The following is a 57,671-nucleotide window of genomic DNA, read 5'->3' as shown; positions in this document are numbered from 1 at the left end:
GTATGGAGATTCTCCTAATTCATGTTTAGGTTGTATGTACGTGCGCTCTCTAGAATCGCGATTTATTCTATAATAGTTACCAAACTGGTATCCCGTATAAACGATGTCACTATTTCTCGCGTCTATTTGAACTTGCATACCGTCGCCACCCATAATGGTTTCCCATGGGTAGTGACCTCTTTGATGCCATGCTCTGTTTTCTCTTGCGTTGTGCGCACCTACCCAAACGCCATTATCTTGTAAACCACCATAAATATTATAAGGTTTTTCTGTGTCGTAATTAATAGAATAGAACTGACCGACACTAGGAGAATTGTTTTTAATCCACGTCTCACCATCATCATAAGAGATGTTAAGCCCACCATCGTTACCATTGATAATATGACCACGTTTGTTAGGGTTTATCCATAAAGCATGATGGTCTGCATGTACGTTTTCTCTTGAAATGTTGATCCAGTTCTTACCGCCATCTACAGATTTAATGATCGGCACGCCCATAACGTAAAGGTGATTTACATCGCTAGGATCTACACGTACTTGTGCAAAATAGTATCCATAGCTATAAAAAACACCATCTATCTGTCCTTCATGAGTTTTGTTCCATGTTTTACCACCATCGTTAGAACGATACAATTCTGCTCCTTTTACCGGTGTGTCAAAAAGCTGTGTATTTGCCGTTTCTAGATATTTTGCGACATCCATAGGAGTAGCATCTCCTGCGCGTACCATGTTTTTTAGATTTTGAGCGCGGTATTTTTCTTGAAAACCGTTTTGTTTTAAAAAGGTATTTAGTTTTTTATCGTCTAGTTTTAAGAAACCTTCTTTAGACATCGATTTAAAGTCGTCTTTAGAAAGTTGATTACTAGTCGTTTTTTTAGAATCTTTTTTTTCTGCTGGTCTTCTAAATTGGGAATCATGAATAGCATATACAGTGTCCTCATCATATACGGCTAGTCCTATGCGGCCTGTTCCACTTCCTACAGGAAAGCCACTTGCTTCTGTAGTGATTTTAATCCAGCTCTGTCCAGCATCGGTACTTTTATAAATGGCACTTGCTGTTCCATTTCCATCAAAATTCCATGCTTTGCGATTTTTCTCCCAGCTAGCAGCATACATGATATTAAAATTATCTGGTGCTGTGGCTAGATCTATAAAACCTGCAGTACTGGTGGCAAAGAGAGTTTTATCCCAAGTTGTACCACCATCTTGAGTAGTATAAATACCATGGTTATCGCTTACAGAATATAAAGGTCCTGTTACGGCAACGACTACGTGGTCTGTGTTTTTAGGATCGATTAAAATACGTCCTATATGTTGAGAGTCTGTAAGCATGGGTTTACTCCACGTTTTACCCCAGTCGGTAGATTTAAGTAATCCTATACCGGCATAACTACTACGGCTAGAGTTGTTTTCTCCTGTTCCTGCCCATATGGTTTTAGAATCCCAGTCTGCAGCTATATCACCTAGATTAATGGTGCCAGCATTATCCATAATAGGAGTAAAGCTAGTACCGTTATTGTTAGTATACCATAAACCACCACTAGCATATGCGACTAGCATTTCTGTTGGGTCTGCTGGGTTAATGTCTATATCTACTACACGACCAGACATTACTGTAGGTCCTATGTTTTTAAATTCTAGATTTTTGAAAGGAGAAGATTCTGATAATTGCTCTTTTTTATCTAGACTACTTTGCACATCTGTACCGCTTGTGGCAACTGGATTTTGAGCAAAAGTGAAGATGGAAGAACTGATAAATAGAAAAGACAAAAGCTTTTTCATGAAGTATTTTTTAAGTGGCGTTTAAAGATAAGGACTTTGAACTATAGTTTTAATCCTCATGTTTCTATACAGCAAGAATATAATATTTTTCTATAGGGTGGTTTTCTTCTAACTTAATTTTATAATATCCCTAACATAATCGTGATACTCTTTATTTATTTTCAGCACATGAAAAAAATAATACTAGCCTTATTTGTAGCGACATTGTTGGTGTCTTGCAAGACTGAAGAAAAGAAAGAAGTTTCTGTAGAAAAAGAAACCGTTGTAGAAAAAACTATGGTAGACCTATCTAGATATCCTCAGGGATTAAAAGATGTACTTGCCGCTCATGGTGGACTTCAAAAATGGTCTGAAATGAGAAGTCTTACTTATTCTCTAGATGAAACAGAAACTATTGCAGACGTGCAGACTAGAGATATAGTTGTAAAATCACCTACTCATACCATAGGTTCTCTAGATGGGAAAGTATGGATCGCACAGGATAGCGCTTATTTTCCAGAAGCTAGAGCAAAATTCTACCATAATTTAATGTTCTATTTTTACTCTATGCCTTTCTTACTTGCAGATAATGGTATCGTGTATGAAGAAGTAGCGCCATTAGAATTCGACGGAGTTACTTATCCTGGTATTAAGGTAGGATTTGAAGCTGCAGTAGGAGATTCTCCTGATGATAATTACCTCATGTATTACCACCCAGAAACTAAAAAGATGACATGGTTAGCTTACACAGTTACTGCTGGAAATAGAGGAAAGTCAGATAAATTTAACTTTGTCCACTATAATGAGTGGAATGAGGTAAATGGTTTATTGTTACCTACACAACTTACCTGGTATAAAGTAGAAGATAATAAACCTACAGTACCAGCTGGTAAAGTAAGAGAATTTAAGAGTATAGATATAGACGGCGGTAATATGGATACAGCAACATTTGCAAAACCTGAAAATGGTGTTTATGTAGACTAGTTAAAGTCATAAAATATTTTAAAGTCCTGTTTCTTAGTCTAAGAAACAGGACTTTTTTTATTGCTAGCTTTTCTATAAATTTAGAAGACTAATCAAAATCATAATTATTATGGAAGTTGCCAGGTATTTTATCATCGGTGTTACCCTTGTAATTGTACTGCTTTTAGTAGTTACTTTTATTAAAAATCGTAAAAAGAAACGTTCCTAATTGCTCTTGTTATTATTTAAAAAGGATGGGAGATCTTGGTGTTAATGAATTCTAGTTTTCTTTGCCGTCTATAGAGCTATTCTTACCTTGCGGTAGGTTGTAGTTCCGCTTTCGCGAAAGCGGTATAAAAACCATTATCATAACTCAATTATAGATTTTACATATGAAATATCATCCTATAAATCCGGCTCTTTTTATTAAAAACCGTAAGAACTTCATGGCCAAAATGAAGCCGTCTAGTCTAGCTGTTTTTAATTCTAACGATGTTTTTACAACAGGAGCTGATAGTACGCTGCCATTTAAACAACACCGCGATATATTTTATCTAAGTGGTGCAGACCAGGAGAATACTATTTTAGTTCTTTTTCCAGATAGTCCAGATCCAGCGCATAAAGAAGTACTTTTTGTTACAGAAACTAATGCGCACATCGCTGTATGGGAAGGTGAAAAACTGACTAAAGAAAAAGCAACGGAAGTAACAGGTATAAAAACTGTGTACTGGTTAAGTGATTTTGATAAGAAGTTTTTTGAAATGATGACGCAATGCGATACCATCTATTTCAATACTAATGAGCATTACCGCCAGTCTGTAGAACTAGAAAGTCGTGAAGATCGATTTATTAAAAAAACCAAAGCTCAATATCCAGCGCACAATTATGCAAAGTCGGCACCGATTATGCAACGTTTAAGAGCGGTTAAGGATCAAATCGAGATAGATTTGATTCAGAAGGCTTGTGATATTACTAATGCAGGTTTCCGTCGTGTATTAGATTTTGTGAAGCCTGGTGTGATGGAATATGAAGTAGAGGCAGAGTTTTTACATGAATTTATAAGAAGCCGTAGTGATGGTTTTGCTTATACACCTATCATTGCGAGTGGTAATAATGCAAATGTGTTGCACTATATAGAGAACAATCAAGAATGCAAGAGTGGTGATTTAATTCTTATCGATGCTGGTGCACAGTATGCTAATTATGCAAGTGATATGTCTAGAACTATACCAGTAAATGGTCGTTTTACAGATAGACAAAAACAAGTGTATAACGCGGTGCTAAGAGTAAAGAATGAGGCGACTAAAATGCTTGTGCCAGGTACTTTATGGAAAGAATACCATGTAGAGGTAGGTAAGATAATGACCAAGGAACTTCTAGAACTAGGTCTTATCGATAAGGCAGACGTTGCAAATGAAGATCCTAACTGGCCAGCGTATAAAAAATACTTTATGCACGGTACGTCACACCACATGGGGCTAGATACTCATGATTATGGTATTTTATGGGAGCCTATGCAAGCAGGAAATGTATTTACAGTTGAGCCTGGTATTTATATTCCAGAAGAAGGATTTGGTATACGACTAGAGGATGATGTGGTTATCAATAATAGTGGTGCGCCATTTAACCTTATGAGAGATATTCCTATAGAAGCAGAAGAAATAGAAGATATTATGAATGCTTAATTTTATAGTATTTACATTTTTCGTCTAAAATATATATTATAGGCAGTTCTTTAAATAGTGCTGCCTATTTTTTTTAATTTAAAACAGAATCATGAAAAAGGATATTTTAAAGACATCGATTATCCAGACTTCTCTGGTGTGGGAAAATCCGAGACAAAACTTGAATAATTTTTCTAAGAAGATGGAGTTGCTCAATGGAAAAACAGATCTAGTCGTACTTCCTGAGATGTTTACCACAGGTTTTTCTATGAAGCCCGATGGTCTTGCTTGTGACTCTGGCATTATCGATTATTTAAAAGACCATGCGATAAGAGGTGGTTTTGCTATTTATGGAAGTGTCATGTTTCAATTAGGTGATACATTTGTAAACCGAGGTATTTTTATGCGTCCTGATGGATCTTCTACCATTTATGATAAAAGACACACGTTCACACTTGCTGGTGAGCATGAGGTGTACGAGAATGGTGGGGAAACCGTAGTGGCGGAATATCTAGGCTGGAGATTTAATTTACAAATCTGTTACGACTTGCGGTTTCCTGTTTTTGCTAGAAATACAAGTAATTATGACGTGTTGTTATATGTTGCTAACTGGCCCGTACCTAGAATAAATGCTTGGGATGCTTTATTAAAAGCTCGTGCCATTGAAAATATGAGTTATTGCATAGGTGTTAACAGAGTAGGAAAAGATGGTACTGGAATGGATTATAATGGCCATTCTCAAATTTATGATGTCTTAGGGAATGAATTGCTTGATCAACCTTGGGAAGAAGAAGGAATACAAACTATTGAGATTCATAAGTCTGAAATTAAGAAATACCGTTCTAAATTGCGGTTTCTAGAAGATCGTGATCTTTTTACTTTAAATTAAGGTTGTAAACTCTGTCCCAATTAGGTTTTAATTCTACTACTTCAGGATGGTAAACCACCTTTTCAGGTTGTATACCTTTTAAGAAATTACCTGCGTCATATTTGCCATTTTTGTTAGTGTCATAAACGACTCTTATATAGTAATTTCCAGGGTTGAGGTAGAAGAAGTTATAAGTACCATTTTTATCCACAGACTTTTCTAGCTCTATGGTCAGGTCCTTTTTAGTAATTTGAATAAGGATAGGGAAATCTCTTGTGTTATTTATGGTAACGCTTATGTTACCTAGAGATGTTGATTTTACTGTGTTGAAATTATAGCTTAATGTATCTGCGTTTTTCTCACCATAAAAATCTGTTACAGCACCTGGTAGAAGGGTTAGATTATATTTTTGAGACTCTTTTCTTTCAAAATCTACGATAGCATTATTTTTAAGACTGTCTAATCTCGTAGTAAAAGATATTTGTAAACTGTCTTTATCAATAAGTTTCATGAAATTAGTATCCACCTTTTCTATAGGAGTAGATGCTGAAAAAGTAAATGGTTTATTTAGTGAGAAATCATTCCCTTTCTTTATGCTCAAGGTATCTTTTGCAAGCTCTTTTAAACGTACTTTAAATTCTTCTTCTTGATTAGAAACTGTTGTGTTGATCATAACAGAATCTTGCTTAATAACTGGTTGATACCAATACTGTAACGTGTCTTTCTTCTCTAATTGCGTTAAGCGACTTTTGGTAATTAGTGATTTATCAGTTGGTTCTATTTTTAAATCGTCTACGTTACCTGTGTAACCTACATAAAGTCTAGATTGAGCTTGTTGTGTAATTTTTTTAATGCTAGGATCTAGTTCTTGCTGGTACATGTTAAGTTCATAAACTTCGTCGCTTGGAATGGTTATATGTTCTGTGATAAAACCTATTTTATCTCTTGTTACATCAAAGCGTAAATCGTAATTTTCTTCTTTGAGTGCTACCATTTTATAAGCACCTTCTTTAAGGTTTTCCATAGTAAAGGTAGTCAGACTGTCTAGGGTGTTTAATACATATCGAGGTTGTTCTTTATACACGACACTATCTGTATATTCTTCATTTACTTCATATAGTAAAACGTTTACAAATTCTTCTGCCTCATAATTTAGGGCGTCAGTTATTTTACCTTTTAAGGTCAAGGAGTCTATCACAGTCCCAGTACTGAAAACGTATTTAAAAAATGGGTATGGATTCCCTTCATTGTTGTCTACTATACTTTGTCCAAAATTAAAAACATAAGTAGTATTATCCTTTAAAGTGTCGGTAATCTCTATGGTTATTTTTCTTGATGGAGTTCCCTGTGGTGTAATAGTAGGACGCGTTTCTAAAGGCGGTGATATAACCAGTTGTTTTTGTAAATCATTAAGTTTCACAAATTCGTCAAATTCTATCTCAATAAAGCGACTCTTGAAATTACGAGTATAATTATCTGGATACATGCGTAATATTACTGGCGGCTTTTCATCCACTGGACCACCTGTAGGTGAGCCTTTTTTTGCACATTGAACTAATGTGATGGCTATTAATAGAACTGCGAGTATATTTAAAAGATGTTTTTTCACTGGTATATTTAACGTGTGCAATTTAAGATGATTGTTTTAAATTAGGTCTATTAAGTTTTAATTTTGCTATTTATGAAGTTTTCCACTCTTTTTGTCCTCGCTTTTACCTTCTTGAGTTTGTGGAGATGCGCTAGCGATGTGAATGATGTTGAGGTAAATGGAGTAGTGCTAGATGGTAAAACAGATGTTCCTGTGGTGGATGCTACTATCTATATGGAATGCTGGTACTATGGTAATAGTGCAGATGAAAGCTATAAAGGTAGTGTGATTAAATCTGTTAAAACAAATAAAGATGGAATTTATAAATTAACCTTTACTAAAGGTGCTTTTCTGAGTTTTACTATTCATGCAGAAGGATATAAAGATCAAGATTTTGGTGAATACATAAATAATGAAGAAATTGATTTAATTACTAAACTAAAATAAAAAAATCCCTTTGTATCAAATGACAAAGGGATTTCATATAATAAATAAATAAATGAAGCAGTTTAACTCACTGCTTTTAATTTTTGAATAGCACTTTTGTCTAGCTTAGATGCAGCATATTCCTTAGTAACTACTAACTCTTTAATATCTCCACCTGGCAAGTCAAACATTGCGTCTGTAAGTATAGCTTCACATAAAGAACGTAGTCCACGAGCTCCTAGCTTGTACTCAATAGCTTTTTCTACTATATAAGTAAGCGCATCGTCGGTGATCGTAAAGTCAATGTCATCCATGTCAAACAATTTTTTGTATTGTTTTACAATGGCATTTTTAGGTTCTGTAAGTATAGCTCTTAACGTATTTCCGTCTAACGGATTCATGTATGTCAATACAGGTAAACGACCTATGATTTCTGGAATCATACCAAAATCTTTAATGTCTTTAGGTATAATATACTGTAAAAGATTGTCTTTCTCTACCACACCATCGTTAGACATACTCGCGCTGAAACCTACAGCTTGCATGTTTAATCGCTTACGTATTACTTTTTCAATACCGTCAAAGGCACCACCGGCGATAAATAAGATGTTCTCTGTGTTTACCTCGATAAATTTTTGATCTGGATGCTTACGACCACCTTTAGGCGGTACATTTACAACCGTTCCTTCTAGTAATTTAAGAAGTCCTTGTTGCACACCTTCTCCAGATACATCTCTAGTAATAGATGGATTATCACTCTTGCGAGCAATTTTATCTACCTCGTCTATAAAAACGATTCCAGTCTGTGCTTTTTCTAGGTTATAGTCTGCTGCCTGTAATAATCTAGTTAAAATGCTTTCTACATCTTCTCCTACATATCCAGCCTCAGTAAGTACGGTAGCATCTACTATAGCAAGAGGTACGTTCAACATTTTTGCAATAGTTTTTGCAATAAGTGTTTTACCAGTTCCTGTTTGCCCTACCATCATGATGTTAGATTTTTGTATCTCTACATCATCATCGGTGTTTTTTTGTAATAATCTTTTATAGTGGTTATAAACCGCTACAGACATTACTTTTTTAGTGAACTCTTGCCCTATGATGTATTCATCAAGAAAAGCTTTTATGGCTTTAGGTTTTTTAAGTTCTAATTCTGCGCTAGAAACTCCAGGTTTATCAACTGTAGTATCTTCTAGAACTATTCCATGAGCCTGCTCTATACAGCGGTCACAAATATGTGCGTCCAGTCCTGCGATAAGCAAATTAGTTTCTGCTTTATTGCGTCCACAAAAGCTACATTCTAGTTGTTCTTTACTCATATTTCTGTTTTTGACACGATAGTTTGTGTCTTTTTAGATAGGAGTCGTTTTTCTATAAAGTTAGAAATGCGATTCTTAATTTTAATATAGGCAGTTTAAATGTTGTGGGTTCCGCTTTCGCGAAAGCGGAATAATCACAATTATATTGCAATAGACGTTCTTAGTCTCTTCTTAATACTTCATCGATCATACCGTATTCCTTAGCCTCATCAGCTTTCATCCAGTAATCACGGTCAGAGTCTGCATAGACCTTATCATAAGTCTGTCCAGAATGCTTTGCTATGATGGTATATAATTCTTCTCTAAGTTTTACAACCTCACGTGCCGTTATCTCTATATCACTAGCCTGACCTTGCGCTCCACTAGAAACCTGGTGTATCATTACACGACTGTGTGGTAGAGCACTACGTTTACCCTTCTGACCAGCGCATAATAAAACAGCTCCCATACTTGCAGCCATACCGGTACAGATAGTGGATACGTCTGGTTTTATAAACTGCATCGTGTCATATATACCTAGTCCTGCATAAACACTACCGCCTGGTGAGTTAATGTAGATCTGTATGTCTTTCTTTGCGTCTGCACTTTCTAAGAAAAGCAGTTGCGCCTGTATAATGTTTGCTACATGATCGCTTACTCCTTGACCCATGAAGATAATTCTATCAGCCATTAAACGAGAAAATACATCCATCGGTTGAACGTTCATACGACGTTCTTCTAGAATGTATGGAGTCATATTTGTAGGAGTTACTGCTCCTACCATCTTGTCGTAATACATAGGATTTACTCCTTGATCTTTTACGGCAAATTTTTCAAATTCTTTAGATATATCCATGTGGTAATGATACTATATGAGTGATAAAAAAGGCGTTAACTAATTGATAAAATAGTCAACGCCTAAAGATATGAATTATTGACAGGAATAAATTACGCTTGGTAAGCTTCTTTGATGAAGTCTTCGTAAGTCATTTCTTTCTTTTTCAATTTTGCGTTTGCTTTAAAGAAATCTAGCATTTTCTCATTTTGAAGTTGCTCGCTCATGCGTTTTACTTCTTCTTGATTGCTCATGATACGTGCTACTACACCGTCTACTTCTTCATCTGTCGCACCAGTATGACCATATTGTGCCATCTGTAAGCGTATCATTTTGCGAGAATATTCTTGTAGATCTTCAAACTTTAATTGTAACTCTTCATTGTTTTGAACAATGTTAGATTCAATAAGCTGGTATCTCAATCCTTTTTCAGAACGCTCGTACTCTGCTGCAGCTTCTTCTTCTGTTAATTGATTCTCGCCGTTACTTGCGATCCATCTTTTAAGGAAGTCTGCTGGAAGATCAAATTTTGTGTTCTCAATAAGTGATTCCGTAACGTCAGTTAATAATTTCTGATCCGTTTGTTGAGCAAATTGCTTCCCAGCGTCTTCACGTAGTTTTTCAACTAGTTCTTCTTCACTCTTGATAACATCTTTTCCGAAAAGCTTATCAAAGAATTCTTGATTTAAGTCTGCTTTTTCACGCTCGTTAACTTCAGTGATTTCAAAAGATACAGGTATTTCAAGTCCTTTTGCTTTTTCTTGATCTATTTTAAGGTAGCTTATTAAATCATGATCTTCATTAAAAAGACTTTTAGTTTTAAGCTCTAAAGTATCGCCTACTTTTGCACCTACAAATTTCTTAAGGTTTGTCTTTCCTTTGATTTTTGATGTAGAAAAAGTAGCGTCAGAATTGATCTCTTCGTCATCGTTTCTGAAAACTCCAGTTACTTCATTTCCTTCTTCAACTTCTTTCTTTGCAATTAACTTACCATATTGCTCACGTATGCGGTCTATCTGGTCGTTAATTGTTTTGTCATCAGTTTTGATTTCGTATTGTGTAATGGCTTTTTTACCTTTTACATCTACTTCAAATTCTGGTGCTAGACCTACTTCAAATTCAAAAGTAAAATTGTCTTGATCCCAGTCAATGTCTTCTTGAGCCTTAGGAAGTGGGTTTCCTAAAAGGTTCATTTTTTCACTAGTGATGAATTTATTAAGTTGAGATTGAGTCAGTTTATTGATCTCTTCTACTAATACGGGAATGCGGTACTTCTTATTGATTAAGCTAGCTGGAACATGTCCTTTTCTAAAACCAGGTATGTTTGCTGTCTTACGGTGAGTTGCAAGTACATTATCTACTTGGTGGTGATAATCTGCCTTTTCAATTTCTATGGTAATTGTCGCATTTAATGCGTCTGTGTCCGTACGTTTTATATTCATTTAAAGACTTTTTTATGCTGTTAAAATTGGGCTGCAAAATTAAGCTTTATTTACTAGTTATCAAAGTGTTTGTCTTATTGCTATTGACCTACGTGGTGGTTAGGTGTTCTTAGTTATCTTCTTTGTCTAATAGTTTAAAGAGAAAAGATCGTGCTGCTGCGAGTAATAGTGAAAATATAAATGCCCAAAATACACTTGTTACCGTAAAACCGCCTACAAACCAGTCTGCAAGATAGATAATGATGACGTTTATAAATAATAGAAATATTCCTAAGGTGACTATGGTTATGGGTAATGTTAATATGACAAGTATGGGTTTTACTATAAAATTTAATATAGATAGGGTTAGAGCTACTAGAATGGCGCTTACATAATTAGTAATGCCTATACCTGGTAATAGTTCAGCAAGCCCCATAACTAGAGCTGCTGTAATAAGTAATTTTATAATGAATCTCATAATATTGAATTTGTGTAAAAATAAAAAATCTGCTGAAGAACGAGTCTTAAGCAGATTGATATAGAAAAGATATGTTCTATTTATTAAAAAGAATCACTTACTTGAACAGAGTCGTAAGCACCTATGTCTACCTTAGGTAAGGTAGAACTGTATTGTGCGTTTATAGCGTCTATAATAGTGTTAGCAGTTAATGCATAACCTCTAGGTGTAGGGTGAACAGCATCTAGTGAAAAAGCACCACCTGAAGCGTATGTAGAAGTTAAAACACCGCCATTATAAGAAACTCCGGTAGTTGCTACAGCAGATAGCGCTGTACGCACGTCTACATAAGCAAGACCGTTTGCTGTAGCAAGCGCTTCTATAGTTGCGTTATATGCAGTTTGTGCAGTAGTTACTGCATCTTGCTCATCATCATCTAGTACAAATTCATCACCTAATGGGAAGGTGATACCATTTGCCGTTAGGGCACCAGCTAATTCTACTGGTACTCCAGCACCTGTTAATGTCCCAAATAGTTGTTGATTGTTTCCGCCAAGTAATGACGCCGCTGTAAAAGTTATTAAGTCACTTGGTGTCGCTTGACGTATTTGACCGAATTGAGGTGCCAAAATTTGTGCTAATCCAGTAGCTTGAGCAGTATCAAGTGTTAAATTAAAAGAAGCAGCAATACCTTGAACTAAAGGAACTAAAGCGCTTACAAAACTTGGGTTTTGTGATAAATCAGCTAAGTCATTGTCTCTAACGACAAGTCCACTAGCCGCGGTAGTAGAAAAAGAAATTTGACGTTCTGGTTGACCGAACGCTACAAATATTTGATTTAGTCCACCGTAAACCTGATTAAGTAAAGGTATTTGTGGTCCAAAAGATGGGTCGAGTGGGCTAAGAGCTTGTGATGGTACCGTTGTAAAGAAAGGAATAGAAGTAACATCTGGGATATTAACTAGAGCTCCTTTTGCACCGTTTGCAGTAAGTCCAGCGACTAGTTGTTGGTACACTCCAGCAAATACATTATTGTTAGTTATGCTATTATCTCCTTGAGCAGCTGGGTCTATATTGTTTAATTCGTTATTATCAACGCCTGAACCACCGCTAGTGGCATATCCTAATATGTCATTATTACCTATCCATAAAGTAAAGAACGTTCCATTTGCAGCAACAGCGTCTTCTATTACTGTAGAAGATTCTGAACTAGAGAAACGAGCATAATATGGATTTGCAGTTCCTGCAGCAACTCCAGCTAAAGATCCATAACCTGGAGCGGCAAGATGAAATACTCTTGCGCCTGGTACACCAAAGTTGTTTAATGGACCTGTTACTTTGTTAGTTATATCCGTTGTTGGTGTTGCGTCTAGAACAACTGGTCCAGCAGGAGTTCCATTACCATCAGATGCTAGTACAAAACGATTAGGTAGTATTTGTACTCCACCGGCAAGTAGTCCTCCAGCGTTATCATTAACTAATGGTTGATTAAATTCACCACCACCAGCAAACTGCATTTGACCTGCAATAATGTTTGGGTAAGAATTTAATTGTCCATTTAGGTACAATGCGTTATCAGCAAATCCTGCCGTTAAAGAGTTACCTACAGTTACAAATTTAGAGAAGTCTGCTTCTCCAGATGTGTAGACTCCACCATCTTCGATAGCGTTGTCAAATTCGTCATCACAGCCTATTACTGCAGCACCTGCAAGAAAAAGAGCAATGAATTTTATATTTAAGTTTTTCATTATTTTATTTTTTTACATGCTATAAGTTATACCTAAACCACCGATAAATGCTGATGATTTGTAGGTTCCTGCAAATGGAGCGGTAGTAGTTGCGCCAGTGTCAGAAAAGAAATCATAAGATTCATTAATTTCTTTAAATTGAACAAATAGGAATGAAGTGTCAATAGATAACTTTGAATTTACTTTGTAAGAAAGTCCAAAAGTGTAATTATTAGAATCGTTACGTGGTGTCTCTGGTGCAAAGAACCCAGATTGTACAGGAGACTCATCAAAGTAATAACCTCCTCTTACGGTTAGTTTTTCAGTAAACTCATATTGAGCACCTAATCTCCATGTAGAAGCATCTTTATAGTTTCTTGGGTTAATAGAAGTCACACCATTACTAAATTCTAAATCTAGACTGTTGTATTCACTCCATAGAGTTCTATTGTAATCAAAAGCTAGAAGTAATTTGTCCCATTTATAAGACATACCTATAGTAAGCTCTGCAGGTAAAGGAAGGGTTGCATCGAAACCAGTCGTTGCGCTTCCATTTTCATCAACTGCTACACCTGTTAGGCTTGAGTTAGGGAAGTTTGAGAAAGTAGCAGTACCTTCTGTACTATTAATGTCTATTAAAGAACGGTAGTTGAAACCTAAAGTAAATCTATCGTCTGGAGTAAACATAAGACCAGCAGACCAACCCCAAGCTGTAATACCAGAATCTTCTATTTCTATGTTAGAACGAACACCTTCTTCATCAGTAAGTGTTCTACTTGCGTTTCTATTAAATGTAACCGCTCCTATAGCTAGGATAGGTCCACCACCTATACTTACACTATCAAATAACTGATAAGATAAAGTAGGCTGAATAAAAATAGCACTTAAATCTATTTCATTAACTAGGTGAGATCCTGCCCAGTCAGTAGGCCATGTTACATTACTTCCATAAGGAGTGTAAACACCTAAACCTACAGCAAAATCTTCAGATACTTTGTAAGTAGCATAAAGATAAACAGGTGTGCTAACTTCACTTTCCGTTTCAAATGTGGTTCCAAATTCTTGATTTTGGTACTTTACATCAGAAAATACACCGAAACCACCGGCGCTTATATTTAATTTGTTTTCCAGGTGTACTATTCCAGCTGGATTAAAGAATAAGATGTCTGCATTATTAACGACAGCGACACCAGTATGTCCCATTGCTAGTTGCGTGTTACTTTGTGTGCTAACACGATATCCACCTGCGTATGCAAACGTAGAGATCAAACAAAGTACAACAAAAACTTTCAGTTTGTTCATAATCAAGGGTTTGAGGTATAAGTTAAATTTGTATGTGCCAAATTTAATATTAAATTAATATTACGCAAGCGTTTTCGTTATTATTATGCAAGCATAACAACTGTTATTTTACGAATTCCGTAACATATGTTAAGAATTCTTGCGGTTTCTCTGCATGAAGCCAGTGTCCTGCATTTTCTATTGTTTTTAGTTCCGCTTTCGCGAAAGCGTGCTCTATAAGCATCACATCGCTATCTAATATATATCCTGAGTTGCCACCTCTTATGAAAAGGGTAGGTGTTTTTATAGGTGTCGTGATTGGGTCGTGAATACCTACTTTTTCTTGAGACTCACCTAAAACATCTAGATTAAATCGCCATCCATAACGCCCTTTCTCGACGCGATAAAGACTTTTTAATAAAAACTGGCGTGTACCAAAGTCAGAAATTACTTTTTCTAACATCTCGTCTGCATCATTGCGAGAACTTACCTTATTAAAGTCGATGCTTTTTAGACCGTTGATAATATCACTATGGTGCGGTGGGTAAACTTTAGGAGCGATATCTGCTATTATTAGTTTGTCTAGATAACTCTCATTCTCTGCAGCAAACCTCATAGCTACTTTACCACCCATGCTGTGTCCTAAAAGAATAATGTTTTTAAGTTCGTGTTCATCACAATATTCTTTTATGTCTTGCGCCATTAATGAATAGTTAAACTCATCACTATGCAAACTGCGTCCATGGTTGCGCTGGTCGATAAGGTGTACTTGAAAACCGTCTTCACTCCATTTGCGACCTAGAGTTTTCCAGTTATCTGCCATGCCTAAAAAGCCATGTAGGATTAAAAATGGCTGTCCTTCACCTAAAATTATAGAATGTAACATTATACTAGTCTTGATTTATACATGTTAACCACATTTTCTAATCCTAGATAAAGACTTTCTGAAATTAAAGCATGACCTATGGATACTTCTAATAAATCTGGTATTTGCTCGCTGAAAAACTTTATGTTTTCTAAAGATAAATCATGACCAGCATTTATTCCTATGCCAAGTTCTGTTGCTTTTTTTGCTGCTATTATATAAGGAGCGATAGCTTTATCTCTGTCAGTATCATAATTACTAGCATAATCTTCGGTATATAGCTCAATGCGGTCTACACCGGTTTGTGCAGCGCCTTCTATCATTTCTATGGTAGGGTCTACAAATATGCTGGTGCGTATTCCTTGATCTTTAAAGTGTTTTACAGTTTTAGTCAAGAAGTCTTTATGTTTAATAGTGTCCCATCCAGCATTAGATGTAAGAGCATCTGGTCCATCTGGTACTAGGGTGACTTGTGCAGGTTGTACCTCGTCCACTAGTTTAATGAAACTTTCTATTGGATTTCCTTCTATGTTAAGTTCTGTTTTTACTACCTTTTTAAGATCTCTAGCATCTTGATATCTTATATGACGCTCGTCTGGCCTAGGGTGGATAGTGATTCCTTGCGCACCAAAAGCTTCTAGGTCGATTGCTACTTTTAATAAATTAGGGACGTCGCCACCTCTAGAATTACGTAAAGTTGCTATCTTGTTGACATTTACACTTAAAATTGCCATGTTGTATTTTTATTTCAAAAATACAAAGGATTGCGTCAGACGCATAAGTGTAGAATTGATTAATTTGCGTTAAATTTTTGCACTCTATGGATATTAAGCAATACATAATTAATGATGTAAAGCCTTTGGACATTTCGTCAGACATGAAAAAAGCTCAAGAAATATTCTCGCAGCTTACCTATTCTCATTTACCTATAATGGAAAATGGTATTTATATAGGGTGTCTGTCAGAAAATGATGCGCATTGTTTTGAGTCAGATCAAAAGCTGCAAACGGTTAAATATTCTATGACTGCATTTCATGTAAAAGAAGAAACGCATTGGTTAGATGTTTTAGAGGCGTTTGCACAACATCAGTCTAATATGATGCCTGTCTTAGATGGTAAGAATGGATATTTAGGTTATTATGAGCTCAGAGATATTATGGAGCTGTTTAATGACGCGCCATTTATGTATGAGTCTGGTGCGGTAGTAGTGGTTCAAAAAGGGTCTAATGATTATAGTTTTAGTGAAATTGCACAAATAGTTGAGTCTAATGATTCTAAGATATTCGGTTGTTTTGTAAGTAATTATAACGACCATATGTCGGAGATTACTCTTAAACTGAGTCCTCAAAATTTAAATACCGTTCTACAGACTTTTAGAAGGTATAGTTATGAGATAGTAAGCGCTGCCGAAGAAGATTCTTATCTAGATACCTTAAAAGAACGCTCAGATTATTTGAATAAATACCTAAATATGTAAATGAAAAAAGTTGCTATATATGGTCAGTATCTTCATGATGACACAGTGAAAACGTGTCAGAAGCTTATCGATCTTTTAAAAAGTAAAGATTGTGTTGCGCTAGTGGAGTCTGGATTTCATGAGTTACTTAAAAATCAGGGTGCTGCTTTGGATTTAGCGTCCTTTGATCAATTAGATAAATCCTTTGACCTGCTTATAAGTATGGGTGGAGATGGTACTGTTTTAAGAGCTGTTGCTTATATAGGTAAAGTAGATATTCCGGTAATAGGTGTTAATACAGGTAGATTAGGTTTTCTAGCGACCTTGCATAAAGATCAGTTAGAAGAAGCAGTTGATGCTTTGCATAATGGAGATTATACTTTAAGTAAGCGTAGTTTAATAACGCTGGTTTCCACGCATGAAGAGAACCATCCAGAGCCGCGTAATTTTGCACTTAATGAGGTGACTGTAAGTCGTATGAATACTACTAGCATGATCCAGATAGAAACTAAGTTAAATAAAGAGCTGTTAACGGTTTACTGGGCAGACGGTTTAATAATATCGACACCTACAGGTTCTACAGGCTACAGTTTAAGTTGTGGTGGTCCGGTAATATCTCCAGATACAGATGCGTTTGTGATAACACCTATTGCACCTCATAATTTAAATGCGCGTCCACTAGTTATTCCAGATCATACAGAGATTACTATTAAAGTAAGTGGGCGAGAAGAAGAGTTTCTTGCATCGCTAGATAATCGTATAGCATCCTATCCTAATGAGACACAATTGACCCTTAAAAAAGCAGATTTCACTATAGATCTCATAGAGTTGAAAGGTCAGAGTTTTATCAAGACCATAAGAGAGAAGCTGCTTTGGGGTGAAGATAAACGCAATTAAACAATAAAAAACATCAATACTAGTTCTGTATTACTAGAATCGAGCATGTAAACATCATGCTGGGTAAAGAGAATTGTTATATTTGCACGTTTTAAAAATTCCATGCGTTTAGTTTTTTTATTTATTGTTTTTTTTAGTTTCGCTTTCGCGAAAGCGCAAACCTATGAGTTAGGTATTTTTGCAGGAACCTCAAATGTTGTGGGTGATGTAGGGAGTACACAGTACATTCAGTTTAACGATATCGCGATAGGTGGTATATTTAAATGGAATCGTAGTCCGCGACATAGTTTTAGAGCTACCATAATATCTGCAAATATGGTAGGTGATGATAATGATAGCGACGATATTTCAAGAGATTTAAGAGGTTTAAACTATGATTACAATATGCTAGAAGCAAGTGTAGGTATAGAGTATACCTTCTGGGATTGGGAATTATATTCAGGTAGACCACAGTTTACACCCTACTTATATACTGGGCTTACTGCGTTTCATTATGAGTTGTTTGCACTAAATAACACAAATGAGTTGGAAGAATACGGTGAAACAACTGATATTGCGGTGCCTATTATTTTTGGAGTTAAGATGTCTCTTACTCCTAAATTAATACTCGCAGCAGAGGTAGGTGCTAGATATACTTTTACTGATAATCTGGATGGTAGTAATCCTGTGAGAAGTAAAGATTTTGACAATTTGAAATTTGGTAATTTAAATAACAACGACTGGTACGTGTTCAGTGGGATAACCCTTACTTACGCATTCGGTCGTAAACCTTGTTATTGTAACTTTTAAGTATGGCACAAGAACTACTCGATCGTACTAGAATCCCTAAGCATGTCGCTATTATCATGGATGGTAATGGTAGATGGGCAAAAAAACAAGGTTTAATGCGTGTGCGTGGACATGAAAAAGGCGCAAAAGCAGTTAGGCAGTCTGTAGAGGCGTGTGCAGAGTTAGGTGTGGAGCACTTAACGTTATATGCTTTTAGTACAGAGAACTGGAAAAGACCTAAGTTAGAAGTGGACACCTTAATGAGGTTGTTAGTTTCTAGTCTTAAAAAAGAGCTTCCTACTTTACAGAAGAATGATATTTCTCTTAAAGCTGTAGGTGTTCTAAGTCTTTTGCCGAAGTCTGCCCAAAAAGAGCTGGCTGAGGTTATTCAGGCGACTAAAGATAATAAAAGAATGAATTTAACTCTAGCCTTAAGTTATGGGTCTAGAGAAGAGTTGATATCAGTTATAAAAAATGTGGCCGGTCAGGTAAAGGAAGGTTCCTTAGAGATCAATCAAATAGATACAGACGTTATTAATAAACATCTATATACGAGTTATATGCCTGATGTAGATTTATTAATACGTACCAGTGGAGAACAACGTATTAGTAATTTCCTTTTATGGCAAATTGCTTATGCAGAATTATATTTTACAGAAGTGCTTTGGCCAGATTTCAGAAGAGAACATCTGTTAGAAGCAATACATAATTATCAAGATAGAGAAAGAAGGTTTGGTAAAACAAGTGAACAATTATAGAATGATAAAAAAGTTAGCAAACTCGCTACTACTGGTAACATGTTTACTATTAAGTGCAGCTACATACGCTCAAGAGAAAAGAGGAGACCTAGCTATAGGTGATGCCACCAAATATAAAATAGGTGAAATTACTGTTACAGGAAGCCAGACTTATAATGAGAATACAGTAATCGCTTTTACAGGGCTACGTAAAGGTGAAGAGGTTTTCGTACCAGGTGAACGTATAAGTCAGGTAGTAAAGAAAATGTGGGATCTAAAACTATTTAGTGACATAAGAATTTTTGCTACAGATATAATAGGAGATCCAGAAGATGATGTGATGGATACTATTAATTTAGAAATTAATATAATCGAGGTGCCTAACCTTAACGAGGTAACTATAGAAGGATTGCGCAAAGGTCAGACTAAAGATCTTAGAGAAGAATTAAAGTTAACCAAAGGACGTAAAGCTACTGAAAACCTTATTACAACTACCAGATCTTTTATAGAAGATAAATATAAAAAGAAAGGTTTTTTGTATGCAGATGCTAAGGTGAAAACTCGTACTCTAGTGGATACCACAGGCAAGAATAGAGTCGATATGAAAATAGATATCGATAAAGGTAAGAAGGTTAAAATAGCAGAGATAAATTTTGAAGGCAATTCCATGCTTACCGATAAGGAACTGCGTGGTGCAATGTCTAACACCAAAAAGAAGAATTTTATAAGACTTCTAAAAAGGTCTAAATATATTGAGGACGATTTTCAGACTGATTTACTTGCTGTTGTAGATAAATACAAAGAAAGTGGTTATCGTGATGCTCGTGTTATATCTGACACCTTAACTAAGGTAGATGAAAAAACCATCTCTCTAGACATTAAAGTAGAAGAGGGAACAAAGTATTATTTTGGAGATATTAAGTTTATAGGTAATACTGCTTTTTCTGATGAGCAATTAAAGAGGTTACTGAAGATAGAAAAAGGAGATGTTTATAATGGTGTTGCTTTTGATGAGCGAATTAGTAATCCGCAAGATCCAGATTCTGACGATTTAACTAATTTATATCAAAACAGCGGTTATTTGTTCTCTAGCGTAAACGCAGTGGAGACACGAGTTCAAAATGATACGATTGATTTTGAAATTAGAATAGTAGAAGGTAAAGAAGCTTATTTTAATAACATAAGTGTAAGTGGTAATACAAGAACAAATGATCATGTTATCTATAGAGCGATAAGAACATCTCCAGGAGAGAAGTATTCTCGTCAAAAGATTATTAATTCTATTCGTGAATTAGGTCAGTTAGGTTTCTTTGATGCTCAACAGATAAATCCACAATTGAATAATGTTAATCAAGAGGATGGTACCGTAGATGTGGATTATGAACTAGTAGAATCAGGTGCAAGTCAGATAGAGTTGCAAGGTGGTTACGGAGGTGGAGGTTTTGTTGGAACCTTAGGTTTGAGTTTTAGTAATTTCTCATTACGTAATTTATTTAATGGTGATGCATATCAACCAGTTCCAATGGGTGATGGCCAGACCTTAGCTATAAGAGCACAGGCAAGTACTATTTTTAGAACTTATAGTTTAAATTTCACAGAACCATGGTTGGGTGGAAAAAAACCAGTTTCTTTTAATGTTTCTTTTTCACACAGTGAGCAATTTAATGTGAGTTCTCTAGATTTTAGTGAGGTAGATAGAAGTCAAAGATTCTTAATTACTGGAGGTACGGTAGGTATTGCTAAGAGATTAGAATGGCCTGATCAATACTTTCAGTTCTCACAGGCTATCTCATTTCAACATTATAACTTAAAAAACTATCAGACTAGTTTGTTTAACTTCCCTAATGGATTTTCAAATAACCTCGCATATACGGTAGGTTTGAGTAGAAATAATGTGGGTGTAAATCCTATTTTCCCTACTTATGGATCTTCATTTTCGCTTACTGCAAAAATGACTTTACCTTACTCCGTATGGAATGGAGTTGATTATGCAAATTTAGAGGACGATCCAGAATTCCAAACTAACGGAATCGCAGATCAAGGAAAAATAGATCAAGAAAAATTTAAGTTTTTAGAATATTATAAAATTAAATTTGATGGAACTTGGTATACACAACTATACGAGAAATTAATTTTACAGACTAAAACTGAATTCGGTTTCTTAGGAGCGTATAATAATGATCGTGGTCTAGTTCCATTTGAAAGATTCTTTGTAGGTGGTGATGGTTTAGGTTCATTCTCTTTAGACGGTCGTGATATTATTAGAATGCGTGGGTATGATAATAGTGCGTTAACAAATAGTACTGATGGAGATACAGTTTATAACAAATTTTCAATGGAATTACGTTACCCAATTTCTTTGGAGCAAGCAGCATCTATCTATGTACTGACTTTTGCTGAAGCAGCTGGGTCTTATCAAGACTTTAGGGCTTATAACCCTTTTGATGTACAGCGCTCCGCTGGTGCAGGATTACGTATATTTATGCCAGCATTTGGTTTATTAGGTGTTGATTTTGGTTATGGATTTGATAGTGTTCCTACGGTGGCAAGTGATGAACCTAGTGGCTGGAATGTTCACTTTATAATCGGACAACAGTTTTAAATATGGCATGATTATTTCTTTAAACAACTAGCTTATGAGAACTAAGATTTTAATTATTGGAGTAGTAGCTTTTTTTAGTTTCACTTTTGCGAAAGCACAAAGAGGAGCAAGAATAGCCTACATAGACATGGAATATATTTTAGAAAGTGTTCCAGAATATCAAGAAGCATCAAAACAACTTGAGCAAAAAATGCAAAGATGGAAAGGTGAGATTGATCAAATGTCTAACGAGATTTCTCAAATGAAAGCCTCTCTTCAAAACGAAAAGGTTTTACTTACTAAAGAGCTTATTGAAGAAAAGGAAGAAGACATATCTTTAAGAGAACAAGATCTAGCTGATTATCAACAAAAACGATTTGGTCCACAAGGTGATTTTCTATTGCAAAGACAACAATTGATACAGCCTATACAAGATCAAGTTTTTAATGAGGTGCAAAAGATAGGTAAACAGAAGAAGTACGATATGTTAATCGATAGTTCTGAAGCAGCATTGTTATATAGTGCAGACCGTCATGATGTTAGTGATTTAGTGTTAAAAGCTATTGGTAGAACTGGTAAAAGAAAAGAGGCACAAGAAAAACAAGATGCAAGAAACAATCCTGTACAAGATGACGAGCCTTACTTATCTGTTGTAGAGGCAGAAGAAAAAGAGAAAAAAGAACAAGCAAAAGAGGACAAAAAAGAAGCGGTTCAAAAAGCTATTTCAGAGCGTGACGCAATCCGTAATGAACAAAGAAGAGTTCGTGACTCTGCAAAAGCGGCAAAAGCAGCTGCGTACAAAGCTAGAAGAGATAAGCTTATGGCAGACCGCAAACGCAGAAAAGATAGTGTTCTCGCGGTAAGGGCAGAGGCTAAAGCAAAGAAACAAGCTGAGATAGACGCTAGAAACGCAGAGAAAAATAAGAACACACCACCTGGTGGTGAATAATATAGGAACTCCTTATATTTGCAGCCGCCTCACTAGGCTGATAGAATTAAAAATTGATAACAATTAATAAAGAAATGAAACAAGTAAAAACACTAATAGCAGTAATCGCATTCATATTTGCAGGTATTAATTTAGGTCATGCACAAGATGCACAACCTACTAAAGTATGTCACGTAGCTTCTCAATCATTAGTAGAGTCGTTACCTAGTGCTATCGCTGCAGATAAGCAATTAAGAAACCTTGCAAAAACTTATGAGACTAAGTTAACTGCAATGGATAAGGAATTGAAAACCAAATATCAAAATGCGCAAGAAGCTGCACCTCAAAGAACTCAAGAAGAAAACGAAAGAATTCTTGCAGAGCTTGCAGAAGGTCAGAAAAAATTAGAAGAGTATTACCAAAATTCTCAAACTGCAATGGGTCAAAAAAGAACTGACTTATTAAAACCGCTTTATAAGCAAGTAAGAGAAGCAATATTTACTGTTGCTAGAAGAAAAGGATTTGATTACGTTCTTGATTCAACTACAGGAACTGGTATCATCATGGCAGACGGTTATGATCTTACTAATGATGTAAAGGCAGAATTAGGTATTAAGTAATACTTTACTTTAAACACATTTTAAAAAGCCGTTGTAGTCATACAGCGGCTTTTTTATGGGCTGCAATTAACAACACCCATACTCTTTATTATATAAAAAAAATCCCAACTCATTTAATGAGTTGGGATTTTGATTTTTTTCTATAGAATGAAAAATTAATCGACTAGTCTTACATTAACTGCGTTCATTCCCTTTTTTCCTTCTTTCTCTTCATACTCTACGTGATCACCTTCTCTTATCTCGTCGATAGTTCCTGTAACGTGTACAAAGCATTCTTGGTTAGTTCCTTCTTCAATGATGAATCCAAATCCTTTTGATTCATTAAAAAATTTTACGGTTCCTTGTTTCATGGTTTATTTTAATAATAGTTTAGATCATAAAAGTAAAAACTTTCATGGTTTTAAAATTAAAAATGTAAAATTATTTTAGGTCTATAGGTGACTCTTTAGGAACGCCATTGATGTAGACATGATTTCCTTTCACGCTTCTATCATACATAATAATACTTCCTGCAACTGCCACGTTTAGGCTTTTAGGAGTATTAAATTTCACTACATGATGTGATTTTGTGATGGCCTCGTTAGTTAACCCATGGTCTTCTGCACCCAATAAATAGACACAATTACGTGGGTGTTTAAAATTTTCTAATACCACAGCGCTGTCGGTTAACTCTATTCCCACCACCATTGCGCCTTTAGGTAAATGATTATAAAAATCTTCAAATGTTTTATAATGAAAATAAGGGATAGCACCTACAGCGTTGTGAGTGTCACAGGCTTGTTTTGCATAGCGTTTACCTATGGTGTAAATGAAATTTGCTCCTAGATTTTGTGCCGTACGCCATAAAACACCTAGATTTTCTGGTGTCTTACCATGCATGATTCCTATTCCGTAATATCCTTGCTCTAGATTATCTATTTTCATGATGCAAATCTATTAATTTAAGTGATTATATGCAGTCTGTCCTCGCACAGAGTTTTATGGTCTCTTTATAGATGGATGTTGTATTCGCTTTCGCGAAAGCGGAATTAAAACCTCATTCATTCATAAGATTTAATATTTTTTTACAACTGGCTCGGTTATTGTTATTTTTACCTTAATGAAATTGTATAAAAATAGCCTTAGAAATCGCATCTTCTTCTCTATGATGGTGCTAACTATTATTGCAAGTGTTTTGATTGCTGGTATGTCTATATATCAATTTCAGGAGCAGGCAAAGGATTATCATGAAAAGCGATTGTTACGTAAGGAACAGGCTATTAAGGAACACATTGCGTTTATTCTAGATGAAACTACTTATGAGGTGGTGACTCGTAATTTACCTTATATTTTTAAAGAAGATATTTATGATTTGAGTGCTGTACACGGTATGCCTATTTATGTGTATGATTTAAACGGAGTTTTACTTAAAAGCTCAAAGGCACAATTCATTAGTGACAGTTTACACAATCAAATATCGTCAGGTATTATTAAAAGACTTAAAAATGCCGAAGATGATCGTTACGTAGAGCAATTTGAAGTAGACGGCGAGAGTTATCGATCTAGTTATACCTACTTAACAGATAATAAATTTAAGAATATTGCTATCCTTAACTTACCCTATATAGAGAATGATGATTTTATGAATCATGAACTAGAGGAATTTCTTAAGAGACTGGCATTAGTTTATGCACTTATGTTCGGCTTTTCTATAGTACTGGCATATTTTCTTTCTAGATATATAACTAGATCCATTAGAAATATATCTGATAACCTGAAAGAGTTGGATATTTCAAAACGCAACCGTAAGCTAGAAATAGATTACAAAGGGACTGAAGAAATAAATACTCTAGTAGAGTCTTATAATAAAATGGTGGATGAGCTAGAAGAAAGCGCGGTAAAACTGGCTACCAGTGAGCGAGAACAAGCGTGGCGAGAAATGGCAAAACAAGTCGCACATGAGATTAAGAATCCGTTGACACCTATGCGACTTACGGTGCAAAGTTTTCAGAGAAGATTTGATCCAGAAGATCCAGATGCTAAAGAAAAATTAAATGAATATTCTAATTCTATAATTGAGCAAATAGACGTTATGAGTAATATAGCTAGTGCGTTTTCTACCTATGCAACCATGCCTGCTCAAAAAAATGAGGAGACAGATGTATGCATGGTTACCCAACTAGCGCTGGATATATTTAATGAATCTAATATTAATTATACAGAAGATACGGATTCTCTAATGGCAGTTTTTGATAGAACTCAGTTAATACGTGTAGTTACTAATCTTGTGAAAAATGCGATACAAGCTGTTGATAAGGATAGAGAAAACCTCATAGAGGTCTCCATTACTCACGATGATCTAAGAATTTATCTAGAAGTTAAAGATAATGGTACTGGCGTGCATCCAGATAATGAGAAGAAAATATTTGAGCCTAAATTCACAACTAAAAATAGTGGTATGGGGTTAGGTCTCGCTATGGTAAAACAAATCGTAGAAAACTTTAATGGAAAGATAGAGATGAATACAGTCTTTGGAAAAGGGACCACTTTTACAGTAACGCTACCTAGAAGTTAAAATATTTAATTTTTATTAGATCTTGTTCAAAGTAATTTCAAAGGTAGTTCCTAGGTCTTTTTTACTATCGGCTACTCTTATTTTACCGTTATGATAGTCTTTGATAATACGCTTAGCAAGTGATAATCCCAGACCCCAACCTCTTTTTTTAGTAGTAAAACCAGGTGTGAATATTTGATTCCATTGCTGTTTTGGAATTCCTTTACCAGTATCTTTTATTTTAATGAATACGTTGTACACGTCTGCCTTGAGGTACACAGATATATTTCCTTTTCCCTTCATAGCATCGATACCATTTTTAATCAAATTTTCTATCACCCATTCAAAAAGAGGCTCGTTTAATTTAACCTGTATAGGTTGATCTGGTAAGTCTATGTCAAATTTTATAAGCTTTGAAGACCTGTTTGCTATATACTCTACGGCTTGTTTAGTTTGCTGGACGATGTCCACTTCGGTAAGAGTAGGGATAGAGCCTATTTTAGAAAAACGATCTGTAATCATTTTTAAACGGTTTATATCTTTTTCCATCTCATCTATGTAAGATGGATCTACGTCTGTATCTCTTAAAATAGTAGTCCAGCCTACTAGAGAGGAAAGAGGTGTGCCTATTTGGTGCGCACTTTCTTTGGCCATACCAGCCCAAAGTTTGTTTTGCTCACTTGCTTTACTAGAACGGTAGAAGAACCATATAACCGAGAAGAATAGAAGCATTATAATTACCAGAGCCATTGGGTAGTACTTAATCTTTGTAATTACATCGCTATTACCGTAATAAATCGTACTAAAAGGCTCTCCTTCAAACTCAGTGACTATGGGGTCATTTTCTTGTTTAAAAACCTCGATTAGTCTTTTAAGTTCTTCTGTATCGCGCTCTGCTTTTTCTGGTAAATTACGGGCACTCATCTCACCTTTATAATTAACCACTATCATAGGTACTGATGTAGTGTTACCCATTACAGTAAAACCTAAATCACCTAAATCTGCATTAAGAGACTGATTTTGAAGATCTGTTGCTGCGATACCAAACTCGCGTATATTCTTACGTTCATTCTCTTTTAATTGCTGGAAAAAATCAAAAGTATTCCATAGAATTAGTGAGGTGATAATGACTGCGACTACAATCATGATCCATCGATAGATGTCTTTATTAGAAGTAAAATTCATGTAAGAATTAGATGTTTTATAGAGGTAATAACGTGCGTTTACTTGTTTTATTGATCAATCGCGTTTAACAATTAAGTAGTGATCATCGTCCATAGGTAGATAGCCCTGGTCGTATACAAAGTAATAGACGGTACCTTTTTTAGTAGTGTAGATACTAGTGAAAAAATTAAAATCAAACCCTCCAGCAAGCATTCTATTTCTAGTCACCTTGGTCTTGTCTGTAGGGTTAAGCTCCTGTAATATCCTATGGTTTTTGCGCAATCTATTATTGATATTGCGCATTAAGGCGTTGCTATCTCTATTAAGTTTATTATTAGCCACATTACGACAGTAATCGCTGCAGTAAATCTTATCAGCTCTGCCGCGCACTTCTTCCTTACATTCAGGACATTTTTTTCTAGCCATAATTACCTTACTATCTATTTTTTAAAGATACTAAACATTTGTAAACGGTTAGGAATGAAATTAGAACAGAAACAGGTCTTTATTAAAAGTTTACTGATGTGAGTAAAATAAATAGGTAATGATTGTTTTTTATAAATTCACTCACCAACTCACTCAACTATACATAAAAGCATTCTTATAATAAACTTAAATGATAGGATTGCTATTTTATAAAGAGCTAGAAGTCTTTACCTTTGTAAAAAATTAATAATATGTACCCAGCAGAATTAGTTCAGCCGATGCGTGACGATTTAGGTAACGCAGGATTTGAACACTTATATACAAAAAACGACGTAAAAGAAGCACTAAGTAAAGAAGGTACAACACTTGTTGTTGTAAACTCTGTATGTGGTTGTGCGGCTGCAAATGCACGTCCAGGAGCAAAAATGTCTCTAGATAACTCAAAAAAGCCTGATCACATCGTGACAGTTTTTGCAGGAGTAGATCGTGATGCAGTAGATGCAGCAAGAGCAGCTATGATTCCTTTTCCACCTAGTTCTCCATCTATGGCGTTGTTCAAAAATGGTGAGTTAGTTCACATGTTAGAGCGTCATCACATAGAAGGAAGACCAGCTGAAATGATCGCTGAAAACCTTAAAGAGGCTTATAACGAGAACTGCTAGTCGGTCTTAGTTTAAAATTTTTAAAAGTGCTTTTGTGAAAACAAAAGCACTTTTTTTATTTAAGATGTATCACTAGATGTTTTAAGTATTTAAATAACAAGCAAGGTCATCTTTAAATTCACAAGTAAAATAAATCCCATTTGTTCTTGTGTTATAATTTTAAAAATTTGATTTTCCTAACTCCTAACTCCTAACTCCTAACTCCTAACTCCTAACTCCTAACTCCTAACTCCTAACTCCTAACTCCTAACTCCTAACTCCTAACTCCTAACTCCTAACTCCTAACTCCTAACTCCTAACTCCTAACTCCTAACTCAAAAATACTATGCACGCATATCGATTTAAGCAGTTCTCGTTTTTTGATGTACATTAACAAATTATCTTTGCAGCATGCAAAAAATCATCTCATATCCATTAACAGTAATTCACTTCATACTGTTCTTCTTGTTTCTGGTTATTTTCCATCCTATACAGCTTATTTGCTATAAATTAGGCGGCTATAATGCACATCGCAAGAGTGTGTACATACTTAACTGGTTCTTAATGCAGTCTCAGTTACCGTTGTTCAATACCTTTAGTATCAATTATAAAAGTAAATTACCTGTAGGTCCATCATACGTATTTGTATGTAATCACCAGAGTATGTTTGATATACCGCCTTTAATTTATTATCTTAGGGATTATCATGCAAAATTTATTGCAAAAAAAGAGCTGGCCAAAGGTATTCCTAGCATCTCACTTAATTTAAGAATAGGAGAGAACTGCGCCATAGATCGTAAAGATCGCAAACAGGCCATAACAGCACTAGTTAAATTTGCGAAAAACGTACATGAAAAAAAACGTAGCGTAGTGATTTTTGCTGAAGGAACTCGCAGTAGAACAGGAGTGCCTAAACCATTTCAAACTAACGGTTTAAAGACTATTTTTAAATATGTCCCAGACGCTGTTATCGTACCAGTTACAATTAATAACAGTTGGAAAGTAGATCGTTATGGAAAATTCCCTTATGGTTTAGGGAATAAAATAGCACTAACCATCCATAATCCTATTCCTATTCAAGGTAGGAATATGGACGAGGTAATCCTAGAAACACAAGAAATTGTGCATAATGGCGTTACTTCTACAGCGGTATAGAGCTAGATAACATTTTCGCTTTTGCGAAAGCGGAACAAATTCAAAACGACTACCTTTACATAATAAGCCATACTTATGAGCAAGCCCCTTAAAAATATACGCATCGAGGTGATGCAATCGCTAGAGAGTAAAGTTGAATCTTTTATGGATCAATTTTTAATACCGGTTGAAAAAATCTGGCAACCTACAGATTTCTTACCCAACTCTCAAGAAGATTCTTTCTTAGAAGAAGTAAAAGAGCTAAGAGAGTTAGCAAAAGAATTACCTTACGACTTTTGGGTAGCCCTAGTGGGAGACACCATTACAGAAGAAGCGCTACCTACGTATGAGTCTTGGTTAATGGATGTAGAAGGTATTAATCAAGTAGAAGGTAAAGGAAACGCTTGGTCTAAATGGGTGCGTCAGTGGACAGGTGAAGAAAACCGTCATGGAGATGTGCTTAATAAGTATTTATATCTATCTGGTCGTGTAGATATGCGTCAGGTAGAAATTACTACACATCATTTAATAACTGATGGTTTTGATATAGGAACGGATCGCGACCCTTATAAGAACTTTATTTATACTAGTTTTCAAGAGCTAGCAACTTACATCTCACATAATCGTGTTGCAAAACTTGCACGTGGTTATGGTAATGTAGCCTTATCAAAAATGTGTCGTATCATTTCAGGAGATGAAATGCGTCACCATAAAGCTTACAGTACTTTTGTTTCAGAGATATTTAAAGTAGATGCTAGTAACATGATGGTAGCTTTTAAAGAAATGATGGTGCATAAAATTGTAATGCCTGCTATGTTTTTGAGAGAGTCAGGACAGTCTATAGGTGCTGCATTTGAAGACTTTTCTAACAGTGCACAACGTATAGGTGTTTATACAGCACAAGATTATATAGATATCATGCAAAAACTCATCGATCAATGGGATATCGCAAACATGACACATCTTACAGAAGAAGCAGAAAAAGCACGTGATTACTTAATGAAATTACCTGCTCGTATGGAGCGTATTTCACAACGTGTTAAAATACCGACAGAGTCTGCTAAGTTTAGTTGGGTAAACCCTGCTATAGTAGGAGGATAGATTTCTATCTTAATTTTTCTAACAGATTATTTATAAAAAAGCAGCTATTTTAAATAGCTGCTTTTTCATTTAATAAAGTCAGACCTAGTCTCAAAGATCCGTAATCTATCTTACCGTCAAAATGCTCAAAAATACTTTTAAGACTCTCAGCATCTTTTATTTGCTCAAAGTCTGCGGCTATTAAATCATAATCCTTAGGATCTATTAATTTTTCTAAATCTATATCATTGTGGCTTTCATAACGCTTAGTAAGATGATTTAGGATAGTGCCAGGTTGATAATTTCTAATTTTAGCTATTTCTTGAATGGTTTTACCTTCTCTAAATAGATGTACCGTTTCCATTACAGTATCCTTTTTAGGACCGCTGCTTTTCTTTTTGGTTTTTTTTGGTTTTACTATTTCATCTCTATAGACAAAGTCTTTTTTACGGTCATCCTTAAATTCTGATATCATTTTTAAGAACGGTGCACCATAGGTGTCGTGTTTGTGTGTTCCTACTCCAGTAATATCAGCAAATTCATTATCGTCCAATGGTATTCTAGCTGCCATATCTTTTAAAGTTGCATCACTAAAAATCATATAAGGAGCTAGATTTCCAGCATTAGCTAGTTGTAATCTAGTTTTGCGCAATGCTTCATAAAGATCGCGATTTACCTCTGTAGGTAATTCTTCTTTAGTGCGTTGTGCTCTACGTGACGCTAGTTCTTCTGGTTTTGGAATTACTGCTAGAGATACCTTGCGACCGTCAAAAAGCACCTCCTTACCTTGAGGTGTAATTTTTAAATGATTATTTTCATGAAAAGCTATTTCTACTAGACCTTGATTTATCATTTGTACAATGTACTGTTGCCAGTTGTTCCAGGTGATTTCTTTACCAGCGCCATAAGTTTTAATATGCTGGAAACCACTTTCCATAATCGCTGCATTTTGCGCACCTCGCAATACATCTATTAATAGATTAAGAGAGGCTGTTTCATTAGTGCGTATAATGGCGCTCAATGCTTTTTGTGCCGGTAGTGTGGCGTCAAAGAAATCTGGTTTGTTTAGACATACATCACAGTTGCCACAGTCTTCATCTAGATATTCATTAAAGTAGGAGAGAAGCATCTTCCTACGACAAGTAAGCGCCTCGGCAAACTGCTTCATGCGCTCCAGCTTTGCAATTTGTAAGTCAGCATTTCCACTTCCTTCGGCAAATTTGCGCAGTTGGATCACGTCTGCATAACTGTGAAATAATAGCGCGTGTGAGTTGATACCATCGCGTCCAGCACGACCTATTTCTTGATAATAGCCTTCTATGTTTTTAGGCATGTTGTAGTGCAGTACAAATCGTACATTAGATTTATCAATTCCCATCCCAAAGGCAATAGTAGCACACACTATTTTAAGATCGTCTTTGATAAATTTTTCTTGTACATTTTCTCTTTCTTCATGACTTAGACCAGCATGATAAGCTGCTGCATCAAAACCATAAGCAGTTATCTTACTAGCTAATGATTCACAAGTTTTACGGCTTAGGCAGTAGATGATACCAGATTCGTCTTTATTCTTTTGTAAAAAACGACGTATTTGCTGCAGTCTATTGTTTCCTGGACGTACTTCTAGAGTTAGATTAGGGCGATCAAAGGAAGAGACATATTCCTGTGCATTCTGAATTCCTAATTGTTTTTTGATGTCTGCCCTAGTGGCTCTGTCGGCGGTGGCAGTTAATGCTATTAAGTTAGCGTTTGGAAAGCTTGTTTTAAAATATGATAACTGTGTATACGCAGGTCTAAAATCATGTCCCCATGTAGAAATACAGTGTGCCTCATCCACAGCAATTAAAGAAACAGGAATCCCTTGAAGGTGATTATTCAGTAAACCGATGCTTTCTGGAGCTACGTAAATTAATTTGAGACTTCCAGAGCGCAACTCTTCTAGCATTTCTTGTTGCTGTGTAGCATCTTGCGAGCTATTAAAGTAAGAGGCTGGAATACCATTAGCCCGCAACGCATCTACTTGGTCTTTCATTAAAGCAATAAGAGGTGACACCACTAGGGTAACACCGTCTAGAAGTAAAGAAGGCAATTGAAAACACATGGATTTACCTCCACCAGTAGGCATGACGACCATAAGGTCCTTTCCAGCAATAACGCTGTCTATAATTTCTTCTTGTAATGGGCGGAAACTGTCGTAACCAAAATATTTTTTGAGTAGTTCTAGCTTTTTCATGATATTGATTTGAATGGCGTGTAACGTCTTAAAAGACAAGTTTCAAAGGTAGGGTTTCAGTGTGTTTTTATAAAGCTTTGTTTATAACTTGATGAGGCCACTTCCTGATTTAGCTAGGGAGATAGACACTTTTCTATCTAGTTAATTTGTATTTTTCCGCTTTCGCGAAAGCGAGATTTCTAACAACATATGTACGTGTATGATCGTTATTTAGAAATCTTATAATTCATTTGAAACGAGTTTATGAAATATCTATTTACATTTTTATTTATTACAATAACATTTTTTGCAGGTGCTCAGAATCAGGATTTAAATCAATACAAATACATTGTCGTAGAAAATCAGTACGATTTTCAGGGAGAGGCAAATGAATATCGATTAAACGAGTTGATTGTTTTTGAGTTTAAGAAGCGCAATTTTAATGCCTTTAGAAATTTAGAAGTATTACCAGAAGATATGAATATAGGAGTGTGTAATGCGCTTCAATTAAAAATAGATAAAAGTGGTAGCCTTACTAGAAATTTAATTTTAAGACTTGTTAACTGTGCAGGTGATACTGTTTTCACAACTAAAAAAGGAATAGGAAGGACTAAGTCTAACGACAAAGCCTACTTTGAAGCACTAAGAGATGCGATGACTTCTTTTGATGATGTGAATTATGAATATGTAAAGCCTAATAATATAAAAACACTTCCAAATAGTGAAGCAGTAGCTATAGGAATTGATAGTGTGCAAGCTATGTCTAGTCAGCCTAGTAATGTCGTAAAAGGAACAGAAGAGGTTAAAAGAGCAACCCCTAACTCCTTAATTACAAGGATAGCAACGGATGAATCGCCAAAGTTTGAAAAGAATGTGGTAGATGATGCTGAGCCGTCTAGTGAATATGAATTCACTTCAAAAGATGGGTATGCATTAATGAAAAGCACCAAGGGTTTTTTAATCTTTGATAATAATTTACCTATAGGTGTAGCACTTAAGAAAAGTAATAATGCTTATTTAGTCCACACGTCTGTGTTTGCAGGTGTGGGATATATGACAGGTGATAAATTTGTTATCGAGTACATAAATAACAAGAAAGAACAGATTATTGAATTTGTAAATGTTCCTTAATAGAGAGATGTATAAAGAAAAAGGGTGCTGGTTTAAACCGGCACCCTTTTTCTTTATAAGAAGGTTTGTGAAATTTTAAAACAGTTTAAACATGTTTACCTACTTCAAAACCATGTTTTCCTAAATATTGATCTCCACTTTTTATTGCGTCTCCTTCTAGAGTTGTTCCCATAGAATCGTTCCATCTATTTAAATAACCGAATAGTGAGATCACACCTAGCATTTCTACGATCTCTCCATCATCCCAATGCTGGTGCAGTCTATCATTTATGTCTTGATTAACAGCGTTAGGCACCTGACTTGCAGCTAGTGAAAAATCTAATGCTGCACGCTCTGCATCACTAAAAGCTGAGTGTGTGCGGTACTCCCATATATTATCCAGTTGTTCCTGTTCTGCTCCATAACGTTCTGCAGCTCTTATAGCATGCGCCTGGCAGTACCTGCAGCCTGTTGCGTTACTAGATACCCAAGCGATCATTCTTTTTAAAGCGCTGGTTACACGACCTTCGTTTGCCATTACCGCTTTGTTGAGATTAATAAAAGCTTTGGATATAGCTGGGCGTCGTTGCATGGTAAGGACAGAATTAGGACAAAAACCTAATGTTTCATTAAAGAAATCTGCTAGTTGAGCGGTTTCTGGATCATGACTCGCGTCTAATGGTGTAACTAATGGCATGTGTAGTTTTTTAAGAATTTACCTTGTAATTTAAGTACTAAAGATAAAGAAACCATCACAAATGCCGAAGGGGACTATTTTTTAGATCTTATCTTTACCAAATGCGCTGGACTTTAAAACCAATACCAGATTCTCAAAAACAACAACAATTAGCCCAAGAACTAGGAGTAGATCCTTTTCTAGCAGGTTTATTAGTGCAACGTGGTGTGGACGCTTTCGCGAAAGCGAAATCCTTCTTCAGACCTGATTTAGAAGAATTACATGATCCTTTTTTAATGAAGGATATGGAGCTGGCGGTTAAACGTATTCAAAAAGCTGTAGGGAATAATGAGAATATTCTAGTTTACGGTGATTATGATGTAGATGGGACTACTAGTGTTGCACTAATGTCTACATTTTTAGAAAGTTTTTATGATCGCGTTTCTACTTATATACCAGACCGTTATGATGAGGGTTATGGGGTAAGTTATAAAGGAATTGAGTTTGCATCAGATAATGATTTTACATTAATCATTGCCTTAGATTGTGGAGTTAAGGCTGTCGATAAAGTTGCGTATGCAAAGGAGAAAGGTATTGATTTTATTATCTGTGATCACCACCGACCAGGTAAGGAACTGCCAGATGCTATTGCTGTTTTAGATCCTAAACGAGCAGACTGTATTTATCCTTATGATGAATTATGTGGTTGTGGCGTAGGTTTTAAACTGTGTCAGGCACTTGCTGTTGCAAATGATTGGGATTTTGATATTTTGATTCCTTATCTAGACCTAGTAGCTACGGCAATAGGCGCAGACATTGTACCGATGACTGGAGAGAATAGAATACTAGCGTTTCATGGTCTTAATGTTATAAATACTAGTCCGAGAGCCGGTTTTGAGGCTATTATTGAGAATTTAAATAAAACGGTCCTTACTATTACTGACGTTGTTTTTACTATTGCGCCACGTATCAATGCGGCTGGTAGAATGAAGCATGGTCTTCATGCAGTAGAATTACTGACCGAGACGGATCTTGAAAAGGCTAAGGGATTTGCCGCTTCTATTGAAAATTATAATTCTGATAGAAGAGAACTAGATCGATCAATAACAGAAGAAGCGTTAGATCAAATTATAGTAAATAAAGAAGAAGAGAATTTTACCAGTGTTGTTTATAATGATGGCTGGCATAAAGGAGTTATTGGAATAGTTGCTTCTCGTTTAACTGAAACTTACTACAGGCCTACTTTAGTGTTTTGTAAATCTGGTGATAGACTTGCAGCAAGTGCTCGTAGTGTGAGAGGTTATGATGTTTATAATGCGCTAGAACAATGCACGGAATATATAGAACAATTCGGTGGGCACATGTACGCGGCTGGACTTACCTTGTTACCGGAGAATTATAAGAAGTTTAAAGCAAGATTTGAAGAAGTAGTTTGTGCTACTATAGAGAATAAACATCTTACCCCAGAAATACACATAGATTCTAAGCTGCCTTTAAGTGCTATTACACCTAAATTTTATCGCATACTACAGCAAATGGCTCCATTCGGTCCAGGTAATATGACACCTGTTTTTATGACAGAAAACGTGATAGATACTGGTTATGGTAAACGTGTAGGGAAAGATGAAGACCACCTTAAAATTAAGGTGGCCTCAAAAAAAGGGGAGAAGAATGGCTTTAATGCTATAGGTTTTAATATGGGTGATAAGTGTGATCAAATTACCAATAGTAAAAAATTTCACATAGCTTATTCTATTGATGAAAATGAATGGCAAGGAAATGTCTCTTTACAATTAAGATTAAAAGATATTACTTCTTAAAGCACAGACGGTAAGGATTCCACCTTACCCATGAATGTGAGTAATTTCGATTCATGATAGAGTTCTTGCCAATTATTATCTATAACATCGCTAAATGATGGGATAGAAGCAGAAATTTCACTTCTAAATTTATCAATATCACCTTTACTTAGTTTTGCAGCTTTGCGCAGTGCTTTCTTATTGTTGATAAAAATGGTATTGTCTTTAATGGATGACTTTTTAACGGTTATGGTAATTTCTTCTAAAGAATTTGATAATCTATTCGTTGTTTTTTCAACTTCTTGACTAAGGGCTAACAAAGCGATAAGTGAAAAAATAATGCTTAATACTGCAGTTTTTCTATTTGAGATTTTCATAACTATACGGTTTTGAGATTAAACTTTTAATTACCATACAAAGATCGGTAGATTATCGAGTTTAATGCTTAACTATAGTTCTTTAAGAATGTTATATTATTCCCTGATTATAAGAATTTCTCAATCGTTGATCATGCTTTTTAGATCGTCTAGTCTTAGGGGTTTTTTATTTATAGATAGCAATGGTTTTGTAACTTTAAATTCTTTAAAATCCTTATTAGAATACAGCTCGCTAGTCATGTGAAATTTGATATCCAAATTCTTCTTCTTTTCTGACATGTCTGTAATAAGATCCCATCCATTTACTGCATTAGTCTTGTTTTCTGTGATGACTAGAATGGATTCTTTTGAGTCTGTAATGTTTAATTTATCTAAATTTTGTAGAGCTTCCTTATTATCAGAGAATACTTCTATATTACTTGCTAGATCGTTTACTTCTAACATGGTTTTTATCACGTATGAATCTATAGGATTATCGTCAATTATCCATATTTTAGATGTGGTCATAAGACTTGTAGTTTTGAAATATAAATTTCATACTTTTAAACTACGTTTTGAGAATGGACGGTTAACTTAATTTGTAATCGTTTAAATGTTTGTAATAACGGCTGAAAAGCACTTTTTAAAAGACGCGTTATACCATTAGTAGATTTATAATTCTATCGTGAATTTTGTTCCGGCACCTATTTTACTTTGTACAGATATATTTCCTCCCATAGCTTCTACTTGGTTCTTGGTCATAAATAAGCCTAAGCCATTTGAATCCTTGTGTTCATGAAATGTTTTATACATTCCGAATATTTTATCTTTATTTCTATCTAGATCTATCCCTATCCCATTATCAGACACGATTATCGTGCAAGATTCATTGCTAACCTTTGCAGATATAATAATTTTTAATTGCTTTTTAGGATCTCTATATCGTATACTGTTAGTAATGAGATTAAGTAGAATACTTTCTAAATATGCAGGGAAAGCCACGATCTTTGTATCGCTTTTTATGTCTATTTCTATGATGTACTCATTTTTCATTACTTCTAAAGAGACACTTTCTAAGGTGTGAAGAACAAATTCTTTTAGGGCTATATTTTTTAATTCTATTTTATTAGAATGTACAGAAACGACTTGATTAAGATCTTCTATGGTCTGATTTAAGTTATCACTAGAAATGTCCAACATAGATATTATTTTAGAACGAATTTCTTGTTCTTCACTTTCTTTGTAAAAATCAATAAGACCTTTGAAATTACTAGAGTGTGATCTTAAATTATGAGAAACTATGTACGCAAAGTTGAGCAGCCTTTCATTTTTACTCATTATTTCTTTATGAAATATTTTCTTTTCTTTTTCGACCTTTCGTTCATTGGTAATATCTAGTATTTGTATAACTAGATTTTCTGGATCACCATGTTCATCATGCAATACGTTACATATAGTTTGGGTATAGACTATCGATCCATCAGACGCTCTTAAGGTAATAGTTTGTTTAATATGATCAGTTTTCTTGTTTAAAACCTTTTCTAGATGATCGAACCATTCAGTAAAATCACTTTCATCGATGAGCTTATCAAATGTAGTTTTTAAAAGATCGTTATTTTTTAGTTTAGTTATTCTTTCTAGTGTAGGGTTTACGTTAAGAAATTGAAGTGTAGCGGTGTCTAATATGGCTACTCCTAAATTTGAATTAAAGAATAATTTTTGAAATTTTTGTGAGGTAACCTTTATTTCATGTTCCTTCTTTTTACGCTCACTAATATTTTCAAACGTACCATATTGCGCGACACATAGTCCATTTTTAAACTCACTTTGACCTGTTGCTCTTACCCAAATGCAATTACCCTTTGCAGTTACTAATTCTAATTCTAAATCGTATGATTCGTTTCTCGTAATAGAGTTAAGGAAAGCTTCTGATATTTTATTGCGTGACTCACCACTCCTATAAAAATTTATAGCTTGCTTAGCGTCTGGCACATAATCATCGGCAACTTCATGAAGTTCTTTTGTTGCATCTGACCAGTATAGTTCCCTCGTCACATTGTTGTATTGCCATGTACCTATATTTGCGTGAGAGCATAGGTCTAGTAATATTTTAAAATCTAGTTGATCACGTTTTTTAATAAGAACCTGTGAGGTAATATCCTCGGTCATCATGACTATGCCAGCTATTTTGCCGTCATGGTAGTACCAGGGTTTTACACTCCATTTCAGCCATTGTTCGGTTCCGTCTTCTCGTATGAAAAGTTCTTCATCTCGTGATTCCTCAGCGCCTTTTAATACTCTTTGATGTTTGGCTCTCCATTCATCACTTATTTCAGGAAATATATCATAATGATTAAGACCTCGTAAATCAGACTTTTCTAGTTTATAGTCAGTACACCACTTTGCAGAGTGTGCTACGTATCTCAATTGATTATCTAAAAAAGCTACTGCAATAGGAGCCTGAACAATAATATTGATCTGATCGTGTACTTTATGATTTTCTTGATGCTCCATTATTCGAATTTAGAATAGTAATCTAGATAACCAGCAATTTTCCTAAAAAATTGTTAATTTATTAAGAGAAAAATTCGATTAACGGCACGTTTGTATGATCAAAATGGGTGTTTTTGTAAGTTAAAGTGTTTTCCATCGAACACTCCATAGGTATAATGATTTATCCAGTCTCCTAGATTTATGTACGTAGATGATTCTCCTACTTTTATCTCCATAGGTAAATGCCTGTGACCAAAAATAAAGTAATCAAAATGTTCTGTTTCTAGTTTATGCTTTGCATATAATGCCAGCCATTCTTGATCTTCCCCTAAGAATTTAGCATCTTCATCACCAGAAATCAGTTTGTTTTTAACTGATAAATATCTGGCTATACCTACTCCTATATCTGGGTGCAACCACTTAAAACACCATTGAAAGAATTTACTAGTGAATATCTTTTTCATGCGTTTGTAACCTTTATCACCAGGTCCTAAACCATCTCCATGACCGATAAGAAACTTTTTGTCATTGAATTCAAAAGTTTTTGGTTTATGATACACAGGAATTCCTAACTCTTCTTCAAAATAACCGAACATCCACAAATCGTGATTTCCAACAAAGAAGTAGATAGGAATACCACTATCTGCAATCTCAGCAAGTTTACCTAAAACTCTTACATGATTTTTTGGGACAACATGCTTGTATTCGAACCAGAAATCAAATAGATCTCCTAAAAGAAATATAGCAGCAGCATCTACTTTAACTTCATCTAACCATGCTAGAAACTTCTGTTCACGTGGTTTACTTAGTTCTTGAGTAGGCGCTCCTAAATGGTTGTCGCTAGAGAAATATATTTTTTTTCCTTCGGGAATTTGCATAGGTACAAAGATAATACACTTACCTCTATCTGGCTTATGGATCAGGTTATTGTATAGGTGTGATACTGCTATTTATTTAGCTCAATATTTACATTACATTCATTTGTACTTCGCATAAAGAGAGTATCTTAGGCTTGATGATTAATAAACGACTTTTAGTTAAGAACTTGCTTGCTCATAATGACGAGAATAGTTTCTATGATAAAAAGCTAAAAATAGACCTGAGTAATAAAGAAGGAAAGGCTAAGTTTTTAAAACACATCTGTGCTCTATCAAATTCTAATCCTAAAAATAATAGCTATATAGTTATAGGTGTTGATGATGTAACTAACGCTATAGTAGGGGTAGATTTTTTTGATGATTCAAAATTGCAAAATTTGATTAACGCCTACTTTACTAACGCTCCTATAATTCAATATGAAAATATTCCTTTTCCTCACTTACCAGTAGGTAAAGTAGTAGGATTAGTTACCATTAGAGCACAAGTAGGACTCACATCACTGCGCAAAAACATATGGAAATACTACGGTGGTAGTGTGTTTTTTAGGGATGGAAGTATCTCCATGCCTAAAACTTTTGACCTAGAGATTAAGGATGTCAATTCAGAAATAGTTGAAAAACTAGAACGACAGGCTAGCAATAATATAGAACACACCTTAGATAGCGTTGTAGAATTTTTAAACCGTAAAAATGAAGACCTAGAAACCCATTACAAGGTGTTTAAAGAGCAATTTGTTATCTGCTGGTCAGGAAAAGTAAAGGTGAATAAAGGACAGCGATATTATCATCGAGTGGACATTGAAATGGTAAATGAACAGGTTAAAATTTTTTATAGCACACTAGATGAGGTTCAAATCACTTATGATGAGGACAGTTTTAGTATCTTAGAGTTTGTAGAACTAGGTATAGGAGATCGACAGCGCTACCATCCTTTAGAGAGACAGACGCTCCGGTTTTTTCATAATGGAACCTATTTGTTAGAGAATAAGATTTTATTTAATCCTCCTTATTATGATCGTCGTACCTTGCATCATATTTATAATACTAACTTGTCTCTTTTGCATAAGATCGCAAATGGTATTCTTTTAAAAGATCAAGAATTAATTGATCTTAGACAGTTGCCAGAGACTATGTTGATATGCCAGTTTAATAATGTAGGAGAACCCATAGAAAAGATGAAATCTCACAAGAGTTTTCTCAAAAACTATTCGGATACCTATAAATCATATAAAGAAGCACTACGCGTTTTGCGCAAAGTAAAATACAATTCATGAGAACTATTGCAATAGGAGATATTCACGGCGGTTATAAAGCTCTACTTCAACTTATAGAAAGGATAGGTTTAAAAGATGACGATCAGTTAATTTTTCTAGGTGATTATGTAGACGGTTGGTCAGAAAGTTTTGAGGTAATAGATTTTTTGATCTCGCTTTCGCGAAAGCGTAAACAAAACAATCAAATAGCACCTATTTATTTAAGAGGTAATCATGATGAACTAGTCGTGGATAATTTACAAGCAAGCTCACCTAGCGAAATGTGGTTGTTTCACGGTGGGCAAAGCACAGTAGATAGCTACAAGAATAGAAGTAAAGCCGAATTAGAAATGCATTTTAATTTTTTAAGAAACGAACTTCATAATTTCTATGAGCTAGACGGCAATGGCTTTTTTCATGCAGGGTTTCATAACTTAAAAGGTCCGCATCACGAGTATTATGCAAATATTACCTATTGGGACCGTACTTTATGGGAGCTCGCACTTGCTGTAGATCCTAATTTAAAAAAAGATAACGATCGGTATCCAGATAGATTAAAAATTTATAATGAAGTGTACATAGGCCATACTCCTACAGATCGTCTAGGTTCTCATCAACCTATTAACGCGGCCTGCGTATGGAATATAGATACTGCTGCTGCTTATAAAGGTCCCTTAACAGCAATATGTGTAGAAACTAAAGAGGTATGGCAAAGTGACCCAGTGCATACATTTTATCCTAATGAAAAAGGGAGAAATTAATCTCCATCATTATCATTAAAGGTAATGATTATGCTCGCGGCACTAGAAAAATCTACTTTCAGCAATCTAATGATGTTCTGAACGTCTTCTGCAAGAACTTCTAGTTGATTAATGTCCGTTATAGCGGTGTTTTCTAGAGAGCTATTTAAGTTATTTAAAGTGCTATAAGCTGCAGTAAAAGCAGACTGTAATTCGATATCTATATCTTCACGATTAAGAATTTCTGAAGTATACTCTTCGATGCCAAAACCTTCTATATTATTAAAATCACCTGTGTAGGTAAAGTAAACAGCATCTAGATTTGCTTTTATAGCCTCTTTACTTATTTGACTTCTATAGTTTTCAAAAAGAGTAATATCTGTAGGAGAACTGTTTAATACTTCTTCTACTTTACGTCCTTTGATACTTTCTAGGCTCGCTACCATCGCGTTTATAGCTCGGTTAAAGTTACCGTTAACGCCAGACTCTAGATTAGTCTTAAAATCTGTTTCAAAATCAATCCATAAGTCTTGTGATTCTCTAGCTCTAGCTGCTAGATTTTGTGACAGTGCATTTAAGTATGCTTTTCTATCTGCAGTTGTTGCTCCTGTAGTGAATTGATCTATTACTACCTGATCATTTTCATTGAACAACATATACTCTATAGCTGCATAGCCTTTAATGGTAGCGCCTATAGTATCTACATCATCACTGTTTTGCACAGTGGCATCTATAATCCTACTTTCAATACCTGTACTGCTTACTGGCCATGTATGCACTCGTGGAATTAAGAAAGCGTTTTGGATAGGTCCTATGTTAAATGTCTCTATGTTTTTCCAGGTTAGATATGCTGCTTTCCAAGAAGCACGTGCTTCTACTAGAGTTACGGAAGTAGGATTAAGGGTAAATGCGTTACTAGTATTAATTAACTCATTTGTTTGATTTACATGCTGTTGTTGCAGTACGGTAATATAATTATCATATAAATGAGCCATTTGCGTCTCGCGAGCTGCGGCAATACCACTATCGCTAGAGCTGTCATCACTTTCACAAGATATGATAGCTGTTATAGCTAGTGTAAAAAGGGCGAGTATTCTTAAAAATGAAAATTTCATAATTATAGTGAATTTATAAATGCAATGATTTTACTACGCTCGCTCGAGCTTAATTCTTTAAATCTTTCTTTGGCTGGGCTCGCTTCTCCACCATGCCATAAAATAGCTTCTTCTACATTACGCGCTCTACCATCGTGTAATAGATTGGTATGATCGTTTACAGTTTCTATAAGTCCTGTTCCCCATAATGGTGGTGTGCGCCATTCATTTCCAGTAGCCAAAAAGTCTGGAGTATTGTCAGCAAGATCATCACCCATATCATGAAGTAATAAATCTGTATAAGGTCTAATGGTTTGGTTCGATAACGCTGCAATTTCATGGTTACCGGTTTGCAGTAATGCTACGTGGCAAGAGGTACAGCTTATCTCATTAAAAAGCTGTTTTCCTTCTAATACATCTTGATCTTCAAAATTTCTTCGTGCTGGAACAGCAAGTGTAGAAGAATAGAAGGTCACTTTATCTAGATTTGTATCATCTATTTCTGGTGATCCACCATTAGGTATTTGAGAACAATCTACTCCTGTAGGACAATTTTCATCAGGAAATAGGGAAGAGGTGATTCCTATATCACCGGCAAATGCACCTGCCACCTGCTGTCTTAAGTTAGGCTGGTTTGCTTTCCACCCAAAACGTCCTAGAGTGTTAGTTCCACTCGCAATATCATATACATAGTTTGCTTTTCCAGAAATACCATCGCCATTAGTATCAAATTGATCTGCTAGGGCTAGAATAGTAGTCTCAGGAACCGCTTCTAAGAGACCTAAACCTATCATTTGATTTGCTACTCGTGGTGATATTTGTACATTACTAACCATCGCTCCGTAATTGAGCAAAGGAAATGTGTACGTAGGATTGCGTAAACTAACTGTGGTTCCATCAGCATATGTAACTATTTTAGGTTCATAGACAACTTCAAAAATTCCTTCGTCCATTTGGGATAGAATGGAGTTGTCTTGAAACTGTCCGCCATAAGTAGGTTCTGGCAAGTTACCTCCATAAGGTCCAGTCCCTGGCGTACTTAATCTTAATAATAATCCATGAGATAGCTCTCCTGCAAATGCACTTGCTCTACCTCTTCCATCTTTAAAATGACAGCCAGAACAATTGCGAGCATTAAAAAATGGACCTAAACCATCTCGTGCTGTAGTAGATGCTGGCGCAGTCACCCAGCTCTGATTAAATAATGAGTTTCCTACACCAAAGGTGACACGCTCATCAAAACTTAAATTAGGAGCTGCAAACCCAAAAGCCTCTGCAGAAAAATTGAATGATGTATTATCTCCACCAGATAACTCTACTCCTATTTCTGCTGTTAGAGCCGTGTAAGAGTCATCAGTGTTGCAAGAAATGATGAGCAACAATAGAGGTAATAATAACTTGTAATAAACGCGCATGAATGATAATTTGTATGAATCAGAAAACTGGACATATAGAAATATGTCCAGTTTTAAATAATTTATTAATCTAGTAATATGCGGTGTCGTCTTTTAGTTAAGACCTAAAACTACCTTTGCATCTAGTAATCTGTCTCCAAAAGCAACAAGCGCTCTCACTGCATTTTGTACTTTAATACCTTCTGTACTTGTTGGTCCATTTACAATAGCTAGATCAAATGGAGATAAAGTTGCCTCTACATCTGTAATTGCTGTTGCAAGTAATGCATCTAGTTCTGCACCTAAATCACTATCTGCCTCTGTAATAATGTCTTTAAGAGAAGCGCCATTAACTGTAGAATAACTACCGTTATATACATTTACTATACCTTCTAGGTTAAGACGTATATCACGATCTGTATTATCGCTGAAACAAGAGTGTTCATCTTCTTGATCTTGATTTTGCAATGCAACAGACATACGTTCTATAGCTAGTTCACTACGTGATAATTCAGATACACTGTTAATCATGTCAGTTAAAGAAGTATCTGTGTCTTGTGCAAGAAAAGTGTTTTTATAATCTCCAGTCCATTGCTCTATCATTACTTCTAGGTGGTCGGTGATTAAGTCTGCACACACATTGATATAGGTTCTTCTTCTATCTTGATTAGACGCAGTTCCTGCATCTACAAAATCAGTGAAAGGACGCTGTCCTGGTAGGCCTGCGCTAGGTGCAGTGTTATCCTGTCCCCATAATAAAAACTCGATAGCGTGGTATCCTATAGAAACCTTTTCTTCACCACCATTACCATTTTGATTAATTAAGGTGTTTTTATCAATCGTTGGGAATAATGTTGGGTTATTAATGATACCAGAAGTTAGATCACCATCTACATAATCTACATGTGCCTCGTCCATAGGCCATGAATTTAAATATCCTTCTATATCTTCTGTGCTACCTGTATCGATAGGTCCGTTTGCAAATCTGAAAGCCTCTGTAGTACCATAAGATTCTCTAGCTGTAAACCATGCGTTTTTTGCAGCAGTAAAGTTAGCATCTGTAGGTGTGGTGGTAAATGTTTGTAAAGCAGTTTCTAGAGATTGTGCGTCAATAAGTGCATCTTGATAATTTGCAAGAACAAGATTTGCATAATTTGTTGTTACTGCGCTTTTTTGTGTTCCTGTAGATAGGTCATCGTCGTCAGAACAGGCTGTGAATACTAGTCCGGTGGCTAATAAGGCTGCAGTAAGATAGTTGAATTTAAAGTTCATTATATAGTTATGTTAATTAAGACTAATTATAAATAAAGCGCAAATATAGTGGGACATTTCATTTTAACAAGACTTTATTAAGATTAATTCTAGATAAGAAAGTTAAATAGTTGTTTGTTAGAGGTATCAAGTTGTAACAATAAAGAGATGTGATAGACGTATAGAGGTGGATGGTGTTAATTCCGCTTTCGCGAAAGCGGAATATTTAAAAAAACTGTACCTTAGAAATTCAAATTAAAAACAAACCAGCATGAGCATATTTGATAAGATTAAAGAGAAATTAAGTCACGAATTTATTGATATAGTCGAATGGCTAGATTACACTGATGACACCATTGCGCATAGATTTGAACGTTATCAAAATGAGATTAAAAATGGTGCTAAATTAATAGTACGTGAAGGGCAAATGGCTGTTTTCATTAATGAAGGTCAACTAGCAGATGTTTTTAAGCCTGGTACTTATGATCTTACCACTCAAAATCTTCCTATTCTAAGTACGCTTAAAGGATGGAAATACGGTTTTAATTCGCCATTTAAAGCTGAGGTTTATTTTGTAAACACGACTCTATTTACTGATGAAAAATGGGGAACCAAAAATCCTATTACTTTAAGTGATGACCGTTTTGGTTTGGTAGAGATTAGAGCATTTGGTACCTATGCGTTTAAAATAGCCGATGCTGGTAAATTTATCATAGATATAGTAGGGACAGATAATAATTTTACCAATTTTGAGATCAACGAGCATCTTAAAAGTCTTATCGCAACTAGATTTACAGATACCGTAGGAGAAGCAAATCTACCTATAGAATTATATGCTGCAAATACAACGGAGCTTTCTGAAACCTGTCAGGAAGTAATGAAAACCGAATTTTTAAGTGTAGGTATATCTTTAGAAAAATTCTATATCGAGAATGTTTCTATGCCAGAAGAACTCAAAAAGGAGATCTTTGAATACAGTAGATTAGATAAAATAGATCTAGATAAACTTACTAAGTTTAAGACTGCCAAAGCTATAGAAGCTGCAGCAAATAATGATGGTGGTACTGCCGGTGCAGGTATGGGAATGGGAATGGGCTTTGTCATGGCGCAACAAATGGGTGGTATGATGTCTCCTCAAATGGGCGGGCAGCAACAAATGCCTCAACAACAGCAACAGTACCAGCAGCCTCAAGCTGCTGCTGTGCCACCACCTATGCCGCAAGCAGTTAGTTATTTTTATGCTTTAAACGGTGCGCAAGCTGGACCAGTTTCCTTTGATCAATTAAGATCTCTTTTTGCTAGTCGTACAATTAATAAAGACACGTTAGTATGGAAAGCAGGTATGGATGGCTGGAAAGCTGTGAATCAGGTAGAAGAATTAAAAGTTTTTCTAGGTGGTAATACACCACCACCATTACCGATGTAGAAATATAATTCTCAAATATGAATTGTCTTTTGCCTAATTTATAAATGTATAGTTCTATTACATGGCATTCCGCCGTATGGCGGAATCGGCTTGTGCTTTTCCAAATGATATTTTACAACTTAAATCTTAATTTTTGTTTAAGTTGTAAAGTATAAATCGGCAAATTATAACCTTAAACCCTGAACCTTTTCCATCTTGAACGAGACCGCTTCCATAAATTCTGAACGTAAAAAATCCTGCATCAATTGTGGTGCAGAGCTTACTTATGAACCAGGGACAGACCTTATAACCTGTGATTATTGTGGTCATAAAGAAGTTATTGAGCAATCTGACCAGCCTTTTAAAGAACTGGAACTTAATAAATACATGGATCAAATGGGTGCCCAGTCGCACTCTATGGAAATTACCATGTTGCATTGTGATAATTGTGGGGCAAACCAGCATGTAGAAGAGAGTTATAAATCCTTACATTGTGTGTACTGTACTATGCCGCTTATTATTGAAGAGGCGTATAAAGACGATTGGATTCTACCTGGAGCTGTTGTGCCTTTTGATTTTAAGTCTGATAAAGCACATCAAATATTTAAAAAATGGGTTTCTGGTTTATGGTGGGCACCTAATAATTTACAAAAAGCAAGTCTAAGTCCTGAGAATACAAAAGGTCTCTATGTTCCCTACTGGACTTTTGATGCAGAGTTAGATGCTCAGTATGAAGGAGAACGTGGAGAGTATTATTATGTCACAGTAACACGTGGTTCTGGGAAAAATAAACGTACCACGCAAGAACGCCGCACGAGGTGGTATGACGCATCTGGTGAAATTTCTGGTTTTGTAGATGATACACTAGTAAAAGCGTCTCAACAAAAAGGAGGTCAGATTCCATCTCAAATTGCGTCATGGAATCTAGATCATCTCAAAACATTTGACACTAGATTTCTAGCCGGTTATGTAACAGAAAAATATACCATACCTCTTAAAGATGGGCATCTAGATGCCAAAGAAAAAGCAAGAGATATTGCCGCAAATTGGGTGCGACGCGATATAGGTGGTGATACCCAGCGCATTCATAAATTAGAAATGCAATTAAGTGACCAGACCTTTAAGCATATTCTATTACCAGTTTACATAAGCTCTTATAAGTTCAATGGAAAACGTTATAACTTTTATGTAAATGGACAGACAGGTGTCATTCATGGAACAAGACCTTATTCTTTTTGGAAGATATTTCTAGCTATTCTAGCTGCATTGATTGTTATCGGTGGGATAGTTTATTTTATAAATACCCAACAGTAATAAATTTATTTAAAAATCAAAAATGCCCGATAAAATATCGGGCATCTTCTAGTAACATAAATTATGGTTTTATTCCTTACCTCCTTTATGTTCATCTTGCCATTTTGATAATTGAGACCATTCACCTTTAAAAGCCATTGCTGCTTGTTTAGGCCAGCTACCAGGTTTATGTACCTGAAATCTAGGGCCGCCGTTATTTAAAATTTCTTTTAATTTAGTAGGGTCAGTTTGTGATAATTTATACCACGTTCTAATTCCTGCTGCATGAAATAATTCAGAAATTTTAGGCCCTATTCCCTCCACTATAGTAAGGTCGTCTGGTTTTATTCTTTTACCCATTGCGGCCTTTGCTACATCGGCATCATATTTTAAATTGCTGTCCTCACTTACATTATCGATAACATTACTAGTTACTGCTCCTGCTACAAATCCGCTAGCTAGATTTGCTGTATTTGTTGCATTTACTGTAGATGCTTGGTCTAATTTTAATTGAAGTGATTTTGCATCGGCCACTGCCTTTGATGCTTTTATTTTTAGATTGTTTGAATTTTCAGTTAATTGAGATACTTTGTTTTTTAAGCTAGAAGAGTTGATCTCACAACTTTTTAATTGATCTCTTAGTTGGTCTATTTCTGTCTGTAATGATTTATTTTTATCTATCCAGTCGTCACAATCATTAGTAACTATAGAATTAGATTTACCCCAGTAATAAGCTATTATTGCCGAAATAATACATGCTAATAATGGTAATAACCAGCACCACATATTTGATAAACTCATAATTTTAATTTTTAGTTGGTTTTATTTAATTGTTACTTCTACACGTCTATTTTCTGCTTTTCCTTCTGCTGTATTATTATTTGCAATAGGAGCGTCTGGACCTTTACCCACAGTCTCTATTTTAGACTCAGGTAAACCATTTTCTATAAGGTATTTTTTCACCTCTACGGCACGTTTTTTACTTAGTATGATGTTAGAGTTTCTATTTCCTACATTGTCAGAGTGTCCTATGACTAGAATTCTATCTTCAGGTCTTTTATTAGTGTAATAGTTGATGTCCGATATTTTCTTACGTTGTACCGCTGTTAATTGTACCGTATTACTTCCTGTCTGAAAATGTAGGATCAAAGGATTTGCTTTTATTTGAGCTTTTAATTCATCCAGCTTTTGGTTCTCCATTTTTGCAGCATCACCTTGCGGTATGAACGCTGTGGAATAGGTAATAGGTCCTTTAAAAATACTATCAGTAGCTGTCATCTCATCATTTAAGCTGCCATAAATATCCATTTTAGCACTATTGAATCCCAAATTCGTTAAATGGTTTTTTACATCATTAGCTCTCGCCTCGCCCAAGTTAGTAAAGGCACTAGAATTAGTTTCTCTACTTGTATAAAGACCAGTAATATTTAATTTTTTATCAGGGTTATTTTCTAGATAACTTTTAATAGTATTAAAGCTAGTAGTTGTGTTATCTGATACAGGAGTGATATGATGATAATCATTGGTTTTAAAATCTAGATTATCATCTGATCTTTCAATTAATTCTTGATTATTATCAAAGAGTTCAATTCCACTAAAACGACCTTTTTTTGATGCTGTTTCAATTTGAGAAGAGCTGTCGCCATCTGTTGTGATGGATGTTTTTGTTTTCTCCTGACCATCACAATTTCCACTATAACATTTACCACAACACAACCACATGGTGAGTAGTATAGCGATTATAATAGTTAGAAGAATTCCTATCGGATATTTTAATTTTCCCATTATTTAGTTGATTATTAGTGAAGTACTAAAATTAGGATAAAATCAGAGTAAAAGTATAAATCGTACTCAACAGCAAGTTAAAAACCGTTAAAAGGTGTTTTTAATCGATAAGATGTGTTTTGTTTCCGCTTTCGTGAAAGCGGAAACAGTTATGAATATTTAAGAAGATTGATAAAATCTAAATCCAGTCTATAGGCTGTTGCAACACCTTAAGTAATTTTTCTTCTTCACTACCAGACTCTGGATGGTGATCATATACCCACTGGACATGTGGTGGTAGACTCATTAAGATACTCTCTATACGACCGTTTGTTTTAAGACCGAAGAGTGTTCCTTTATCATGCACTAGATTAAATTCTACGTAGCGGCCGCGACGTATTTCTTGCCACTTGCGTTGTTCTTCTGTATAAGGTAAGCTTTTTCTCTTTTCTACTATAGGTACATAAGCTTCTAGAAAATGACTGGCCATGTCTATTTGAAAAGCAAGCCAATCTTGCATGGAGAATTTTTCTGATACTTTACAGTAATCATAAAATAAACCGCCTATTCCGCGAGCCTCATCACGATGTGAGTTGTGAAAATAGGCATCACACTTCTCTTTAAAAAGAGCGTAGTCTGCAATTTCATGACGGTCGCATACATCTTTACATACCTGGTGAAAATGACGGGCATCTTCTTCAAATAGGTAATAAGGTGTCAGGTCTAGTCCACCACCGAACCACGAGTCTACTATAGTTCCTGACTGATCGTACATTTCAAAATACCTGAAATTTGCATGTACGGTAGGTATCATAGGGTTTTCTGGATGTAAAACCAGACTTAAACCAGTGGCAAAGAAATTACAATCTTCTACTTTAAAATAGGCTTGCATTGCTTGTGGTAAATCACCATGAACGGCACTTATACTCACGCCACCTTTTTCAAATACATTACCATTTTGAATAATGCGAGAAAAACCGCCGCCACCTTCTTTGCGGTGCCACTCATCTTGATGAAAGGTTGCACCACCATCTATTGCTTCTAATTTTGAAGTAATGGTATTTTGAAGCTCTACTATAAAGGAGTAAAATTGATCTTTCACGATTCTAGTTTTGGAGTGTGTGATTGTTCTAACTGTTGCTGTTCACGTTGTACCAGCATTTTACGTTCTCTTAATAATTCTAGTGTTGTTTTGCTAGCTGCTGTAACTGCAACTGGTAAAACCAGTATAATACCTATAATAGGCAGAAATAACATCGCCATAAACACGATTCCATTTCCTATGGCATAACCACGACTTTTTTTAACAAAATTGACACTGTCTCTATATTTATAATGACGTTCTAGAGTATAATCCATATTACCAAAACCTGCATAATATGCCTGTACTAAAAAAAGTAAAGGTGTGGTGATTAAATTAACTCCTGGAATGAACGACAAAAAGAGAAGAGGTATGCTTATAAAAATCTCGTAAAGTAAATTTCTTATGTTGATACGTAAACCTCGCAATAACTGTTCGGTATTACTAGTTTTGCGATGTTTAATGTCTTCATGTAAATCGGGATAGAGGTGTTTTTCAATACGCTCTGAAACAGGTGACATGAAAGGAGCACTTAATGCCATTACCACGTGTTTATATAATATAAAACCTAAAACGGCTATCGCTAGTCCACCTATCCATGTGGCTATGTCGGTAAATGTTTCTTTACCCCATTCCCAAAACCATATTCCTGCAATAAAACGGCCTAAATTGTCTGATAGACCGTAAATCGCTAAGAATATACATGCTCCAAAAAGTAAACTTATACCCATAGGGACTAGAAAAAACGACCAAAGTTTTAACTCATTGATCAGTTTAAAGCTGTCTTTATAAGATTTAAGTCCTTTAAGGATGTTTTTAAACATAATAAATTTTTATTGTCCGTATTCCTTCACAGCATCTACAAATGCTTGTGCGTTCTCTACAGGAATATTAGGTAAAATACCGTGACCTAAGTTAGCAATAAAACGATCTTTACCGAACTCGTTAATCATTTGCGTTACCATTTTTTTAATCTCAGCAGGTGGCGAGAATAATCTAGAAGGGTCAAAGTTACCTTGTAAAGTAATTTCTCCACCAGATAAATAACGTGCATTTCTCGCACTACATGTCCAGTCTACACCTAGTGCACTTGCACCACTCTTTGCCATATCATTAAGAGCAAACCAGCATCCTTTACCGAAAACGATAACCTCTGTATGAGGTTTAAGAGCATCTACTATTTGCTGGATGTATTTCCATGAGAATTCTTGATAGTCTGTAGGAGATAACATACCGCCCCAAGAATCAAAAACTTGTACAGCATTCACACCGTGATTTACTTTTTCTTTTAAGTAAGCGATCGTAGTGTCTGTTATTTTTTGAAGCAATTGGTGTGCTGCCTCTGGTTGTGTGAAACAAAATTCTTTTGCTTTGTCAAAGTTTTTACTTCCCTGACCTTGTACACAATAGCAAAGAATAGTCCATGGAGAACCTGCAAAACCTATTAAAGGTACTCTGTTATCCAGTACTTTTTTAGTCATATCTATGGCTTCATACACATAACTTAAGGAGTCTTTTACGTCAGGTACTACCACACGTTCTAGATCTTTTACAGATCTTATAGGGTTAGGTAACCATGGTCCTATACCGTTTTTCATCTCTACATCTATATTCATCGCTTGTGGTATCACAAGAATATCAGAAAATAGAATAGCTGCATCTGGACCTATTTGATCAATAGGCATTACGGTAATTTCTGTAGCTAGTTCTGGAGTTTGACATCTAGTAAAGAAATCATATTTTTCTTTAAGCTTCATGAAGTCAGGTAAATATCTACCTGCTTGTCTCATCATCCATACTGGTGGACGTTCTACGGTTTCACCTTTTAATGCTCTTAAAAAAAGATCGTTTTTAATCATTACGTAATGCTTTTATTGCTGTTATCAATGTGTTTTCTATAGTCTGTTTATTTGCGACTGCTATATTTTTAAAATAGAGCTTTGCAGTGCTAGCTGTCGTTTCTCCTATACAAACTGCGATTAGAGGTTTGTTGTTAGGATTCGCTTTCGCGAAAGCGTGCACACCACGAGGACTATAGAAAGCTATGGCTGCAAAAATACGATCAAAGCTTTTCATGACCGCAATAGAACTATAGACAAAAACTTCTTTTAAAGGTATTTTTTTGTCAAGAAAGAACGTAGGAAGTTCATCCCGACGTTGCTTGCTGCATAAATAATAAAAGTTCTCACCAGAATAATTTGAAGTTAATTCTTCTGCAAGGTCTGCTGCATTGAGGGCGATATAGCTAGGGTGGAGGCCATTTTCTTTAAGTAAAGCAGCTGTTTGATCTCCCACGCAGTAAATATTTTTAACTCGATTTAAATGAGGTAATATCGCAGGGATTGCATTTTTACTAGTTATGATGACATGATCCCATATAATAGTTTCTTTTAAAACTATGGACTCTGTTTTTAGTATGTCATAATGTGTTAACGCTATTCCTGTATTAAGAACTAGTTCTTGCTGTGCTGGTGTAAGGATTTTAGTAGAGAGTAAAGGGTTCTTCATAAAGGGAACAATATATTATTTTTGAATGATTTATCCGATTTTAGATTCATCAAACCTATTTTAATGTCCGAAAATTGATTTTTTATCAGATTCTTTTCTTAGAAATTGTGTTAATTCCTTGTGGAAAATAATTTGCGTTCAGTTTTAAGATTTATGGTTCAAATTTCATCAAATTCAAGATAGTTAGTGACTTTTATTCGATGAGTAGCATAGCTTTAATTTTCTTGATTGATAAGTTGTATTTTATTAGTTATTGATAATCAGTTAGTTAATATTTAAAATTTGTCTAATGATTAATATTCTATGCTTGATAAGGTCTTGAACTTTGTATAATTATTAATTTTATCGATATTTACTAGTAAACGAGTAAATAAATCTAATCCATATTATGGAATTACCATCATTTTTATACGATTTAACTGGAGAAGGTGATAAACCTTCATTAGAGTATGCAAATGAAATTTTTAGCATGCTCGAAGTGTCCAAAGTGCGCAAAAAACAGGTTTTACTTCATTTAGGTGAGGTTGCTGACTGTATTTTTATCGTTAAGTCTGGAATACTGAAGGGAAGTATTATTGATGAGTTCGGTAATTTACATACGGTACGTTTTATTGCAGATGGTAATGTCATGGCATCTATGTATAGTTTTATAGATCAAAAACCATCTGAACTTCAAATTACATGTGTAGAAGCAGGCGAGGTATTGTGCTTTAAATATCAAGATTTTGAGTACATGAGTAAATTGTATTCAGGTCTGTCACCGGCATTTCATAAAATCATGCTGAAAAGATATCACGACATGGTAGACGAGAAATCTAGAATGATAAGCCACGACGCTACTACTAGATATCTTAAGTTTATTGAACGTTATGCGCGTATAGTAGATAGATTACCACTTAAAGAGATCGCATCTTTTCTAGGCATAAGGCAGCAGTCCTTAAGTAGATTGCGCGGTAAGATCGATGAAACTAAAGCATAAACAAAAATCCTTTTCTTAATTGTTATCTTTGCCAAAAAACTAGGGAATGGTTACTTCTATGACTGGCTATGGTAAAGCAGTCAATCAATTATCAGACAAAAAAATAACTATTGAGATAAGAACTCTTAATAGTAAAAATCTAGATCTTAATATAAGACTAAGTTCTTTATATAGACAGCAAGAGTTGCCTTTAAGACAGTTAGTTGCAAAATCTTTATTAAGAGGTAAAGTAGATTTTTCTGTGCACATCGAACAAACAGGTGTCGCAGCTACTGCAAAACTCAATCTAGAGGTAGTAGAAGGTTATATGAAACAAATGGCGCAACTTGATGGTGTTTCATTTGATAGTCCAGAACATAAATTACAGTTGCTCGAGATGGCAACTAGATTTCCAGACGTTTTTTCTCAAGAAAGCAAGGAGGTAGCAAAAGAGGATATTGCTGCAATCCAACAAGTTGCTGCACAAGCTATTGCGGCGGTTCAAGATTTTAGAAAAGAAGAAGGTAATGTGCTAGAGCTAGAATTTAATAAGCGTATTACTAATATTAAAGTACTTCTAGACCAGGTGCTAGAAGAAGATAAGGATAGACTAGCTGGTGTTAGAACTAGATTAGAAAAAGCTGTGTCAGATCTAAAAGAAAAGGTAGATCAAAATAGATTTGAGCAAGAGCTTATCTATTATCTTGAAAAATATGATATTACTGAAGAAAAGGTACGTCTAGAAAATCACCTCAACTATTTTATGGATACCATGAGTATTACAGAGTCTCAAGGTAAGAAACTAGCTTTTATATGTCAGGAGATAGGTAGAGAAATAAATACGATAGGTAGCAAAGCAAATGATGCTAGCATGCAACAACTAGTCGTACAAATGAAGGACGAGTTAGAGAAAATAAAAGAACAACTGCTTAACGTATTATAATGAAAGTATTACCTAAACTAATTGTTTTTAGTGCTCCTTCTGGTGCTGGTAAAACCACTCTAGTAAGACATTTATTGACTCAAGAAGATCTTAACCTTGCCTTTTCTATTAGTGCCGCTTCTCGAGAGGCTCGTGATGGTGAGGTTCATGGAAAAGATTATTATTTCTTAGGGACTGATGAATTTAAAAATAGAATCAGAGCAAATGATTTTCTAGAGTTTGAAGAGGTTTATAAAGATCAGTTTTATGGTACTCTTATAGAAGAAGTAGAAAGACTTTGGGCTCAAGGTAAACACGTTATATTTGATATAGATGTAGTAGGTGGTCTACGTTTAAAGAAAAAATTTCCTAATCGTACACTGGCTATTTTTGTTAAACCACCATCTATTAATGAGCTGCAAATACGTCTTAAAAAGCGTAAAACAGAAACGGCAGAAAAAATCGCTATGCGAGTAGCAAAGGCTAGTACAGAAATGGCTACTGCACCACAATTTGACGTTGTTATTGAGAATGACGATCTTGATGCTGCAAAATTAAAAGCGTTTCAAACGGTTCATGAGTTTATAAATAAAGAAGTCAGTGATGACGAAGAGGAGTAAGATAGGTCTGTACTTCGGTACATTTAATCCTGTACATATAGGACATCTAGCTATTGCAAACTACCTAGTAGAAAATAGCGATCTAGATGAAATATGGATGGTAGTAACACCTCATAATCCTCATAAGAAAAAGAAAACATTATTAGATGACTACCAGCGTTTACACATGGTACATCTTGCCACTGATGATTATGACAAGATAAATGCAAGTAATATTGAGTTTAACTTACCGCAACCTAATTATACAGTAAATACGCTTGCATATCTTTCTGAAAAGTATGCTACCAAAGATTTTACTCTCATAATGGGAGAAGATAATTTGAAAAGTTTGCATAAATGGAAGAATTATCATGTGATTTTAGAAGATTATAGCATCATAGTTTACCCTAGAGTTTCATCTGGTGATGTTCCTGAGCAGTTTGTGAATCATCCTAAAATCACACTTATTCCTGCACCCATTATGGAAATTTCTTCTACCATGATACGTAACGGTATCGCGTCAGGTAAGGACTTGAGATATTTTATGCATCATGATGTGCAAAAATATGTGGAAGAAATGCATTTCTACGAATAGATTGAATTTTTAAGTGCTATCGTTTCTTTTGATTTAATTTTTAGATAAGACTAAAAATTATTTTACCTAAATCAAATAAAAACTTTACCTTTGTCGCATGCATTCAATATCCGAAGAAAATTATATCAAAGCTATTTATCACCTACAGGATGGTAAAGCTCTAGTGTCTACAAATGAAATTGCTGGGCGCATGAATACAAAAGCATCGTCTGTGACGGACATGCTTAAAAAGCTAGCAGATAAAAACCTGGCAGAATATGTCCCTTATAAAGGTGCGAGACTGACGGATAAAGGAGTACAATGTGCCAATCAAATTATTAGAAAACATAGACTATGGGAAGTGTTTCTAGTAGAGAAACTAGATTTTTCTTGGGATGAGGTTCATGAAGTAGCAGAGCAGCTGGAGCATGTTCAATCTATAAAATTAACTAATGAATTAGATAGGTTTCTAGAGTATCCTAAACACGATCCTCATGGAGACCCTATTCCGGATTCTAATGGTCATTATGAGCAGCATACTCAAATAGCGCTATCGCAAATAGAATTAGGACAACATGGTGTTTTGACCGGTGTTGTGAATACATCCAAAGATTTCTTACAATATCTAGATAAGCATGATATAAAGTTAGGCTCTCAAATACAATTGTTAGAAAGAGAAGAGTTTGATGGCTCGTGCCGTATAATTTCAGATACTGATGAGATCTATATATCTAAACTAACAGCAGAAAGCTTGTTTGTTAAAATATAATTTCAAAAATAAAAGAGTAGAATGAAGAATTTAATTTGGTTGGTTTTATTTACACCTTTGGTAGTTTTCTCTCAAGTAAATGAAGGACTAGAGATTCAAGGAGTGGTAAAAAGTGGTGAGGAGACTGTGCCTTTTGCTAATGTTTATATAGCGTCAATTAAGAAAGGTGTTTCTGCAAATCAGGATGGGCAGTTTAAATTAACTAATCTTTCTCAAAGTGTATTAAAAATAAGTGTAAGTGCTGTAGGTTACAAGAGTGTTGTAAGAGAGGTGAATTTAACAGGTGATAATAATCCTTATATACTAAATGTAACGCTAACAGAAGATTTAGGAAATTTAGATCAAATAGTTGTTACCGGTACCTTAAAGCCTGTTAGCAAGTTGGAAAGTCCAGTTCCTGTAGAGGTTTATACGAAAAGTTTT

The 57,671-nt window shown here is 35.3% G+C and carries 56 protein-coding genes (2 of these 56 running past the window's edge); 27 read left to right on the top strand and 29 right to left on the bottom strand.

Translation table 11 applies throughout. From position 1 onward, the window contains the following. Positions 1-1,782: the 5' portion of a glycosyl hydrolase gene (locus ABJF08_RS06050; protein ID WP_348115183.1), read on the bottom strand. It extends 1,059 nt beyond the left edge of the window; only the first 1,782 of its 2,841 coding nucleotides appear in the window; it begins with the start codon at positions 1,780-1,782; its stop codon lies beyond the left edge, outside the window. Between the two features lie 168 nt (positions 1,783-1,950). Here ABJF08_RS06050 and ABJF08_RS06045 point away from each other — a divergent pair, with 168 nt between their 5' ends. The 3 genes from ABJF08_RS06045 (at position 1,951) to ABJF08_RS06035 (ending at position 5,277) form a co-directional block, all read left to right on the top strand. Continuing rightward, positions 1,951-2,745, top strand: coding sequence for a DUF6503 family protein (locus ABJF08_RS06045; RefSeq protein WP_348115182.1), 795 nt, complete (start codon positions 1,951-1,953; stop codon positions 2,743-2,745). A gap of 371 nt (positions 2,746-3,116) precedes the next feature. Continuing rightward, positions 3,117-4,409 (top strand): aminopeptidase P family protein, encoded by a 1,293-nt coding sequence (locus ABJF08_RS06040; protein WP_104514367.1) that lies wholly within the window; start codon positions 3,117-3,119, stop codon positions 4,407-4,409. Positions 4,410-4,500: 91 nt separating this feature from the next. Then, positions 4,501-5,277, top strand: a complete 777-nt coding sequence (locus ABJF08_RS06035) for a nitrilase family protein (RefSeq protein WP_348115181.1) — start codon at positions 4,501-4,503, stop codon at positions 5,275-5,277. Here ABJF08_RS06035 and ABJF08_RS06030 read toward each other — a convergent pair. Further along, the gene (locus ABJF08_RS06030) at positions 5,264-6,865 is read right to left on the bottom strand and encodes an Ig-like domain-containing protein (protein WP_348115180.1); all 1,602 of its coding nucleotides are present in this window, start codon (positions 6,863-6,865) and stop codon (positions 5,264-5,266) included. The genes ABJF08_RS06035 and ABJF08_RS06030 overlap by 14 nt on opposite strands. A gap of 72 nt (positions 6,866-6,937) precedes the next feature. Between ABJF08_RS06030 and ABJF08_RS06025 the strand changes: the two genes are divergently transcribed. Then, entirely contained in the window at positions 6,938-7,291 is a 354-nt protein-coding gene (locus tag ABJF08_RS06025) for a hypothetical protein (protein WP_348115179.1), read from the top strand. 62 nt (positions 7,292-7,353) lie between these two features. On the opposite strand, the gene clpX is transcribed toward ABJF08_RS06025, so the two are convergent. The 8 genes from clpX to ABJF08_RS05985 all read right to left on the bottom strand — a co-directional run bounded on the left by clpX (position 7,354) and on the right by ABJF08_RS05985 (position 15,888). Then, positions 7,354-8,589, bottom strand: a complete 1,236-nt coding sequence (gene clpX / locus ABJF08_RS06020) for an ATP-dependent Clp protease ATP-binding subunit ClpX (RefSeq protein ID WP_348115177.1) — start codon at positions 8,587-8,589, stop codon at positions 7,354-7,356. 160 nt (positions 8,590-8,749) lie between these two features. Next, on the bottom strand, positions 8,750-9,424 hold the full coding sequence (locus ABJF08_RS06015) for an ATP-dependent Clp protease proteolytic subunit (RefSeq protein WP_348115176.1): 675 nt from the start codon (positions 9,422-9,424) through the stop codon (positions 8,750-8,752). Between the two features lie 92 nt (positions 9,425-9,516). Further along, positions 9,517-10,845, bottom strand: a complete 1,329-nt coding sequence (gene tig / locus ABJF08_RS06010; RefSeq protein WP_348115175.1) for a trigger factor — start codon at positions 10,843-10,845, stop codon at positions 9,517-9,519. 109 nt (positions 10,846-10,954) lie between these two features. Beyond that, the gene (locus ABJF08_RS06005) at positions 10,955-11,302 is read right to left on the bottom strand and encodes a phage holin family protein (protein ID WP_348115174.1); all 348 of its coding nucleotides are present in this window, start codon (positions 11,300-11,302) and stop codon (positions 10,955-10,957) included. 83 nt (positions 11,303-11,385) lie between these two features. Then, entirely contained in the window at positions 11,386-13,029 is a 1,644-nt protein-coding gene (locus ABJF08_RS06000) for an SGNH/GDSL hydrolase family protein (protein WP_348115173.1), read from the bottom strand. 12 nt (positions 13,030-13,041) lie between these two features. Next, a complete protein-coding gene (locus ABJF08_RS05995; RefSeq protein ID WP_348115172.1) occupies positions 13,042-14,310 on the bottom strand; it encodes an outer membrane protein transport protein in 1,269 nt (422 codons plus the stop codon). Positions 14,311-14,413: 103 nt separating this feature from the next. Next, positions 14,414-15,175, bottom strand: a complete 762-nt coding sequence (locus ABJF08_RS05990) for an alpha/beta fold hydrolase (protein WP_348115171.1) — start codon at positions 15,173-15,175, stop codon at positions 14,414-14,416. Beyond that, entirely contained in the window at positions 15,175-15,888 is a 714-nt protein-coding gene (locus tag ABJF08_RS05985) for a pyridoxine 5'-phosphate synthase (RefSeq protein WP_348115170.1), read from the bottom strand. Before ABJF08_RS05985 ends, ABJF08_RS05990 begins: the two co-directional genes overlap by 1 nt. A gap of 86 nt (positions 15,889-15,974) precedes the next feature. On the opposite strand from ABJF08_RS05985, the gene ABJF08_RS05980 reads away from it, so the two are divergent. From ABJF08_RS05980 to ABJF08_RS05950, 7 genes are all read left to right on the top strand, one after another. Next, positions 15,975-16,631 (top strand): CBS domain-containing protein, encoded by a 657-nt coding sequence (locus ABJF08_RS05980; protein ID WP_348115169.1) that lies wholly within the window; start codon positions 15,975-15,977, stop codon positions 16,629-16,631. Next, positions 16,632-17,507 carry an NAD kinase gene (locus ABJF08_RS05975; RefSeq protein WP_348115168.1) on the top strand — a complete coding sequence of 292 codons (876 nt, stop codon included), beginning with the start codon at positions 16,632-16,634 and terminating at the stop codon, positions 17,505-17,507. Between the two features lie 102 nt (positions 17,508-17,609). Next, complete coding sequence (locus ABJF08_RS05970) at positions 17,610-18,296, top strand: DUF6089 family protein (RefSeq protein ID WP_348115167.1); 687 nt, start codon at positions 17,610-17,612, stop codon at positions 18,294-18,296. Positions 18,297-18,298: 2 nt separating this feature from the next. Beyond that, the gene (locus ABJF08_RS05965) at positions 18,299-19,033 is read left to right on the top strand and encodes an isoprenyl transferase (protein ID WP_348115166.1); all 735 of its coding nucleotides are present in this window, start codon (positions 18,299-18,301) and stop codon (positions 19,031-19,033) included. 1 nt (position 19,034) lies between these two features. Next, complete coding sequence (gene bamA / locus ABJF08_RS05960) at positions 19,035-21,614, top strand: outer membrane protein assembly factor BamA (protein WP_348115165.1); 2,580 nt, start codon at positions 19,035-19,037, stop codon at positions 21,612-21,614. A gap of 34 nt (positions 21,615-21,648) precedes the next feature. After that, on the top strand, positions 21,649-22,542 hold the full coding sequence (locus ABJF08_RS05955; RefSeq protein WP_348115164.1) for an OmpH family outer membrane protein: 894 nt from the start codon (positions 21,649-21,651) through the stop codon (positions 22,540-22,542). A gap of 74 nt (positions 22,543-22,616) precedes the next feature. Further along, on the top strand, positions 22,617-23,141 hold the full coding sequence (locus tag ABJF08_RS05950; protein WP_348115163.1) for an OmpH family outer membrane protein: 525 nt from the start codon (positions 22,617-22,619) through the stop codon (positions 23,139-23,141). A 155-nt stretch (positions 23,142-23,296) separates the two neighbouring features. Here ABJF08_RS05950 and ABJF08_RS05945 read toward each other — a convergent pair whose 3' ends face one another. Both ABJF08_RS05945 and ABJF08_RS05940 read right to left on the bottom strand, forming a co-directional pair. Next, complete coding sequence (locus tag ABJF08_RS05945) at positions 23,297-23,491, bottom strand: cold shock domain-containing protein (RefSeq protein ID WP_104514383.1); 195 nt, start codon at positions 23,489-23,491, stop codon at positions 23,297-23,299. Positions 23,492-23,561: 70 nt separating this feature from the next. Next, positions 23,562-24,065 carry an RNA methyltransferase gene (locus ABJF08_RS05940; RefSeq protein ID WP_348115162.1) on the bottom strand — a complete coding sequence of 168 codons (504 nt, stop codon included), beginning with the start codon at positions 24,063-24,065 and terminating at the stop codon, positions 23,562-23,564. Between the two features lie 175 nt (positions 24,066-24,240). Here ABJF08_RS05940 and ABJF08_RS05935 point away from each other — a divergent pair, with 175 nt between their 5' ends. After that, positions 24,241-25,695 (top strand): ATP-binding protein, encoded by a 1,455-nt coding sequence (locus tag ABJF08_RS05935; RefSeq protein WP_348115161.1) that lies wholly within the window; start codon positions 24,241-24,243, stop codon positions 25,693-25,695. A 15-nt stretch (positions 25,696-25,710) separates the two neighbouring features. Here the strand turns inward: ABJF08_RS05935 and ABJF08_RS05930 are convergent, their stop codons facing one another. Together ABJF08_RS05930 and ABJF08_RS05925 are read right to left on the bottom strand one after the other, a co-directional pair. Further along, the gene (locus ABJF08_RS05930) at positions 25,711-26,859 is read right to left on the bottom strand and encodes a HAMP domain-containing sensor histidine kinase (protein ID WP_104514385.1); all 1,149 of its coding nucleotides are present in this window, start codon (positions 26,857-26,859) and stop codon (positions 25,711-25,713) included. Between the two features lie 54 nt (positions 26,860-26,913). After that, positions 26,914-27,264, bottom strand: coding sequence for a hypothetical protein (locus ABJF08_RS05925; RefSeq protein ID WP_348115160.1), 351 nt, complete (start codon positions 27,262-27,264; stop codon positions 26,914-26,916). A gap of 251 nt (positions 27,265-27,515) precedes the next feature. Here ABJF08_RS05925 and ABJF08_RS05920 point away from each other — a divergent pair, with 251 nt between their 5' ends. The 3 genes from ABJF08_RS05920 (at position 27,516) to ABJF08_RS05910 (ending at position 30,140) form a co-directional block, all read left to right on the top strand. Next, entirely contained in the window at positions 27,516-27,926 is a 411-nt protein-coding gene (locus ABJF08_RS05920; protein ID WP_348115159.1) for a BrxA/BrxB family bacilliredoxin, read from the top strand. 390 nt (positions 27,927-28,316) lie between these two features. Continuing rightward, positions 28,317-29,060 carry a lysophospholipid acyltransferase family protein gene (locus ABJF08_RS05915; protein WP_348115158.1) on the top strand — a complete coding sequence of 248 codons (744 nt, stop codon included), beginning with the start codon at positions 28,317-28,319 and terminating at the stop codon, positions 29,058-29,060. A gap of 75 nt (positions 29,061-29,135) precedes the next feature. Continuing rightward, positions 29,136-30,140: an acyl-ACP desaturase gene (locus ABJF08_RS05910; RefSeq protein ID WP_348115157.1), complete on the top strand. Its 1,005-nt coding sequence runs from the start codon at positions 29,136-29,138 to the stop codon at positions 30,138-30,140. A 49-nt stretch (positions 30,141-30,189) separates the two neighbouring features. On the opposite strand, the gene recQ is transcribed toward ABJF08_RS05910, so the two are convergent. After that, the gene (gene recQ, locus ABJF08_RS05905; protein ID WP_348115156.1) at positions 30,190-32,352 is read right to left on the bottom strand and encodes a DNA helicase RecQ; all 2,163 of its coding nucleotides are present in this window, start codon (positions 32,350-32,352) and stop codon (positions 30,190-30,192) included. Between the two features lie 243 nt (positions 32,353-32,595). Here recQ and ABJF08_RS05900 point away from each other — a divergent pair, with 243 nt between their 5' ends. Next, complete coding sequence (locus tag ABJF08_RS05900; RefSeq protein WP_348115155.1) at positions 32,596-33,462, top strand: hypothetical protein; 867 nt, start codon at positions 32,596-32,598, stop codon at positions 33,460-33,462. Positions 33,463-33,547: 85 nt separating this feature from the next. Here the strand turns inward: ABJF08_RS05900 and ABJF08_RS05895 are convergent, their stop codons facing one another. Then, positions 33,548-34,138 (bottom strand): carboxymuconolactone decarboxylase family protein, encoded by a 591-nt coding sequence (locus ABJF08_RS05895; protein WP_348115154.1) that lies wholly within the window; start codon positions 34,136-34,138, stop codon positions 33,548-33,550. Positions 34,139-34,239: 101 nt separating this feature from the next. Here ABJF08_RS05895 and recJ point away from each other — a divergent pair, with 101 nt between their 5' ends. Continuing rightward, positions 34,240-35,937, top strand: coding sequence for a single-stranded-DNA-specific exonuclease RecJ (recJ, locus tag ABJF08_RS05890; RefSeq protein WP_348115153.1), 1,698 nt, complete (start codon positions 34,240-34,242; stop codon positions 35,935-35,937). Here recJ and ABJF08_RS05885 read toward each other — a convergent pair. From ABJF08_RS05885 to ABJF08_RS05870, 4 genes are all read right to left on the bottom strand, one after another. Further along, positions 35,934-36,293, bottom strand: coding sequence for a hypothetical protein (locus tag ABJF08_RS05885; RefSeq protein ID WP_348115152.1), 360 nt, complete (start codon positions 36,291-36,293; stop codon positions 35,934-35,936). The two genes, recJ and ABJF08_RS05885, sit on opposite strands and share 4 nt — an antisense overlap. A gap of 120 nt (positions 36,294-36,413) precedes the next feature. Then, positions 36,414-36,800 carry a hypothetical protein gene (locus tag ABJF08_RS05880; RefSeq protein WP_348115151.1) on the bottom strand — a complete coding sequence of 129 codons (387 nt, stop codon included), beginning with the start codon at positions 36,798-36,800 and terminating at the stop codon, positions 36,414-36,416. A gap of 144 nt (positions 36,801-36,944) precedes the next feature. Beyond that, positions 36,945-38,786, bottom strand: a complete 1,842-nt coding sequence (locus ABJF08_RS05875) for a PAS domain S-box protein (protein WP_348115150.1) — start codon at positions 38,784-38,786, stop codon at positions 36,945-36,947. Positions 38,787-38,884: 98 nt separating this feature from the next. Further along, positions 38,885-39,643, bottom strand: a complete 759-nt coding sequence (locus tag ABJF08_RS05870) for a UDP-2,3-diacylglucosamine diphosphatase (protein ID WP_348115149.1) — start codon at positions 39,641-39,643, stop codon at positions 38,885-38,887. A 137-nt stretch (positions 39,644-39,780) separates the two neighbouring features. Here ABJF08_RS05870 and ABJF08_RS05865 point away from each other — a divergent pair, with 137 nt between their 5' ends. Next, positions 39,781-40,917: an ATP-binding protein gene (locus ABJF08_RS05865; protein WP_348115148.1), complete on the top strand. Its 1,137-nt coding sequence runs from the start codon at positions 39,781-39,783 to the stop codon at positions 40,915-40,917. Continuing rightward, a complete protein-coding gene (locus ABJF08_RS05860; protein WP_348115147.1) occupies positions 40,914-41,657 on the top strand; it encodes a metallophosphoesterase in 744 nt (247 codons plus the stop codon). Before ABJF08_RS05865 ends, ABJF08_RS05860 begins: the two co-directional genes overlap by 4 nt. Here ABJF08_RS05860 and ABJF08_RS05855 read toward each other — a convergent pair. The 3 genes from ABJF08_RS05855 to ABJF08_RS05845 form a co-directional block, all read right to left on the bottom strand. Further along, entirely contained in the window at positions 41,654-42,751 is a 1,098-nt protein-coding gene (locus tag ABJF08_RS05855) for an imelysin family protein (protein WP_348115146.1), read from the bottom strand. The two genes, ABJF08_RS05860 and ABJF08_RS05855, sit on opposite strands and share 4 nt — an antisense overlap. A gap of 2 nt (positions 42,752-42,753) precedes the next feature. Further along, positions 42,754-44,145 carry a di-heme oxidoredictase family protein gene (locus ABJF08_RS05850; protein ID WP_348115144.1) on the bottom strand — a complete coding sequence of 464 codons (1,392 nt, stop codon included), beginning with the start codon at positions 44,143-44,145 and terminating at the stop codon, positions 42,754-42,756. 93 nt (positions 44,146-44,238) lie between these two features. Then, positions 44,239-45,396, bottom strand: coding sequence for an imelysin family protein (locus ABJF08_RS05845; RefSeq protein WP_348115143.1), 1,158 nt, complete (start codon positions 45,394-45,396; stop codon positions 44,239-44,241). 250 nt (positions 45,397-45,646) lie between these two features. Between ABJF08_RS05845 and ABJF08_RS05840 the strand changes: the two genes are divergently transcribed. Continuing rightward, positions 45,647-46,801, top strand: a complete 1,155-nt coding sequence (locus ABJF08_RS05840) for an SPFH domain-containing protein (protein WP_348115142.1) — start codon at positions 45,647-45,649, stop codon at positions 46,799-46,801. A gap of 195 nt (positions 46,802-46,996) precedes the next feature. Further along, positions 46,997-48,094 (top strand): DNA helicase PriA, encoded by a 1,098-nt coding sequence (locus tag ABJF08_RS05835; protein WP_348115141.1) that lies wholly within the window; start codon positions 46,997-46,999, stop codon positions 48,092-48,094. 69 nt (positions 48,095-48,163) lie between these two features. Here the strand turns inward: ABJF08_RS05835 and ABJF08_RS05830 are convergent, their stop codons facing one another. From ABJF08_RS05830 to ABJF08_RS05805, 6 genes are all read right to left on the bottom strand, one after another. Further along, the gene (locus ABJF08_RS05830) at positions 48,164-48,874 is read right to left on the bottom strand and encodes a hypothetical protein (RefSeq protein WP_348115140.1); all 711 of its coding nucleotides are present in this window, start codon (positions 48,872-48,874) and stop codon (positions 48,164-48,166) included. A 21-nt stretch (positions 48,875-48,895) separates the two neighbouring features. Beyond that, positions 48,896-49,858 (bottom strand): OmpA family protein, encoded by a 963-nt coding sequence (locus ABJF08_RS05825; RefSeq protein ID WP_348115139.1) that lies wholly within the window; start codon positions 49,856-49,858, stop codon positions 48,896-48,898. A 178-nt stretch (positions 49,859-50,036) separates the two neighbouring features. After that, complete coding sequence (hemF, locus tag ABJF08_RS05820) at positions 50,037-50,939, bottom strand: oxygen-dependent coproporphyrinogen oxidase (protein ID WP_348115137.1); 903 nt, start codon at positions 50,937-50,939, stop codon at positions 50,037-50,039. Then, positions 50,936-51,742, bottom strand: coding sequence for an EI24 domain-containing protein (locus ABJF08_RS05815; protein WP_348115136.1), 807 nt, complete (start codon positions 51,740-51,742; stop codon positions 50,936-50,938). The genes hemF and ABJF08_RS05815 overlap by 4 nt, the downstream gene beginning before the upstream one ends. Positions 51,743-51,751: 9 nt before the next feature. Then, on the bottom strand, positions 51,752-52,777 hold the full coding sequence (hemE, locus tag ABJF08_RS05810; RefSeq protein WP_348115135.1) for a uroporphyrinogen decarboxylase: 1,026 nt from the start codon (positions 52,775-52,777) through the stop codon (positions 51,752-51,754). Then, positions 52,770-53,426 (bottom strand): uroporphyrinogen-III synthase, encoded by a 657-nt coding sequence (locus ABJF08_RS05805; RefSeq protein ID WP_348115134.1) that lies wholly within the window; start codon positions 53,424-53,426, stop codon positions 52,770-52,772. The genes hemE and ABJF08_RS05805 overlap by 8 nt, the downstream gene beginning before the upstream one ends. 388 nt (positions 53,427-53,814) lie before the next feature. Between ABJF08_RS05805 and ABJF08_RS05800 the strand changes: the two genes are divergently transcribed. From ABJF08_RS05800 to ABJF08_RS05775, 6 genes are all read left to right on the top strand, one after another. After that, complete coding sequence (locus tag ABJF08_RS05800; protein ID WP_348115133.1) at positions 53,815-54,405, top strand: Crp/Fnr family transcriptional regulator; 591 nt, start codon at positions 53,815-53,817, stop codon at positions 54,403-54,405. Between the two features lie 46 nt (positions 54,406-54,451). Further along, positions 54,452-55,327 carry a DUF1732 domain-containing protein gene (locus ABJF08_RS05795; protein WP_348115132.1) on the top strand — a complete coding sequence of 292 codons (876 nt, stop codon included), beginning with the start codon at positions 54,452-54,454 and terminating at the stop codon, positions 55,325-55,327. Beyond that, complete coding sequence (gene gmk, locus ABJF08_RS05790; RefSeq protein WP_348115131.1) at positions 55,327-55,926, top strand: guanylate kinase; 600 nt, start codon at positions 55,327-55,329, stop codon at positions 55,924-55,926. The genes ABJF08_RS05795 and gmk overlap by 1 nt, the downstream gene beginning before the upstream one ends. After that, positions 55,910-56,500, top strand: a complete 591-nt coding sequence (nadD, locus tag ABJF08_RS05785; RefSeq protein ID WP_348115130.1) for a nicotinate (nicotinamide) nucleotide adenylyltransferase — start codon at positions 55,910-55,912, stop codon at positions 56,498-56,500. The genes gmk and nadD overlap by 17 nt, the downstream gene beginning before the upstream one ends. Before the next feature lie 97 nt (positions 56,501-56,597). Beyond that, complete coding sequence (locus ABJF08_RS05780; protein WP_348115129.1) at positions 56,598-57,248, top strand: metal-dependent transcriptional regulator; 651 nt, start codon at positions 56,598-56,600, stop codon at positions 57,246-57,248. A 21-nt stretch (positions 57,249-57,269) separates the two neighbouring features. Continuing rightward, positions 57,270-57,671, top strand: partial view of a TonB-dependent receptor gene (locus ABJF08_RS05775; protein WP_348115128.1) — the start only. It continues 1,884 nt past the right edge of the window; 402 of the gene's 2,286 nt are visible here — the first part of the coding sequence; the start codon lies at positions 57,270-57,272; the stop codon falls past the right edge of the window.

The organism is Nonlabens sp., from assembly GCF_039941875.1.
Taxonomy (GTDB): domain Bacteria; phylum Bacteroidota; class Bacteroidia; order Flavobacteriales; family Flavobacteriaceae; genus Nonlabens.
This window is presented reverse-complemented; position numbering and strand designations above follow the sequence as displayed.

Excerpts from the sequence above, each read along its gene's own strand:
- ABJF08_RS06045 (WP_348115182.1), top strand. The coding sequence starts at position 1,951 with ATGAAAAAAATAATACTAGCCTTATTTGTAGCGACATTGTTGGTGTCT.
- ABJF08_RS05865 (WP_348115148.1), top strand. The coding sequence starts at position 39,781 with ATGATTAATAAACGACTTTTAGTTAAGAACTTGCTTGCTCATAATGAC.
- ABJF08_RS05830 (WP_348115140.1), bottom strand. The coding sequence starts at position 48,874 with ATGAGTTTATCAAATATGTGGTGCTGGTTATTACCATTATTAGCATGT.
- ABJF08_RS05910 (WP_348115157.1), top strand. The coding sequence starts at position 29,136 with ATGAGCAAGCCCCTTAAAAATATACGCATCGAGGTGATGCAATCGCTA.
- ABJF08_RS05935 (WP_348115161.1), top strand. The coding sequence starts at position 24,241 with ATGAAATTGTATAAAAATAGCCTTAGAAATCGCATCTTCTTCTCTATG.
- ABJF08_RS05950 (WP_348115163.1), top strand. The coding sequence starts at position 22,617 with ATGAAACAAGTAAAAACACTAATAGCAGTAATCGCATTCATATTTGCA.
- nadD (WP_348115130.1), top strand. The coding sequence starts at position 55,910 with ATGACGAAGAGGAGTAAGATAGGTCTGTACTTCGGTACATTTAATCCT.
- ABJF08_RS05945 (WP_104514383.1), bottom strand. The coding sequence starts at position 23,491 with ATGAAACAAGGAACCGTAAAATTTTTTAATGAATCAAAAGGATTTGGA.
- gmk (WP_348115131.1), top strand. The coding sequence starts at position 55,327 with ATGAAAGTATTACCTAAACTAATTGTTTTTAGTGCTCCTTCTGGTGCT.
- ABJF08_RS06000 (WP_348115173.1), bottom strand. The coding sequence starts at position 13,029 with ATGAAAAACTTAAATATAAAATTCATTGCTCTTTTTCTTGCAGGTGCT.
- ABJF08_RS05780 (WP_348115129.1), top strand. The coding sequence starts at position 56,598 with ATGCATTCAATATCCGAAGAAAATTATATCAAAGCTATTTATCACCTA.
- ABJF08_RS05940 (WP_348115162.1), bottom strand. The coding sequence starts at position 24,065 with ATGAAAATAGATAATCTAGAGCAAGGATATTACGGAATAGGAATCATG.
- recJ (WP_348115153.1), top strand. The coding sequence starts at position 34,240 with ATGCGCTGGACTTTAAAACCAATACCAGATTCTCAAAAACAACAACAA.
- ABJF08_RS05805 (WP_348115134.1), bottom strand. The coding sequence starts at position 53,426 with ATGAAGAACCCTTTACTCTCTACTAAAATCCTTACACCAGCACAGCAA.
- ABJF08_RS05845 (WP_348115143.1), bottom strand. The coding sequence starts at position 45,396 with ATGAACTTTAAATTCAACTATCTTACTGCAGCCTTATTAGCCACCGGA.
- ABJF08_RS05985 (WP_348115170.1), bottom strand. The coding sequence starts at position 15,888 with ATGGCAATTTTAAGTGTAAATGTCAACAAGATAGCAACTTTACGTAAT.
- ABJF08_RS06040 (WP_104514367.1), top strand. The coding sequence starts at position 3,117 with ATGAAATATCATCCTATAAATCCGGCTCTTTTTATTAAAAACCGTAAG.
- recQ (WP_348115156.1), bottom strand. The coding sequence starts at position 32,352 with ATGAAAAAGCTAGAACTACTCAAAAAATATTTTGGTTACGACAGTTTC.
- ABJF08_RS05925 (WP_348115160.1), bottom strand. The coding sequence starts at position 27,264 with ATGGCTAGAAAAAAATGTCCTGAATGTAAGGAAGAAGTGCGCGGCAGA.
- ABJF08_RS05970 (WP_348115167.1), top strand. The coding sequence starts at position 17,610 with ATGCGTTTAGTTTTTTTATTTATTGTTTTTTTTAGTTTCGCTTTCGCG.
- ABJF08_RS05840 (WP_348115142.1), top strand. The coding sequence starts at position 45,647 with ATGAGCATATTTGATAAGATTAAAGAGAAATTAAGTCACGAATTTATT.
- hemE (WP_348115135.1), bottom strand. The coding sequence starts at position 52,777 with ATGATTAAAAACGATCTTTTTTTAAGAGCATTAAAAGGTGAAACCGTA.
- ABJF08_RS05860 (WP_348115147.1), top strand. The coding sequence starts at position 40,914 with ATGAGAACTATTGCAATAGGAGATATTCACGGCGGTTATAAAGCTCTA.
- ABJF08_RS05975 (WP_348115168.1), top strand. The coding sequence starts at position 16,632 with ATGAAAAAAGTTGCTATATATGGTCAGTATCTTCATGATGACACAGTG.
- ABJF08_RS05880 (WP_348115151.1), bottom strand. The coding sequence starts at position 36,800 with ATGACCACATCTAAAATATGGATAATTGACGATAATCCTATAGATTCA.
- ABJF08_RS06015 (WP_348115176.1), bottom strand. The coding sequence starts at position 9,424 with ATGGATATATCTAAAGAATTTGAAAAATTTGCCGTAAAAGATCAAGGA.
- ABJF08_RS05980 (WP_348115169.1), top strand. The coding sequence starts at position 15,975 with ATGGATATTAAGCAATACATAATTAATGATGTAAAGCCTTTGGACATT.
- ABJF08_RS05825 (WP_348115139.1), bottom strand. The coding sequence starts at position 49,858 with ATGGGAAAATTAAAATATCCGATAGGAATTCTTCTAACTATTATAATC.
- ABJF08_RS05870 (WP_348115149.1), bottom strand. The coding sequence starts at position 39,643 with ATGCAAATTCCCGAAGGAAAAAAAATATATTTCTCTAGCGACAACCAT.
- ABJF08_RS05815 (WP_348115136.1), bottom strand. The coding sequence starts at position 51,742 with ATGTTTAAAAACATCCTTAAAGGACTTAAATCTTATAAAGACAGCTTT.
- tig (WP_348115175.1), bottom strand. The coding sequence starts at position 10,845 with ATGAATATAAAACGTACGGACACAGACGCATTAAATGCGACAATTACC.
- ABJF08_RS05920 (WP_348115159.1), top strand. The coding sequence starts at position 27,516 with ATGTACCCAGCAGAATTAGTTCAGCCGATGCGTGACGATTTAGGTAAC.
- ABJF08_RS05855 (WP_348115146.1), bottom strand. The coding sequence starts at position 42,751 with ATGAAATTTTCATTTTTAAGAATACTCGCCCTTTTTACACTAGCTATA.
- ABJF08_RS06005 (WP_348115174.1), bottom strand. The coding sequence starts at position 11,302 with ATGAGATTCATTATAAAATTACTTATTACAGCAGCTCTAGTTATGGGG.
- ABJF08_RS05850 (WP_348115144.1), bottom strand. The coding sequence starts at position 44,145 with ATGCGCGTTTATTACAAGTTATTATTACCTCTATTGTTGCTCATCATT.
- bamA (WP_348115165.1), top strand. The coding sequence starts at position 19,035 with ATGATAAAAAAGTTAGCAAACTCGCTACTACTGGTAACATGTTTACTA.
- ABJF08_RS05875 (WP_348115150.1), bottom strand. The coding sequence starts at position 38,786 with ATGGAGCATCAAGAAAATCATAAAGTACACGATCAGATCAATATTATT.
- ABJF08_RS05965 (WP_348115166.1), top strand. The coding sequence starts at position 18,299 with ATGGCACAAGAACTACTCGATCGTACTAGAATCCCTAAGCATGTCGCT.
- ABJF08_RS06035 (WP_348115181.1), top strand. The coding sequence starts at position 4,501 with ATGAAAAAGGATATTTTAAAGACATCGATTATCCAGACTTCTCTGGTG.
- ABJF08_RS05995 (WP_348115172.1), bottom strand. The coding sequence starts at position 14,310 with ATGAACAAACTGAAAGTTTTTGTTGTACTTTGTTTGATCTCTACGTTT.
- ABJF08_RS05955 (WP_348115164.1), top strand. The coding sequence starts at position 21,649 with ATGAGAACTAAGATTTTAATTATTGGAGTAGTAGCTTTTTTTAGTTTC.
- ABJF08_RS05930 (WP_104514385.1), bottom strand. The coding sequence starts at position 26,859 with ATGAATTTTACTTCTAATAAAGACATCTATCGATGGATCATGATTGTA.
- ABJF08_RS05800 (WP_348115133.1), top strand. The coding sequence starts at position 53,815 with ATGGAATTACCATCATTTTTATACGATTTAACTGGAGAAGGTGATAAA.
- clpX (WP_348115177.1), bottom strand. The coding sequence starts at position 8,589 with ATGAGTAAAGAACAACTAGAATGTAGCTTTTGTGGACGCAATAAAGCA.
- ABJF08_RS05990 (WP_348115171.1), bottom strand. The coding sequence starts at position 15,175 with ATGTTACATTCTATAATTTTAGGTGAAGGACAGCCATTTTTAATCCTA.
- ABJF08_RS05795 (WP_348115132.1), top strand. The coding sequence starts at position 54,452 with ATGGTTACTTCTATGACTGGCTATGGTAAAGCAGTCAATCAATTATCA.
- ABJF08_RS05915 (WP_348115158.1), top strand. The coding sequence starts at position 28,317 with ATGCAAAAAATCATCTCATATCCATTAACAGTAATTCACTTCATACTG.
- ABJF08_RS05900 (WP_348115155.1), top strand. The coding sequence starts at position 32,596 with ATGAAATATCTATTTACATTTTTATTTATTACAATAACATTTTTTGCA.
- ABJF08_RS05885 (WP_348115152.1), bottom strand. The coding sequence starts at position 36,293 with ATGAAAATCTCAAATAGAAAAACTGCAGTATTAAGCATTATTTTTTCA.
- ABJF08_RS06025 (WP_348115179.1), top strand. The coding sequence starts at position 6,938 with ATGAAGTTTTCCACTCTTTTTGTCCTCGCTTTTACCTTCTTGAGTTTG.
- ABJF08_RS05895 (WP_348115154.1), bottom strand. The coding sequence starts at position 34,138 with ATGCCATTAGTTACACCATTAGACGCGAGTCATGATCCAGAAACCGCT.